This is a genomic window from Methylobacterium sp. EM32, assembly GCF_040593685.1.
GTDB lineage: Bacteria > Pseudomonadota > Alphaproteobacteria > Rhizobiales > Beijerinckiaceae > Methylobacterium.
Genome location: NZ_JBEXZS010000025.1, coordinates 1 through 46,176 on the forward strand (window position 1 = coordinate 1; position 46,176 = coordinate 46,176).

The following is a 46,176-nucleotide window of genomic DNA, read 5'->3' on the forward strand; positions in this document are numbered from 1 at the left end:
TCCGGCACCACCGCGATCGTCTTCGATGCGCCGACGGTCGCGGCGGTCGACATCCGCGGCGGCGGGCCGGGCACGCGGGAGACCGACCTGCTCGATCACGGGACGCGGCTCCTCCGCGGGTGGCGGCGGTGGCGGCAGCGGGTCGTGGGGAGCGGGTTCGTGCGGCGGAGACTCGTGCAGGTCGGGCCGATGGGGCTCGGGCTCGCGGGCAACCGGCTCGTGCGAGAGCGGCTCATGCGGGGCAGGCTCATGCAGGACCGGTTCCTGCCGCCCTGCCGCCAGGTCCGGATCCTCGGCCCGGGTCAGGCGCAGCTCGCTCGCCGCCAACCCCACGGCCGCGCCCGCGGCACCGGCCGCCAGCGCCGCGCCGCCGTTGACGCCCGCCGGCTCGGTCGGGCGCGGCGCGGGTACCGGCGGGGCCGGGAACGGGATCGGCGGCAGAACGGGCTCGCTGCGGGTGGCCCGAACCGGCGCGGCGAGGGTCTCGGTCGAGGCGGTGTCCGCCGCGACGATCCGCTCGGCCGCGGGGCGCGCTGCCAGCGCCCGCTCGATGCGCGCGAGCCGCGCCACCGCGGCGGTGATCCCGAGCAGCACCGCGCCGCCGCTCGCCCCGACCGTGCCGGCAATCACCATGGTCCAGCCCACCTCGAGCCGCACGAAGGGAATGCCCTGCACCATCGCGGCGAGACCGCCGATCAGCATCAGGAGGGCGAGCACGGTCAACGCGACGATCATCGGATTCTCGGACTGGCGACGGGACGCAGGCTGAGGGGGCAGCCGAACGGGCGGGACCGGGGCCTCGCGCCCCGCCCGCTACGGCCCAGATTTAGGGGCAGCGCCCGCTTTTGCAAAATCGCCCCGCTTTGCGCGGTCGCCAAAGCCCGGCAAACGGCCAAAACCTGGGATGCGGGCACCGCAACGGGCCGGCGGCGTTGCCGCCGGCGGGCGGCCGACTTAGGTAGACGCGGGTGCCGCGGCGGTGCCCCCGAGGCCTCGCCGCGTTGACCCCATGCGATCCGGAGACACGCCGATGGCCTTCACGCTGCCCGAACTCCCCTACGCCTACGACGCGCTGCAGCCCTACATGTCGAAGGAGACCCTGGAGTTCCACCACGACAAGCACCACAAGGCGTATGTCGACACCGGCAACAAGCTTCTCGAGGGCTCGGAGCTCGCCGGCAAGAGCGTCGAGGAGGTGGTGAAGGCCTCCTACGGCCAGAACCAGCCGCTCTTCAACAACGCCGGCCAGCACTACAACCACATCCACTTCTGGCAGTGGATGAAGCCGAATGGCGGCGGCGCGATCCCGGGCGCGCTGGAGAAGAAGATCGCCGAGGATCTCGGCGGCACCGACAAGTTCAAGGCTGACTTCATCCAAGCCGGCGTGTCGCAGTTCGGCTCCGGCTGGGCCTGGCTCGCGGTGAAGAACGGCAAGCTCGAGATCATGAAGACCCCCAACGGCGAGAACCCGCTGGTCCACGGCGCCAAGCCGATCCTCGGCGTCGACGTGTGGGAGCATTCCTACTACATCGACTACCGCAATCGCCGTCCCGACTACCTCAAGGCGTTCATCGAGAACCTGGTGAACTGGGAGCACGTCGAGAAGATGTACGGCGAGGCGATCGCCTGATCGACGCGGCACGATAGTCTATCGATAGCCCCCTCCCCGCCCGGGCGAGGGGGCTTTTCTTTGTCGATGGCTGTGCCGCGCGGAGTGGATACAACGTTTCCACATTTCCATGTCATCCCGGGGCTCGACGAAGTCGAGAACCCGGGATCCATGACCGCTGAGGTATCCCGGAGAGGCGGACAGCGTTCAGTTTCGTCCTGAATCGTCGGCGGTTATGGATCCCGGGTTCCGCTGCGCGGCCCCGGGATGACAGGGAGGGTTTCACCTCGGGTCGAGCAGATAGGCAGGGGCGGGATCCGGCCCCGGCACCAGCCGCAGACCCTCCCGCTCCAGGAAATCCCCGAAGCGCGCCGATCCGAGATAGGCGAGTTCCAGCGGCCGGCTCGCCACCACCGGATCGAGGGCCCTCAAGGCCTCGTCGATCTCGCCGGGATGGCACATCACCACCGGGGCAGGCCCGAGCGCGCGGAAGCTCGCCTCGAAGGACTCCGCAAACCCCTCCCCCTCCGCGAAGTCCGAGAAGCCGGAGAAGCCGCGATTGGCGGAGAACCCCGCCCGCCGGACGGCCGACCCGAATCCGAGGCCGAGCCCCGCCACGACCATCGCCTTGCGCGCCTGCCGCCGTGCCCGGATCGCCCCCAGGGTGTCACCCGGGTCACGCAGCCAGCCCCGCCAGCCCCGCGCCGACAGCGCCGCCAGGAGCGCGCTCCGCACCCCCGGCAGGACGTGGACGTGCTGGTGCCCGTCGATGAAATCCGGCAGGCGGCCCATCGCCGCCTCGAAGGCGTCGAGCTGGCGCTCGATCTCGGGGCGGACATCCGCGGGCTTCAGCTTTCCCGACAGGGCGAGCCGCAACAGGTGCCCGAGGGGCGGCAGGCGCCCGATCGGCGCGAGCCGCGGGAGCGGGCCGAGGGGTTCGCCCGTGGTGAGGGTCAGGTGGAGCCCGAGGCCGACCGTGCCGGCGAGCTCCCTCAAGGCCGGCGCCGCCTCCGGGAAGGCCGGGATGTTGGTCATCGCGCCGGTGGCTGATATGCGCTTCATCCGCGCCAGCGCGAGGATGCCCCGGCTGACGCCCGGGCTCAGGCCGTAATCGTCGGCGCAGAGCACGACCGGGCGCCGTTCAGGAAGCATGGCTTAGATCTCGCGCTCGAACCGCCGGTGCCTGCACCGGCCTGATCACCGACAGCCGCCGGCCCGCGCCGGGGGCGCGACACCGAAACGAGGGACAGCACCGTGGAGCTGTTCAGACACCCCGAGCCGGTCGACCTGAGCGTCGTCATACCGGTCTTCAACGAGAGCGCCAACGTCGCGCCGCTGCTCGCCCGCCTCACACCGGTCCTGGAGCGCCTGACGCCGTCCTGGGAGGTGGTGTTCGTCGACGACGGCAGCCGCGACGACACCGCCGCGGTGGTCGCTGCCCACCACGCTGCCGAGCCGCGCATCGGCGCGGTCTCGTTCAGCCGCAACTTCGGCAAGGAGATCGCCATCGCGGCCGGCCTCGACCATGCCGAGGGCCGCGCCGTGGTGATCATGGATGCCGATCTCCAGCACCCGCCCGAGCTGATCGCGACCTTCTGGGAGCGCTGGCAGGAGGGCAACGTGATGGTCTACGCCCAGCGCACCGACCGCGACGACGAGAGCGCGATGCGGCGCGGCTTCGCCCGGCTGTTCTACCGGCTGTTCGCCCGCTTCGGCGAGATGCCGCTGCCCGAGGGAGCCGGCGACTTCCGGTTGATCGACCGCAAGGGCGTCGAGGTGCTGCGCTCGCTCCCCGAGCGGGCCCGGTTCTCGAAGGGGCTGTATTCCTGGATCGGCTTCCGCTCCGTCGGCGTGCCCTACCAGGTCGAGGAGCGCCAGCACGGCAGCTCGAAATGGAGCTTTCGCAAGCTGTTCCGCTTCGCCTTCGACGGCATCACCTCGTTCTCGACCGTGCCTTTGCGGGTCTGGACCTATCTCGGCGGCGCCATCGCCACGGTGGCCTTCCTCACCGCGCTCTACTTCATCGCCGACACCCTGCTGCGCGGCCCCGACGTACCGGGCTACGCCTCGCTGATCGTCTCGGTGATGTTCTTCTCCGGGGTGCAGCTGATGTCGCTCGGCATCATCGGCGAGTATATCGGCCGCATCTTCGCCGAGGTGAAGCGGCGCCCGCTCTACGTCGTCGCCGAGCGGATCGGCCCGGCGGCGGCGGGCCACGACCGGCTGGTGCGGGACGACCGCCGGGCCGGCCGGCGGGCGCGCTATTCCGGCGCCGCGTGAGGCGTCTCGGTTCCGGTTCCGCTAAAATTCCTGTGCTAATGACCGCCGCATGATTCGCAGCATCCTCTCGGTCGGCGGCTGGACGCTGGTCTCGCGGGCCACCGGCTTCCTGCGCGACGTGGTCATGGCCGCCGTAATGGGCGCCGGCCCGATCGCCGACGCCTTCGTGGTAGCGTTCCGGCTGCCGAACCACTTTCGCGCGATCTTCGGCGAGGGCGCCTTCAACGTCGCCTTCGTGCCGACCTACGCCGCGCTCGACGCCGAGGCCGGGGCGGCGCGCGCCTTCGCCGACCGGGTCTTCACCCTGATGCTGCTGGTGCAGGTGGCGCTGCTCGCGCTCGCCCTGCCGCTGATGCCGGCGATCGTGCGGGCGCTCGCCCCCGGCTTCGCCGACGAGCCCGAAAAATTCGCGCTCGCGGTGACGCTCACCCGCATCACTTTCCCGTACCTCCTGTTCATCACCCTGGTGACGCTGCTCTCCGGGATTCTCAACGCCCGCCGGCGCTTCGCGGCGGCTGCCGCCGCGCCGGTGCTGCTGAACGTCTCGCTGCTGGCCGCGCTCGCTCTCGCGTTCCTGTTCCCGAATGCCGGTTACGCCGCCGCCTGGGGCGTCGCGGTGTCGGGCGTGCTGCAATTCCTCCTGGTCTGGGCCGATGCCAGGCGGGCCGGCCTCGCGCCGTCCCTCGTGCGCCCGACCCTGCAGGATGCCGGCATGCGCCGCTTCTTCCGGATGCTGGGCCCGGCGGTGATCGGCTCGGCCGGCGTGCAGATCGCGATGTTCGCCGACACGATCATCGCATCGTTCCTGCCGACCGGTGCGGTCTCGGCGCTCTACTACGCCGACCGGCTCTACCAGCTGCCCTTCGGGGTCATCGGCATCGCCGCCGGCACGGTGCTGCTGCCGGAGATGAGCCGGCGCATCGCCGCGAAGGACGAGGGCGGCGCCCACGCGGCGCAGAACCGGGCCACCGGCTTCTCGCTGGCCCTCTCGGCGCCGTTCGCGGTCGCGTTCCTGCTGGTGCCGGACCTGATCATGACGGCCCTGTTCCAGCGCGGCGCCTTCGACGCCGAGGCGGCTGCCCGCTCCGGCGCGGTGCTGGCGGCCTACGGCCTGGCGCTGCCGGCGGCGGTGCTGATCCGCTCGATCGTGGCGAGCTTCTACGCCCGCCAGGACAGCCGCACACCCGTTCTTGCTTCGCTCACCGCGGTCGCCGTCAACGTGCTCCTGAAGGTGGTGCTCACCGGGCCGCTCGGGGTGATGGGCTTGGCGCTCGCTACCGCCGCGGGCGTCTGGGTCAACGTGCTGATCCTGTTCTGCCTCGCCTATGGCCGCGGCTGGACCGCGCCGAGCCGCACGCTGATCGTCACCGCCTGCGGGGTGCTCGCCGCCTGCGCGGTTCTGGCCGCCTGCACCCTCGGCGGCCTGCCGCTGATCGAGCGCCTGATGCCGTCCCTGCCGCGCTTCCGCGAGCTGGCGGTGCTCGCGGCGCTGGGCGCGGCCGGGCTCGTCGCCTACGCGGCGACGCTGCTCGTGGCGTTGCGGCTGTTCGGGGTGCGGCTCAGGCGGGTGTGAGAGGCGGGGGCGCACGGTCCCTGCCTTCTATTCCCTCCACGGACCTCATCCTGAGGTGCCGGCCGATCGAAGATCGGTCGGCCTCGAAGGAGGCCTCCAGAAGTCTCCGCGCTCCCTGGAGCCCTCCTTCGAGGCTCCGCGATCTGCGATCGCTCCACACCTCAGGATGAGGTTGTTGGGTGGGAGTCATGTTCGGGTAGACCCGAATGGTCTGCATCGGTGAACCCGGCGCTGCTTCCAGTGCGTTGACGGGCATCGTTCATTCGGCCCCCACCGACCAAGGCCCTCGCATGCCCCTCCCCGCCCCGCTCGACCGCGCCGAGGCCGTGGTCTTCGATGCCTACGGCACCCTGCTCGACGTCCATTCCGCCGTGCAGCGCCACGCCGCCGCGGTCGGGTCGGAGGCGCAAAGGCTGTCCGAGACCTGGCGGCAGAAGCAGCTCGAATATTCCTGGGTCTTGTCCCTGTGCGGGCGCTACGCCCCATTCTGGACGCTGACCGAGCGGGCGCTCGACTACGCCCTCGCGAAGCACCCGGGGGTGGATCGCAGCGTGCGAGGCGATCTGCTCGCGGCCTACAAGACCCTCGACGCTTATCCGGAGGTGCCCGGCACCCTCGAGGCCTTGCGCCGGGCCGGACTCAGGACCGCGATCCTGTCGAACGGTGATCCGGCGATGCTCGACGCGGCGGTCAGCGCCGCGGGCCTCGGCGCTCACCTCGACGCGGTGCTCTCGGTCGATCCGGCCGGCACCTTCAAGACCGCGCCCGCCGCCTACGACCTCGCGCCGGAGGCTCTCGGCGTCGCGCGGGAGGGCATCGTGTTCCTGTCCTCGAACCGCTGGGACATTGCCGGGGCGGCGGCCTACGGCTTCGCCCCGGTCTGGGTCAATCGCACGGGCCAGCCCGACGAGTACCCGGACCTCGCCCCGGTCCGGGTGATCCGATCCCTCGATGGGCTTTTGGCCTGATCACTCGCCGGCGACGGGCCGAACCGTACCGGGCAGCGCGTCCGCGGCGGTCTCGCGGCGGCGGTAGATCAGCAGCGTGGCGATGAGGCCGCAGGCTCCCGCGAAGGCCATCCACAGACCCGGCGCCGCCTTGTTGTCGAGCTTCTCGATCAGCCAGGTCGAGACGACCGGGGTGAAGCCGCCAAAGAGCGCCGTGGCGAGCGAGTAGGCGAGCGAGAAGCCGGTGGTGCGGACGTGCTTCGGGACGATCTCGGTCAACGCCACCACCATCGCGCCATTGTAGCTGCCGTACAGGAACGACAGCCACAGCAGCGTGAGCAGCATGTTGGTGAACGAGATGTTGGAGGTCAGCCAGGCCAGCGCCGGATAGGCGGTGAGCATCGCGAGCGCGGAGAACACGATCAGGATCGGCTTGCGGCCGATCCTGTCGGAGAGCGCGCCCATCACCGGTAGCCAGATCAGGTTCGACAGGGCGGTGCAGAAGGTGACGATCAGGCTGTCGGTCTCGGACAGCTTCAGCACACTCTTGCCGAAGGTCGGCGTGTAGACCGTGATGGTGTAGAACGACACCGTGGTCATCACCACGAGCAGCATGCCGAGGGCAACGATCTTCCAGTTCTGGCCGAGCGAGGTGAAGACCTCGGCCAGCGAGGGCCGGTGCTTCTGGTGCAGGAATTCCTGGGTCTCCTCCAGCGAGCGCCGGATGTAGAACAGGAACGGCACGATCATGCAGCCGATGAAGAACGGGATGCGCCAGCCCCAGTCGGACATCTGCGCCGGCATCAGGGCGCGGCTCAGGGCAAAGCCGATCAGCGCCGCCACCATCACGGCGACCTGCTGGCTGCCCGATTGCCAGGAGACGTAGAAGCCCTTGCGGCCCGGCGTCGCCATCTCGGCGAGGTAGACCGAGACGCCGCCGAGCTCAACGCCGGCGGAGAAGCCCTGGAGCAGCCGCCCGATCAGCACCAGGAACGGCGCCGCGAGCCCGATCGTGGCGTAGGACGGCACGAAGGCGATCAACACCGTGCCGGCGGCCATGATGCCGAGCGTCACGATCAGGCCCTGGCGCCGGCCGATCCGGTCGACATAGGCGCCGAGGAAGATCGCCCCGAGGGGGCGCATCAGGAAGCCCGCGCCGAACGCCATGAAGGTGAACATCAGCGAGGCGAACTCGTTCTCCGCCGGGAAGAACGCCTTCGCGATGTGGCTCGCGTAGATCCCGAACAGGAAGAAATCGAACATCTCCAGGAAGTTGCCGCTCGTGACGCGCAACACCGTGGCGACCTTCGACCCCTGCGGACCGTGGACCGGACCTGCCATGCTCTCCTCCCGAATGCGGGCTTCCTCGTCTGACCCCTCTCTACCGCTAACGCCGTCACGTTTGACAGAAAAATCTAATCCCGAAGAATTTATGCCCCGACTGCGAGCCGCGCGGGAGAACCGGTGGAGCCGGTGCGTCAGGCGGGTTACCTACGTGAGACACAGCGGACGAACGCCGCCGGGGAGGACATCATGACCACCACATTGCACCGGAGAACCACCCTCACCCGCCTGGCCGCCGGCCTGCTGGCCGGGCTCGTCCTCGCCGCCCCGGCCCGGGCGGCGGAGGTCCGGGTGATGATCTCCGGTGGCTTCACCGCCGCCTACCAAGCCCTGGTGCCGGGCTTCGAGGCCAAGACCGGCAACAAGGTGAACACCGCCTACGGCCCCTCGATGGGCACGGCCCCGGAGGCGATCCCCGTGCGGCTCGCCCGCGGCGAGCCGGCCGACGTGCTGATCATGGTCGGCTACGCCCTCGATGGGCTCGACAAGGAGGGCAAGATCGCGCCCGGCAGCAAGGTCGCGCTGGCCGATTCGCGCATCGGCCTCGCGGTCAAGGCCGGGGCGCCGGTGCCGGACATCCACGACCTTGAGCACTTCAAGAAGGCGCTCCTCGCCGCGACCTCGATTGCCTATTCGGACAGCGCCAGCGGCGTCTACATCGAGAAGGAGATGTACCGGAAGCTCGGCCTGCACGACGAACTGGCGAAGAAAAGCCGGATGATCGTCGCCGAGCGGGTCGGCAACGTGGTCGCCCGGGGCGACGCGGAGTTCGGCTTCCAGCAGCTGAGCGAGCTGAAGCCGGTCAAGGGCATCACCATCGTCGGCCCGGTCCCGGCGGCGGTGCAGCAGGTGACGGTGTTCTCGGCCGGGATCCCGAAGGGCGCCGCCCATCCGGAAGAGGCGAAGGCGCTGATCGCCTGGCTCGCGGCCCCCAAGAACGCCGCGACCGTCGCCGCGACGGGACTCGATCCGCTCAAGGCGCGCTAACCTCTGATTCACGACAAGGAAGAATGCGAGGGATCGGATTCACCACCTCTTCACGCCGCCAGGTGCCTGATGGGCCTCACACAACAGGTCTCGCGCCGTCCGAGAGGGCGGCCAAGCGGGCGAAGGACGGCATCATGCGGCAGGGTCGGACACCCGGAGCAGCGGCGCGCCTGAAAGCGCCGCTGCTCCGGCAGGAGAAGCACGCGCATCAGCGCTACCTTGCGGCGCCGGGCTACCATCCGGGCGCCCTGGTGATCGCGATGGCGGGCCCGGCGCTCGGGGCGGCGATCGTGGCGGTGATCGCCCTGGGGTTGCGGGTGTCGCTATAGCCGGGGGACGGGCGAGTCCCGGCGGGAGGGTCAACGGGGCGGGAACAGGAGCAGCGCTAGGAAAGCCCGCTTCACCGATTGGCCAGCCGCGTCGAGATCATCGATCGCGGTCCGCGCGGTGCGGACATACGCCACGACCTCGACCGGCGTCACCTGATAAGCCGGATCGTAATCCGCCAACATCCTCTGCTCGTTCAGCGTCACGAACGCCTCGCAATATCCGATTATCGATTGATCCCATCCGCTGTCCGGCACGTAACGCTGATACTTCGCTGACGGCTTATGCTTGATGATCTCCTGGCAGAGGGACTTCATCTTGCCATGATCAATCGACCTGTAGGCCAGGCAATAGCGGGTGGTCCCCCGACCGGCCTCGCCCGAGACCAAATCGGCCGCGGCGATGAGACCGGCATGAAACACGGCATAGTAGGCGGCGGATACGGCGCGGCGCAGATCGGTCGATCGAGCCTGATCCGCGCCGTCGCTTGCCGCACCGAGGCGGCCCGCCTGTTCAAGCAGATGCGCGATATCGATCACGGCTCAGCTCCGGCTCGTCTTCCAGCCTCGCGAAGCTCACGAGCGGAGTCCTCGGATCGTCCGATCGCGACATCGCTTGCCTGATGCCCACCATGATGTCGACGAGCTGCCTCCCGCTGATCTCGGCGATTTTCGAACCGGGAAAGAGCACGACGATCTTGATGGCCGCATCCCCGGCGAAGGTGGCTGTTTCCTGAAGCCAGGCATCCATCGGCATGTCGTCGCCGACGACGCGCCGGGCGGCCTCCTTCACCAGCCTGGCCGTCTCGCTGAGTGAGCGTTCCATCGGCCTCTTCCTCCTGCCATCCAGGCGACGCGAACGATTTCGACGGCGGCTGCGCGATCCTACGTCAACCCGGGGCGAAGATCATGCGCGCCGTTGGGCGGGCGTGCCCCGCGCCAATCGGCCGGATTGCCGAACTGCCCCCCGCCCCGCCATGGATAGGCCATGCGGCGCCACGTCCCCCTCGTCCTCGCGGCCCTCCTCGCCCTCGTGGCGACGGCGCTCCTCGCCTATCAGTGGCTCGGGCAGCCGACGACCCTGCGCGTCGCGGTCGGGCCGGCGGGGAGCGAGGATGCACGCCTCGTCGCGGCGGTGGCGCAGTCGCTCGCCCGCACCCACGAGGAGGTGCGCCTGCGGCCGGTCGCGACCGGCGGCGTCGCCGAGAGCGCGAGCCTCGCCGAGCGGGGCAAGGCCGACCTCGCGGTGGTGCGCTCCGACGTCGGCATCCCGGCCAACACCCAGACGGTGGCGATCCTGCACCGCAACGCCGTGCTGCTGCTGGCGACCGACCCGTCGCTCGCCGCCGTGCCGGACCTGCGCGGGCGCCGGATCGGGATCGTGCGCAACCCGTCCGGCAACACCCGGCTCCTCGCCACCATCCTGGAGCATTACGACATCCCCGCCGACGCCGTCACGGTCGTCCCGCTCGGCGACGGACGCGAGGCCGGCGAAGCCCTGCGCGCGCATCAGGTCGATGCCGTGATGGTGGTGAGCCCACTCACCGGCCGCACCGCCGGCGACGTGGTAGCGAGCATCGCCAAGGGAGACGGAAACAAGGGAAACGGAAACAAGGGAAACGGAAACAAGGGAGACGGGAACAGGGGGGACGGGATCTCGGCCGGCGGCACCCCGAACTTCATCCCGATCGGCGAGGCGGCGGTGCTGGCCCGGCGCTGGCCGGCGCTGGAGAGCGTCGAGATCGCCCGCGGCACCTTCGGCGGCACCCCGCCGCGCCCGGCCGAGGCCGTGACCACGATCGGGGTCAGCCACCGGCTGGTGGCCCAGGCGCACCTGTCCGATTCGGTGGTGTCGGAGCTGACGCGGCTGCTCTTCGTCAACCGGCCCGGCCTCGCCGTCGAGGTGCCCCTCGCCAACCAGATCGAGGCGCCCGACACCTCGAAGAGCGCCTCGCTCCCGGTCCATCCCGGGGCGCAGGCCTATTACGAGGGCGAGGTCGAGAGCTTCTTCGAGCGCTACGGCGACTGGTTCTACCTGATCGTGATGTGCGTCTCGATCCTCGGCTCGGCCGCCGCCGGCCTGGTGTCGCGGGCGGCCAACCGCTCGCGGGCCCGGGACATGGCGCTCCTGCGCCAGCTGCTGGCCATCGTGCGGGCGAGCCGCGACGTCGAGGACGAGGGCGAGCTCGCCGACCTCGAGCGGCAGGCCGACGAGATCCTGGCGGCGGCGCTGGCCCGGGCCGGCGCCGGGGCCATCGACAATGCCGGCGTCGCCGCCTTCACCCTCGGCCTCGATCAGGCACGGCGGGCCATCGCCGAGCGCCGCGCCGTGCTGCTGGAGCGGCAGGCACAGGGGCTCGACCGCGGGCCGGACCCGCTCTCCGCCGCGGCGGAGTGACGCCTCTCGAGACGAGCGCCCTCTTGCCGGAAGCTCCTCTCGGGGCCCCTCTTGCGAACAGGCGCCACACCTTATATTGCGACGCAACAGTTTTCCCCCGGCTCGATGCGTCCGGCTGCCATCCTGGCGGCCCGCGACGTGCCGGGCTTTGTTTGCTTCGGATATCCCATGAAGCTGCGCAATATCGCCATCATCGCCCACGTCGACCACGGCAAGACGACCCTGGTCGACAAGCTGCTCCAGCAATCCGGCTCGTTCCGCGAGAACCAGCGGGTCGAGGAGCGCGCGATGGACTCGAACGACCTCGAGAAGGAGCGCGGCATCACCATCCTGGCCAAGGCCACCTCGGTGGTCTGGAAGGATACCCGCATCAACATCGTCGACACCCCCGGCCACGCCGATTTCGGCGGCGAGGTCGAGCGCATCCTCTCGATGGTCGACGGCGTGATCGTGCTCGTCGACGCCGCCGAGGGCCCGATGCCGCAGACCAAGTTCGTGGTCTCGAAGGCGCTCAAGATCGGCCTGCGCCCGATCGTGGCGGTCAACAAGGTCGACCGTCCCGACGCCCGCATCACCGAGGTGGTGAACGAGGTGTTCGACCTGTTCGCGGCCCTCGACGCCACCGACGAGCAGCTCGACTTCCCGATCCTGTACGGGTCGGGCCGCAACGGCTGGATGGCGACCTCGCCGGAAGGCTCGCAGGAGGACGGCCTCGCTCCCCTGTTCGACCTCGTGCTCGAGCACGTGCCGCCGGCCAAGACCGAGGACGGCCCGTTCCGGATGCTCGGCACCCTGCTCGAGGCCAACCCGTTCCTCGGCCGCATCATCACCGGGCGCATCGCCTCCGGCACCGTGAAGCCGAACCAGGCGATCAAGGTCCTCGACCGCGAGGGCAAGGTCGTCGAGACCGGCCGCGTGTCGAAGATCCTGGCCTTCCGCGGCCTGGAGCGCCAGCCGATCGAGGTCGGCGAGGCGGGCGACATCGTGTCGATCGCCGGTCTCGTGAAGGGCACCGTCGCCGACACCTTCTGCGACCCGCAGGTCGAGACCCCGATCCAGGCTCAGCCGATCGACCCGCCGACCGTGACGATGTCGTTCATCGTGAACGATTCTCCGCTCGCCGGCACCGAGGGCGACAAGGTCACGAGCCGCATGATCCGCGACCGCCTGTTCAAGGAGGCCGAGGGCAACGTCACGCTCAAGATCGAGGAAGCCGCCGACAAGGATTCGTTCTACGTCTCGGGCCGCGGTGAGCTGCAGCTCGCGATCCTGATCGAGACCATGCGCCGCGAGGGCTTCGAGATCGCGGTGTCGCGTCCCCGCGTCGTCTTCGAGAAGGACGAGGCCGGCGAGATCATGGAGCCGATCGAGGAGGTCGTGATCGACGTCGACGAGGAGTATTCCGGCGTCGTCGTGCAGAAGATGTCGGAGCGCAAGGCCGACATGATCGAGATGCGCCCGTCGGGCGGCAACCGCCTGCGCCTGGTGTTCCACGCTCCGACCCGCGGCCTGATCGGCTACCAGGGCGAGCTGATGACCGACACCCGCGGCACCGCGATCATGAACCGGCTGTTCAAGGCCTACGAGCCCTACAAGGGCGAGATCGCCGGCCGCCGCAACGGCGTGCTGATGTCGAACGACCAGGGCGAGGCCGTGGCCTACGCCCTGTGGAACCTCGAGGATCGCGGCCCGATGATGATCGAGCCGGGCTGGAAGGTCTACCAGGGCATGATCATCGGCGAGCACAACCGCGAGAACGACCTCGAGGTGAACGTGCTCAAGGGCAAGAAGCTCACCAACATCCGCACCACCTCGAAGGACGAGGCGGTCCGCCTGACCCCGCCGATCCGCATGACCCTCGAGCGCTCGCTCGCCTGGATCCAGGACGACGAGCTCGTCGAGGTGACCCCGAAGTCGATCCGCCTGCGCAAGGCCGTGCTCGACCCGAACGACCGCAAGCGGGCGGAGCGGGCCAAGGAAGCGCTGAGCGCCTGATCTCTCGCAGCTCCCTGCAGGACATGGTCCCTCGCCCTCCCCGGGGCGGGGGATTTTTTATGCTGGGTGGTGGACGACCGGCCAAGCCTGAGTGGATTCCCGGTCCATCCTCCCGTATCCCGACCGTGAAGGTGGCGCCGGCGCGGCGGCAGGAGGCCGTGTGGAACACGAGATCTACCGCTGGCTCGGGATCCTGACCTCGATCCGGGCCGACGTGCTGGCGCCGATCGGCCTCGCCATCGCGGTCATCGTCACGGTGCACGCGCTGATGAACAAGCGCGAGGTGAGCGCGGCGATCGGCTGGATCGGCCTCGCCTGGCTGTCGCCGCTGCTCGGCAGCCTGCTCTACGTGATGTTCGGCATCAACCGGGTGAGCCGGCGTGCCCGCCGCCTGCCGGTGCTGCCCGGGCCCCGGCCCGGTGCCCCGCCGCCGCCGGTGGCCGAGGTGCCGGACGATTTCCAGCCGCTGAAGCAGGCGGTGCAGCGGATCAGCGGCCTGCCGCTGGTCGCCGGCAACCGCATCCGGCGCTACCGCCACGGCGACGAGGCCTATCCGGCGATGCTGGCGGCGATCGGCGAGGCGACCACCAGCGTCGCCCTGTCGAGCTACATCATGCGCGACGACGACAGCGGCCGGGCCTTCGCCGACGCGCTCGCGAGCGCGCGGGCGCGGGGCGTCGCGGTCTGCGTGCTGATCGACGGCATCGGCAGCGGCTACTTCTTCCCAGCGATGTACCGCCGCCTGCGGGCTTTAGGCATCCCGGCCGGGCTGTTCATGCACTCGGCTTTGCCCTGGCGGATGCCGTTCCTCAACCTGCGCACCCACAAGAAGCTGCTCTTGATCGACGGCCGGGTCGGCTTCGTCGGCGGGGTCAACATCGCCGACGAGAACGTCATGGCGAAGGATCCGCCGGAGCCGGTGCGCGACAGCCATTTCCGCATCGACGGCCCGGTGGCCGGCCAGCTCGCCCAGGCGTTCTGGCGCGACTGGGCCTTCGTCAAGGGCGAGGACCTGGAGGGGCCGGCCTGGTTCCCGGAGATCCCGCCGGCCGGCGCCTCCCTCGCCCGGGTGGTCACCTCGGGGCCCGACGCCGACATCGAGAAGATCGAGTTCGTGGTGCTGGAGGCGGTCGCCACCGCCCGGCGCTCGGTGCGGCTCGCCACACCCTACTTCCTGCCGAGCGAGACGCTGCTGACCGCGCTCGGCCTCGCGGCGATGCGCGGCGTCACCGTCGACGTCATCATCCCCCAGGAGAGCAACCACCGGGTGGTCGACTGGGCGACCAGGGCCCATGTCGGGCCGCTGCTCGAAGCGGGCGTACGGATCTGGCTCGACCGGCCGCCCTTCGACCATTCGAAGCTGATGGTGGTGGACGAGTCCTGGTGCTTCGTCGGCAGCGCCAACTGGGACAGCCGCAGCTTCCGGCTCAACTTCGAGCTCAACGTCGAGGTCTACGACACCGACTTCGCGGCCGACCTCGACGGGCTGATGCGGGCGAAGATGGAGCAGCGCCTGACGGCGGAGATGCTCAACTCTCGCGGGATGGCCGTGCGCCTGCGCGACGCCGCCGTGCGATTGCTGCTGCCATATCTTTGAGGGGCGCCCGCTTCCGAAAGTCCTCGGCGCGGTCGCGAAACTCCTCGATCCGGTCCCGCAGGGGCTGGCGCTTGCCCTGCGGATTGCCGGGTTCGAGATGGACCACGATCGGCCGGTGATCGGAGGCGCCGCGCGGCAGCACCGCCTGACCGCGGCAGGTCAGCCCCCGCACCAGGCAGCGGTCGAGGCGCAGGGGCACGAGGTCGACCATGGCGTGGGTCGGGTGGCGCGGCCCGACATCGTGGAAGCCCGGCAGCAGGGCCGGCCCGACGATGTTGTAGTCGCCGAGCACCGCGGCGCGCACCGGCAGGTGCTGGGCGATGCGGCGCAGCTGGCGCCGGTTCAGCACCTGGCCGTGCGAGAGATGGACGTTGGCGACCCCGAAGGTGCCGAGATCGAGGATCTGGCAGACCCGGTCGATCAGGGCGCCCGAGGGCAAGACGATAACCTCCGGCGGGCGCGGCCAGGGCGTCGGGCTCCACATCGCGAGGCCGTGGATGCGGCGCGGCAGCGGCGCCCAGGCGTAGTGCCCGCCGACCCGCGCCTGCAACTCGGTGATGTCGACGGTCGCCTCCTGCATCAGGAGCAGGTCCGGCTTCTCGTGCGCGATCAGCGCCTCGAGGGCGTCGACGGTCGCGCCGGTCCGCCGCAGCAGGTTCCAGCTGATGATCTTGCGCGGACCGGGCCGGTGCGGCGCGTGGGCCGCGGCCGGGGTCTCGGCGGGCAGGAGGCGTTGGGGGGGCAGCATGGCACCGCGGGGGAAGCGCTCGGAGTGAGCCGGCGCGCAGCGACATACGCCGATTTGCCGGTTCGGGGAATGTGCCTCAGGCGCCCGGGGGTCGCAGGCCGGGCAGGGCTCGCACGAGGGCGCGGAACTGGTCGCCGCGATCCTCGAAGCTGCGGAACTGATCGTAGGAGGCGCAGGCCGGCGAGAGCAGCACCACCGGTTCGGCCGCGCCGTCCCGCTCCGCCGCGGCAGCGGCTTCCGACACGGCCCGGTCGAGCGTGCCGCAGCGGCTGAAGGGCACCTGCCCGTCGAGGGCGGCGGCGAAATCCTCGGTCGCGGCGCCGATCAGGTAGGCGTGGGCGACGCGCGGAAAGTACGGCGCGAGGCTCGCGATGCCGCCCGCCTTCGGCTTGCCGCCGAGGATCCAGTGGACGTGCTGGAAGGCCGAGAGCGCCTTCTCGGTCGAATCGGCGTTGGTCGCCTTCGAGTCGTTGATGAACAGCACGGAGCCGTGGCGGCCGACCTCCTCCATGCGGTGCGGCAGGCCCGGGAAGGTCGCGAGCGCCGCCGCGAAAGCGTTGGGCGCGACGCCGAGCTCAGCTGCCACCGCGTAGGCGATGGCCGCATTCTGCCAGTTATGGGCGCCGCGCAACGACCCGATGCCGGAGAGATCCGCCACCGGCTCGGCCGGCTCCCGCCGCCCGTCGATGACGATGCCGCCGCGGGCGAGGATGCCGGGCCCCTCCCCCGCCTCGCCGACATGAACCCGGGTCAGCGGCCCGGTCCGGCGCTCCGCGATCGCCCGGCAGAACGCGTCGTCGATTCCGACGATCGCGTGGGCGGCGCCGGTCACCAGGCGCTCCTTGATGGCGGCGTAATGCGCCATGTCGCCGTGGCGGTCGAGGTGGTCGGGCGTGAGGTTGAGGAGCACGCCGATGGTGGGGGCCAGCGACGGCGTCAGGTCGATCTGGAACGAGGACAGCTCGATCACGTGGACCCGGTCGGGCGAGGGCGGCGCAAGCGACAGGATGGCGGTGCCGATATTGCCGCCCATCTGCACGTCGCGGCCGGCCTCGGCCAGGACGTGGGCGATCAGCGCCGTCGTGGTCGACTTGCCGTTGGTGCCGGTGATGGCGACGAAGGGTGCGTCGGGGCAGGTCGCGGCACGCTCGCGGCAGAACAGCTCGATGTCGCCGATCACCGGGACGCCGGCACTCCTCGCGAGGTCCACCGTCCAATGCGGCGCTGGATGGGTCAGCGGCACGCCGGGGGCGAGAATTAGCGCCGCGAAGTCGGTCCAGTTCGCCCGGCGCAGGTCGCCGGTCCCGATGCCCTGCTTGGCCGCCGCCTCCATCCGCGCCGGGTTGTCGTCGCAGGCGATCACCCGGGCGCCGCCGGCCGTGAGGCTGAGCGCGGTCGCGAGGCCCGAGCCGCCGAGGCCGAACAGGGCCACGTTCCGGCCAGCGAAGGTGGTGGAGGGTGTCATGCGGTGTCCGCCGGGTACGTCAAGAATGGCGCGACCCCTTGCCCCGTACGAACTCACGCATCCACACATCGCCGAAAGAGGCGCGGGGCTCTCCTCTCCCCGCGGGCGGGGAGAGGGCTGCGTCTCCGTTCAGGAGATGCAGCAAGCCCGAAGGGCGAGGGTGAGGGGGTGTCTCAGGATGTGACTCCTCCGGCACCTCCCCCTCACCCTCGGCTGCCGCCTCGCTGCGCCCCCTGAACGGGGGCGCAGCCCTCTCCCCGCCCGCGGGGAGAGGAGACGCGCGCGACCCGGCATGTGAATCCACGACCCCGCATGGGAAAGGGATGCACCTTACTTTCAAGCCTGGACGAAGATTGCAACAGGCGGTCCGTGACGCACGTCACGGAGAACAGATTCTACCGCAGCTTCAGCGTCGCCAGACCCAGCAGCGCCAGCACCACCGCGATGATCCAGAACCGGATCACCACCTGCGGCTCCTTCCAGCCCTTCTGCTCGAAGTGGTGGTGGATCGGCGCCATACGGAAGACGCGCTTGCCGGTGAGCTTGAACGAGGCGACCTGGATGATGACGGAGAGGATCTCCAGCACGAACAGGCCGCCGACGATGCCGAGGACGATCTCGTGCTTGGTCGCCACCGCGACGGTGCCGAGGAGCCCGCCGAGCGCCAGCGAGCCGGTATCGCCCATGAAGATCTGCGCCGGCGGCGCGTTGAACCACAGGAAGCCGAGGCCCGCCCCGATCAAGGCGCCGCAGACCACCGCCAGCTCGCCGGTACCCGGGACGTAGTTCACCTGGAGGTACGAGGCGTAGATCACGTTGCCGACGAGGTAGGCGATGATCCCGAAGGTCGCCGCCGCGATCATCACCGGCACGATGGCGAGCCCGTCGAGGCCGTCGGTGATGTTGACCGCGTTGCCGGCGCCCACGATCACGAAGCCCGCGAAGGCGACGTAGAACAGGCCGAGATTGATGATCGCGTCCTTGAAGACCGGGAAGGCGAGCCGGTAGGCGAGGCCGGGTGCCGAGTATTCCGCCACCGCGACGCAGGCCGCGACCGCGATCAGGGCCTCCAGCGCAAGGCGGAACTTGCCGGAAAAACCCTTGTGGCTCTGCTTCGTGACCTTGAGGTAGTCGTCGTAGAAGCCGATCGCGCCGAAACCCAGCGTCACCACCATGACGATCCAGACGTAGTGGTTGCGCGGGTTGGCCCAGAGCAGCACCGCCACCATCACGCCGGCCAGGATCATCAGCCCGCCCATGGTCGGTGTGCCGCGCTTGGTCAGGAGGTGCGATTGCGGGCCGTCCTCGCGGATCGGCTGGCCCTTGCCCTGGCGCAGGCGCAGGAGCGAGATGATCCAGGGTCCGAACCAGAACACGAAGAAGCCCGCCGTGAACAGCGCGCCGCCGGTCCGGAAGGTGATGTAGCGGAAGACGTTGAGCGGCGAGAACACGCCGCTCAGCTCGGAGAGGAGGTAGAGCATCCCGAAGGCATCCGATCGTGGGCGAGCGGCAACGCCGGGCTTATGCCCACAACGCTGCGACAGAATCCTGAAGGTTGTCTCAGCCGGACCGGCCGACGGCGAGATCCTGGTCGGCCGTGGCGCCGTAGCGGGCCTTGAGCGCCTCGACGATCCGGCCCATGCGGGTGCTGTTCGAGCCCTTGACCATCACGGCGTCACCGGGCCGCAGGGCCGCGACCACCGGATCGACCAGCTCGGCCGAGGAGGCGCGGGCGCCGGCCCGGCGCGCGGTCGGCAGCGCCTCGAACAACTCCTGCATCAGGGGGCCGGCGGTGAAGACGAGGTCGATGGCGTGCTCCTCGACCGCCTGCGCCAGCTCGCGGTGCAGGCGGGGGGCGTCGGTGCCGAGCTCCATCATGTCGCCGAGGACCGCGATGCGCCGGCCCGCGGTCTCGACCCCGGCGAGCGTGCTCAGCGCCGCCCGCACCGAGGCCGGGTTGGCGTTGTAGCTCTCGTCGACGAGGAGCGCCTCGCCGTCGCCGACGGCGAGGACGTGGCGGGCGCCGCGCCCGGCCGGCGGTCGCAGCTGCGCCAGCGACAGCGCGGCGAGCGCGAGGTCGGCGCCGAACGCCTGCACGGCGGCGATGACGGCGAGGGAGTTCAGCGCCGTGTGCCGGCCCGGCGTACCGAGCTGGTAGGTGACGGGCAGACCCATCGCCCGCACGTCGACGATCGACAGGTCGGGCCGCATCACGATGCGCTCGGCCCGCACATCGGCCTCGCGGTGCTCGCCGAAGCTCACCACCCGGCCGGCCCGGGAGGCGAGCGCGTGGGCCGCCAAGCGCTCGAAATTCGGGTTGTCGCGGTTGATGATCGCGACGCCGCCGGGCTCCAGGCCGTAGAAGATCTCGCCCTTGGCGTCGGCGATACCCGACAGCGAGCGGAAATGCTCGATATGGACCGGCTCGACCGTGGTGACGATCGCGATCTCGGGCCGTACCAGACGGGTGAGCGGTGCGATCTCGCCGGCATGGTTCATGCCGACCTCGAACACCCCGAACTCGCTCGACGCCGGCATCCGGCTCAGCGTCAGGGGCACGCCCCAGTGGTTGTTGTAGGAGGCGACCGAGGCGTGGGTGCTGCCCTGCGCGGCGAGCACGTGGCGCAGGGCCTCCTTGGTGCCGGTCTTGCCGACCGAGCCGGTGACGGCGAGGATCCGCGCGCCCGTGCGGGCGCGGGACGCCACGGCGAGGCCGCGCATGGCGGCCAGAACCCCGTCGTCGCCTTGCGCAGGCACCGCGATCAGCGGGCCGGCCTCGGCGAGCTCGGCGGCGCGCTCCTCGGCCACCACCGCGGCGCCGGCGCCCCGGGCCAGCGCGTCGCGCACGAAGTCGTGGCCGTCGCGGGCCTCGCCGCGGATGGCGAAGAACAGGTCCCCGACCTTCAGGGTGCGGGTGTCGATCGAGATTCCGGAGAGACCCTGCGGCGCAGACGCGTCGGCGACGACGCGGCCGCCCATGGCGGCGGCGGCCTCGCTCAGGGTCCAGAGGGGTTCGGTCATGCGCGGGACTCCTCGATCGCGCTCAGGACCGCGTCGCGGTCGGAGAAGGGGAGCGTCCGGTCGCCGATGATCTGGCCGGTTTCATGACCTTTGCCGGCAACGACCAGCACGTCGCCGGCGCGAAGGTCGCGCACCGCCGCCCGGATCGCCTCGGCGCGGTCGCCGATCTCCTCGGCGCCAGGAGCCGCCACTAGGATCGCGGCGCGGATCGTGGCAGGATCCTCGCTGCGGGGATTGTCGTCGGTGACGATGACCCGGTCGGCCTTCTCGGCCGCGATGCGGCCCATCAGCGGGCGCTTCGCCCGGTCGCGGTCGCCACCGCAGCCGACGACGCAGACGAGGCGCCCGGTGGTGAAGGCGCGCAGCGCGTCGAGGACGTTGGCCAGCGCATCGGGCTTGTGGGCGTAGTCGACGATGCAGAGCGCGTCCCGCACCGTGCCGATCCGCTCCAGCCGCCCCGGCACGCCGGCGAGATGCGCGAGTGCCGCGATCACCTCGGCCTCGCGGCCGGCCCCGGCCGGGGTCGCGAGCACGAGACCGGCGGCGAGGAGCGCGTTCTCGACCTGGAACGCCCCGACGAGGGGCAGGTCGACGGTATGAGTCGAGCCGCCTACCGCGATCTCAAGGCGTTGCGCGAAGCCCTCGGTGCGGGCGGAGACGAGGCGGATCCCCTCCCCGGCCCGGCCGGTGGTGACGAGCCGCAGGCCGCGCTCCCGCACCGCCGCGATCACCGCCCCGCTCCGCGGGCCATCGGCATTGACGATGGCCCTGCCGTCGTCGGGCAGCAGGGTCGTGAACAGGCGAAGCTTCGCCTGGAGGTAGGCTTCTGGCGTGCCGTGATAGTCGAGGTGGTCGTGGCCGAGATTGGTGAAGCCGGCGGCCGTCAGGCGCACCCCGTCGAGGCGGCTCTGCTCGATGCCGTGCGAGGAGGCTTCCATGGCGAGTTCGGTCACGCCGTCGCGCTCGAGCCGGTCGAGGGTCTCGTGCAGCGTGATCGGGTCGGGGGTGGTCAGCGAGCCGTAGGCGGCGCCGCTGGTGGTGATGACCCCGAGCGTGCCGAGGCTCGCCGCCTCGCGGCCGAGGCGGCCGAAGATCTGGCGCACGAAATCCGCGACCGAACTCTTGCCGCTGGTGCCGGTGACGGCAACGACCGTGCCGGGCTGGCCCGGATTCAGGCGGGCGGCCGCCGCGGCCAGCGTGACGCGGGCATCCGCGACCGCGAGGTAGGCGACGCTCTCCGGCAGGTCGGCCGGGCGCTCGCCCTCGGCCACCATCGCCACCGCGCCGGCTGCGGCGGCCTTCGCGGCGAAGAGCCGGCCGTCGGCGGCGGTGCCGGGCACTGCCAGGAACACGAAGCCGGGCTCGACCTTGCGGCTGTCGGCGGTGAGGCCGGTGACGGGGAGGCCGGCCGCTTGGCCGGTACCTTGGCCCGCCTCCGGGAAGAGGTCGCCGAGGGTGAGGCTCATCGTCCGTCCAGCATGTTGACGTGGTAGGCGCCGAGCTTGACCATCAGCGGGAACGGCTTCACCGGCGGCTCGAATTGCGGCGGCAGGCCGAGGATCGGGGCGACGCGGGCGATCGTCCGGCCGGTGACGACGCCGGAGTTCCAGGCGGCGGTCGCGTAGGAGCCGGATTCCGCCGCCACCGCCTGCGGCTCGTCCATGATGGTGACGAACAGGTATTTCGGCTTGTCCATGGGTGCCGCGGCCATGAAGGTGGTGAACAGCCGGTTCTTGACGTAGCGGCCGCGGATCACCTTCTCGGCGGTGCCGGTCTTGCCGCCGACGTAGTAGTAAGGGATCGCCGCCTTCTTGGCCGAGCCCTCGGTGGCGTTGAGGCGCATGATGTAGCGCATCGCCTCGCTGGTCTGGGGCGAGAGCACCTGCGTCGCCTTCTCGCGCGCCTCGGCCTCGCTGCGCTTCAGGAAAGTCGGCGTCATCAGGAAGCCGCCATTGGCGATCGCCGCCACCGCGGCGGAAGCCTGGAGCGGCGCCACCGCGAGGCCGTGGCCGAACGCGATGGTGATGGTGTTGATCTCGGTCCAGCGCGGCGGGACGATCGGCTCGGCGCTCTCCGGCAATTCGGTGCGCATCCGGTCGAGCAGGCCCATCTTCTTCAGGAAGGCCTTGTGGCCGGGCACGCCGATGCCGAGCGCCATCTTGGCCGAGCCGATATTGGAAGAGTGCGTGAACACCTCCGGCATCGTGATGACTCGATTGGTGCCGTGATACTCGTGGATCTTCTGCCGGCCCCAGTGCAGCACGCCGCCGCGGGTGTCGAAGGTCGAGTTGACGTTGAATTTGCCGGAGTCGAGCGCCATGGCGAGGGTCATCGCCTTGAAGGTCGAGCCCATCTCGTAGACGCCGACATTCATCCGGTTGATCCGGTCGGGATCGAGGGCGTCCTTCGGCTCGTTCGGGTCGAAGTCGGGCAGCGAGGCGAGCGCGATCACCTCGCCGGTGGTCACGTCGAGGATCAGGCCGGCCGCCGCCTTGGCGCGGTAATGCTCCATGCCCCAGGCCAGCTCGTCGCGCACAGCGTGCTGGGCGCGCAGGTCGATCGAGAGCTGGACCGGCGCCATGTCGGCCGACTTCTCGACGAAGCCGAGGCTGTTCAGGTCGCGCAGGCCCTGGCGGTCGATGTACTTCTCCATGCCGGCGATGCCGACATTGTCGAGGTTGGTCACGCCGAGGATGTGGGCCGCCGCGGTGCCGTTCGGGTAGACCCGCTTGTGGTCGGACAGGAAGCCGACGCCCGGGATGCCGAGGCGGTGCACCTCGGCCTGCTGGCGCGGGGTGATCTCGCGCTTGACCCAGACGAAGCCCTTCTTCGACGACAGTTTCTCGCGCAAGTCGCGGGCGTTGATCTCCGGCAGGACGGCGGTGAGCAGCTCGACCGCCTCGTCCTTGTCGTAAATGTTCTTCGGCTCGGCGAAGACCGAGACGGTGCGGATGTCGGTGGCGAGGATCTCGCCGTTGCGGTCGACGATGTCAGGCCGGACCTGGGTGGTGCCGCCGTTCTCGGCCCGGCGGGCCGAGGCCGTGCCCGGATCGTCCGGCAGCATGGCGAAGCTGGCGAGCCGGCCCATCAGGGCGAGGAACACCGCGCCGAAGACGAGGCCGACGAGGCCGACGCGGGCGGCGCTGCGCTCCACCGACAGGCGAAACATCGCCAGGACGCCGCCGCGCAGCATCTGGGCGAGGTTGCGCCGGGGCGCCGCCGGCGAAGCGGCGTCCTCAACGGAAACGGGCGCCGGATCGGCCTCGGCCGTCTGGGTGTCGTGAGCCTGGAAGTCCTGGTCCTGGTTCACGGGCGCCTACCTCTTGGCCGTCGGGGTGACGGTGCGGGTGGGAGTGGAGGTGGAGCCGGTGGTGCGGGGCTCCTCGCCGCGGGCGGCGGTGGTGGAGGGCGCGCGCTCCTTGGCGGCGGGCGTCGCCGTGGCGCCGAGGCCGAGCGCCTCCAGCTTGCGGGCGATCTCGTCGCCGCGATCGGCCTTGGCCGGCAAATCGGCGAGCCGCGCGAGATGGCTGGTGCCGATCGGCTCCAGCTGCAGGTACTTGTCGACCGCGCCCTGGAGGCGGTCGGGCCGCGTGAGCAATTGCCACTCGGCGCGCAGGACCGCGATCGCGTCGCGCTCCTTGCGCAGGCGGGTCTTCAGCTTGGCGACCTGCTCGGCCTGGTAGAGCGTGTCGTACTTGATCGAGTAGGCGTAGATGGCCGAGGCGATCAGCCCGGCGATCGCCGCGAGGTGCAGGAGGCGGATCACCGGCGCCCTCCCCGCGTCTGGGTCTCGGGCAGGGAGGCGAGCGCTTCCAGGGCCGTGAGCGGCGGCGGCGCGGGCGCGTCGGTCCGCTCGCCGGCGCGGAGCTTCGCCGAGCGGGCGCGGGGATTCTTCCGGCACTCGGCCTCGCCGGCCGCGACCGGGCCCTTGGTGGCCAGCGTGAAGCTGCGCGGGGCGGGCTGTGCCGCCATCGGCAGGTGGCGCGAGGCCGCGACCGCCCGGCCGCTGCGGGCGGAGAAGAACTGCTTCACGATGCGGTCCTCCAGCGAGTGGAACGTCACCACCGCGAGCCGGCCGCCCGGCCGCAAGGTGTGCTCGGCGGCGTGGAGCGCCCGCTGCAACTCGCCGAGCTCGTCGTTCACCGCGATCCGCAGGGCCTGGAAGGTCCGGGTCGCCGGGTGGATGCCGCTGCCGGGCTCCGCCCGCACGACGCCCGCGACGATCTCGGCCAGGGCCGCCGTGGTCTCGATGCGGCCGCGCCGGCGCGCCTCGATCAGCGCGCGGGCGACCGCGCGGGCCCGGCGCTCCTCGCCGTAATGGTAGATCACGTCGGCGAGCGCAGCCTCGGAGGCCTCGTTGACGAGGTCGGCCGCGCTCTCGCCCGCCCGCTCCATGCGCATGTCGAGAGGGCCGTCGAAGCGGAACGAGAAGCCGCGCTCGGCCTGGTCGAGCTGCATCGACGACACGCCGATATCGAGCACGACGCCGTCGGCGTCGGCAAATCCGTGGTCGCGCGCGATGGTGTCGAGATCGCCGAAGCGGCCCTGCACCAGGGTCAGGCGCCCGGACTCCGCCTCGACCAGGGCCTGGCCGGCGGCGATGGCGGTGGGGTCGCGGTCGATGGCGAGCACGCGGTTTTGCGGATCCGCCGCCAGGATCGCCCTCGTGTAGCCGCCGGCGCCGAAGGTGCCGTCGATCACGGCGGCCGGCCCGGACGACAGGCGCAGGGCGGCCAGAACCTCGGCCAGCAGGACCGGGATGTGGGGGGCGGCCTCGCTCACGACCGATGCCCCGATTCGACCCGGACGGATTCGACCGAGACGACGGGCGATCCCGCGCGCCGGGCGCGCCTTGAGGCGTGACGATCCATGGTGCTCCGGTATCCGCGCGAGCCGGGCCGAGGCCGGCCGGGATCGGCGCCAGGGCGCCGCTTTGCCCACGCCAGACACCGACGCGCGACCAACACGCCCGCTCTCGCGGAATGCGGCCGCCGATGCTGGAATCGCCGTGGACGGGGTGGCTCGGGGTATCATGGGCCTCTGGGGTCGTCAACGCGAGGGCACACGCGGCGGGCAGCACCCGCCCCGCTGGCATCAGAGACCAGCAAGGTTAACGAAGGCTTGTGATGGTCGCGCGCCCTGCCGAAAAGTCGAGGCGGCCGCACCTGTTTGCCCACGGGCGCGGGCTCTACCTCGGAGATGCCTCGCGCCCGCCGGCTTTCAGCTGCGGCGGGCTTGGGCCGGATGTTGGGAGATTGGGTATCAGCCGGCCTGTAAGCCGGGTTCTGTATGGCCCGGGAAATCCGCGAGGATCCCCCGGACGTGGCGGCCATTCCTCTGGGACGGCCGTTGCCGGCCGCCTCGAGCAACCAACCCGGGCGACGGGCCTGAAGAAGGCCGTGCGCGATTGCTCGCGCGTGCCGCCCCTATTCGGTTTTGCTCCCGGTGGGGTTTGCCGTGCCGTCCGCGTTGCCGCGTCCGCGGTGCGCTCTTACCGCACCCTTTCACCCTGGCCGCAACAGGCCCCGAAGGACCCGCCGTGCGGTGGTCTGCTCTCTGTGGCACTGTCCCTGGGGTCGCCCCCGCCGGACGTTATCCGGCACCGTCTCTTCATGGAGCCCGGACTTTCCTCCCCGATCCCGCGGACGGGCGAACCCGCTGACAGGACCGGAGCGGCCGCCCGGCCGGCTGACGGCGCCGATGTGCGATGCGGAGGCGCCCGCGTCAAGACGGAAGGGCCCGGGTTGCCGTGCCGCCCCTCCTCCCTACCTGCCGCTCTCAAGGCCGCCGCGACGCGGCCGCGAGAACGGAGGCAACCCTGATGAGCGAGAACATCGAGGCGGGCTGGACGCTCGAGACCGTGCAGCAGCTCAAGGCCATGGCGCGCGAGGGCGTCTCGGCCTCGGTGATGAGCCTGAAGCTCAAGCGCCCGGTGACGGCGATCCACGCCAAGCTGGCCGAGCTCGGCCTCACCCCGGCGGCCGAGGCTTAAGGATATCTAGAGGGGGCGGGCCTCGTCCGGCCCGCCCGCCGGTGCCTCACCAGCTGCCGGTATTCTGCATCGAGGCCCAGGGCTCCTGCGGCGGCTTGGCCCCGCCCTTCTGCAGGATCTCGATCGAGATGCCGTCGGGCGAGCGCACGAAGGCCATGTGGCCGTCCCGCGGCGGGCGGTTGATCGTCACGCCGGCATCCTGGAGCTTCTGGCAGGTCGCGTAGATGTCGTCGACCTGATAGGCCAGGTGGCCGAAGTTGCGCCCGCCGGTATACTCCTCCGGATCCCAGTTGTAGGTGAGTTCGAGCAGCGGCGACTTGGTGTCCTTGGCCCGCGCGGCGTCGCCGGGGGCGGCCAGGAACACCAGGGTGAAGCGGCCCTTCTCGCTCTCGGTGCGGCGCACCTCCTGGAGGCCGAACTTGTTGCAGTAGAAGTCGAGCGCCTTGTCGAGATCGGCGACGCGGACCATCGTGTGCAGGTATTCCATGGCGCTCCATCCTCGGGTGTCGGGGCGCCCCTGGCGGGCGCCGGATCCGGCGTCGTAGCTAGGGCGCCTCGCGGCCCACGGGGAGGGCCGGGCTCCCGCGTCGATCCCGCGTTGCGCTGCGGCCGCCGCCGGTGCAAAGGCTGATCCCTCCGCCGCCCGCGCGACCGCCGAGGACCCCGCCATGCAGTCGATCGTTCGCCTCGCCGATTACCGCCCGAGCGACTACCTGATCGACCGCGTCGACCTCGACGTGCGCCTGCATCCGACCGAGACCCGGGTCACCGCGACGCTGGCGCTCCGCCCGAACCCCGCCGGCGAGCCCGGCGCGCCCCTCGTCCTCGACGGCGACGAGCTGACCATGCTCGCCATCGCCCTCGACGGGCAGCCGACGGGCCCGGGCGCGATCGCGGTCACGCCCCGGGCGCTGACCCTGCACCAGCCGCCGCAGCGGCCCTTCGTGCTCGAGATCGAGACGCAGGTGAACCCGAGCGCCAACACCAAGCTGATGGGGCTCTACCGCTCGAACGGCGTCTACTGCACCCAGTGCGAGGCGGACGGGTTCCGACGCATCACCTACTTCCTCGACCGGCCCGACGTGATGGCGGTCTATACCACACGGATCGAGGCCGACCGGCTCGAGGCGCCCGTGCTCCTCGGCAACGGCAACCCCGTCGAGCAGGGCGAGATCGGCCTGACCCGGCACTACGCGGTCTGGCACGACCCCCACCCGAAGCCCGCCTACCTGTTCGCCCTCGTCGGCGGCCGCCTCGGCCGGGTCGGCTCGCGCTTCACCACCATGGAGGGGCGGGACGTCGAGATCGCCGTCTACGTCGAGCCCGGCAAGGAGGGCCGCGCCGATTTCGCCCTCGACGCGGTCGCCCGCTCGATGGCCTGGGACGAGCGCACCTTCGGCCGCGCCTACGACCTCGACGTCTTCAACGTCGTCGCGGTCTCCGACTTCAACATGGGCGCGATGGAGAACAAGGGCCTCAACATCTTCAACGACAAGTACGTGCTGGCCAGTCCCGACACCGCCACCGACGCGGACTACGCCAACATCGAGGCGATCATCGCCCACGAATATTTCCACAACTGGTCCGGCAACCGGGTGACCTGCCGCGACTGGTTCCAGCTCTGCCTCAAGGAGGGCCTGACGGTCTTCCGGGACCAGGAATTCTCCTCCGACGAGCGCTCGCGCCCGGTCCACCGCATCGCCGAGGTGCGCACGCTGCGCGCCCGCCAGTTCCCGGAGGATGCCGGCCCCCTCGCCCATCCGGTGCGGCCGCAGGCCTATCGCGAGATCAACAACTTCTACACCGCGACGGTCTACGAGAAGGGCGCCGAGATCGTCCGGATGCTGCGCACCCTGCTCGGCCCCGAGATGTTCCGGCGCGGCATGGACCGCTACTTCGCCACCTGCGACGGCACGGCCGCCACGGTGGAGGATTTCCTCGCCGCCTTCGCGGCGGAGAGCGGGCAGGACCTCACCGCCTTCTCGCGCTGGTACGAGCAGGCCGGCACGCCGACCGTCGCGGTGTCGGGAACCTACGATGCGGCCGCGCGGACCTACACCCTGACGTTCCGCCAGAGCCTGCCCGTGGTGGCGACCGAGGCGACGGCGGGCGCCGCGCCGCGTCCCCTGGTGATCCCGGTGGCGCTCGGCCTCGTCGCGCCGAGGGGCGGGGCGGTCGAGGCCACGTCCGAGCGGGTGCGGGACGGCGTGTTCGTCCTGGAGACGGCGGAGGACGAACTCGTCTTCACGAACGTCGCGGCGGCGCCGGTGCCGTCGCTGTTTCGCGGCTTCTCGGCTCCGGTGAAGGTCGATCACGCCCTGACCCGGGACGAGCGGTTAGGTCTCCTCGCCCACGATTCCGACGCCTTCAACCGCTGGCAGGCAGCCCAGAGCCTCGCCATGGAGGTGCTGGTGTCACGCGCCAGGGCCGGCGCACCGCTCGAATCCGAGGCCGGGCCGGAGGGCGCAGGGCTCACCGGCGCGCTCGCGACCTTCCTCGACGGCGAGGCCTTGGCCGATCCCGCCTTCGCGGCCCTGGTCCTGACCCTGCCGGGCGAGCCGGAGGTGGCGCAGACGCTTCAGTCCGAGGTCGATCCCGACGCGATCTGGCGCGCGCGGCAAACGTTGCGGGTGCAGCTCGGCCGCGACCTCGGGCCCCGGCTCCTCGCCTTGCGCGACGCGCTCGCCGAAGCGCCGGGCACCCCCTTCAGCCCCGACGCCGCCAGCGCCGGCCGCCGGGCCCTGCGCAACGCCGCGCTCGATCTCGTGACCGCCGCCGATCCGGAAGCGGGCACCACGCTCGCCCTCGCCCAGCTCGACGCCGCCACGACCATGACCGACCGCCTCGCGGCGCTCGCGACCCTGAGCCTGGTGCCGGGCGAGGCAAGGGAGGCGGCGCTCGCCCGCTTCGCCGACACCTACCGCCACGAGCCCCTGGTGCTCGACAAGTGGTTCGCCCTGCAGGCGATGATTCCGGAGGCCGGAACGCTCGACCGGGTCCGCCGGCTGATGGAGCATCCGGCCTTCTCGCTCGGCAACCCGAATCGCGTGCGCTCGCTGGTCGCCAGCTTCAGCCTCAACAATCCGACGCAGTTCCACCGCCCCGACGGAACCGGCTACGACCTGATCGCGGAGGTGGTGCTGGCCCTCGACGGAAAAAATCCCCAAGTCGCGGCGCGGCTGCTAACTGCTTTCAATACTTGGCGTATGGTCGAGGGCGGACGCCGCCGGCGGGCCGAGGCAGCCCTGCGCCGCGTGGCCGAGGCGCCCGGTCTCTCCCCCGACGTCAGCGACATCGCCGGACGATCGCTCACACCTGGGAAATAATGCACAACCTCTTGTGACTGCTAGTAGAATCGCGTGGCGCGCAGGACACGCGCGCGTTTCGATCACTGGTTAACACTTCATTTCGACGGCGCGAGGCGCTGGACAAAATGCTTGTGGAAATGCCAGATTGAAGCTCGATTCGGGGGCCAGCCGGGAACCTCCGCGGCATCTGTCTTTCTGTTCCGTTGGGGGTTTGGGTATGCTGGAGGCGGATCCCGCCCCCTTCTCTGCGCGTGCCGCGACGATCCTCGGGATCAGCCGGGCTTCGAAGGCCGCGCACCAGCGCCTCGCCCACGCGGAATCCTGGTTGCGGTTCGCCGTCCCGGCGATGCTGGCGGCCTTCCTCCTCTGCCTCGGCACCGTCACCGCCCTGCAGCTCTCCGGCCACCGCGAGGAGGTCGTCGCCGACGCGCGGCGCGACATCGACCTCGTCGCCCGCCTGATGGCCGGCACGCTGCCGGCCTCCCTCGCCCGGTCCTCCGGCGCGTCGGAGGCGATGGCCCCGGCCTCCTTGCGCGAGCGCCTGGTGCGCCTGCTGCCGCCCGGCGGCCTGCCGGCCGGCCGCAGCGTGCTGCTGATCGGCGCCGACGACGCAATCCTGGCCGCACTGCCTGAGCAACACGGCCTGCCGCGCAATTTCGGCGAGTTCGTCGGCGAGGTGCAGGTGCTCGGCATCATGGGCGAGCGCGCCGGCGTGCTGCCGGTGGTGCTCGGCAGCGGCGAGCGGGCGCTGGCGACGGTGCGGACGGTGCCGGGAGGGGCCGGCGTCACCCAGGTCGCGGTGGTGCAGACCCTCGATTCGGTCACCGCCCTCTGGGCCGGACGGGCCCGCATCGCCGCGGTGCTGGTCGGTGCCGTGACCCTGGTGGTGGTCTGTACCGGCCTCGCCTACGCACTCCAGGCCGACCGGGCGCGGGCCGTCGACCGGGTCTGCGAGCAGGTGCGCCAGCGCCTCGACACCGCGCTCGGCCGCGGCCGCTGCGGCCTGTGGGACTGGGACATCCCGCGCGGGCGGATCTACTGGTCGGATTCGATGTACCAGCTCCTCGGCTACGTCCGGGAGCAGGAATTCCTCTCCTTCGGCGACGTCAACGCCCTGGTCCATCCGGACGACACCGACCTCTACGGGCTGGCCCGCCAGCTCGCGGCCCGCGACACCACCGTCGACCACGAGTTCCGCATCCGTGCCGCCGGCGGCGAATGGGTCTGGCTCAAGGCCCGGGCCGAGATCGTGCAGGACCTGGAGGACAATGGCCGGCACCTCGTCGGTATCGTCATCGACATCTCGGAGCAGCGGCGGCTGGCCGAATCGACCGCCACCGCCGACATGCGCCTGCGCGACGCCGTCGAGGCGGTGTCCGAGGCCTTCGTGCTGTGGGACGCGCAGAACCGCCTGGTGCTCTGCAACTCGAAGTTCCGGCGCCTGCACGCGCTGACCGCCGACGAGGCCCAGCCGGGCCGGCGCTACGACGCCATCATGGGGCGCGCCGCCCTGCCGACCGTGCGGCGCGAGATCCCCGCCGGCGAGTTCCCGGAAGCGGGCGCCCGCACCTTCGAGGCCGAGCTCGCCGACGGGCGCTGGCTCCAGATCAGCGAGCGCCGGACCAAGGACGGCGGCTACGTCTCGGTCGGCACCGACATCACGGCCCTGAAACGGCACCAGGAGCGGCTCGTGGAATCGGAACGCCAGCTCATCGCCACGATCGCCGACCTGAAGCGCTCGCGCCGGACCCTCGAGATCCAGACCCAGCAGCTCGCCGACCTCGCCGAGCGCTACCTCGACCAAAAGGCCCAGGCCGAGAGCGCGAACCGCTCCAAATCCGAGTTCCTGGCCAATATGAGCCACGAGCTGCGCACGCCCCTCAACGCCATCCTGGGTTTCGCCGAGGTGATGGAGAGCGAGGTGTTCGGCTCGCTCGGCTCCGAGAAGTACCGCGAATATTGCCGCGACATCCGCTCGAGCGGCCACTACCTCCTGTCGGTGATCGACGACATCCTCGACATGTCGCGGATCGATGCTCGCCGGGTGAAGCTCGCCAAGCAGCCGGTAGCGGTGAGCGAGGCCCTGGAGCGCGCCCTCAAGCTGATCGCCGATCCGGCCCGGTCCAAGGGGCTGACCGTCAGCGTCGAGATGAGCGCCGACACCCTGGTGATGGCCGACGAGCGCGCCCTGCACCAGATCCTGGTCAACCTGCTGCAGAACGCCGTGAAGTTCACCCCCGAGGCCGGGCGGGTCGCGGTGCGCACCCGGCGCGCCCTCGACTCGGTGCACATCTTCGTCGAGGATAGCGGCATCGGCATCCCGAAGGCGGCCCTGCCGAAGCTCGGCTACCCGTTCGAGCAGGTCGAGACCAACTTCGCTCGCAGCTACAAGGGCTCCGGCCTCGGCCTCGCCATCGCCCGCTCGCTCGCCGAGCTTCACGGCGGGGGCCTGCGCATCCGCTCCGAGGAGGGCACCGGCACGATCGTGCTCGTGCGCCTGCCGCGGCCCGGCCTCAACGACGCCGCCGAGGCACAGGACGCGGCGGCGGAGCTCGGGGCGTGAGGGACGTTCGCGAGCACGCAGAGAAGCGCTCGACCTGAGAGCCTGTTTGAGCGATTGCGCCGATCGATCTGCGTACAGGCTGACATCTCTCCGCGTCATCCCGGGTCTCGGCAATGCCGAGAACCCGGGATCCCTAACCGCTGACGCAGCCTGAAAGGGCGGGCAGCGTTCCGCTTCATCCTGCAAGATCAGCGGTTATGGATCCCGGGTTCCGCTGCGCGGCCCCACGGATGATGGAGAGGGTGTCAAGTCCATCGGCCAACTCGGATGAGCTCCGAGCCGTGGTGTGTCTTCGTCCGGCCGCAACCTGACGCTCCCCCTTTCCGGGCCCGGAACGGGCCTGCACGACTGGAGCGTCGGCGGAAGAAGATCCGGGAAAGGGCGAGGCTCACGATTGGCGATCCGCCGGCGATACCGGTGGTTCGACGCGGTCGTGCGGGCCGGAGGCCGCGACACCGCCCCGACAAGGTCCTGAACCCTCAGTCGGACACCCGCTCGACCAGCGTCAGCAGGCACCCCGGCCGCGCCGTGTGGATATTGACGAAAGCCGTCCGCGGATCGTCGAGGGCCCGCGCCAGCGGCGCGTCGACCTCCGTGCCGGCGCAGACATGGCCGAGATCGTAGAGGCATTGGTGCTCGCCGTCATAGGCGCGCACGGAGACGAGCGGGTTCGCCCGCACGATCGGCGCGACCTCGCCGACCGTCTCGGCGCGGGGGCAGTCGGTCGCGTGCAGGAAGATCGGGCTCGGCGTCCAGTAGATCCCCAGCGGCTTTTGCAGGTCGTAGGAGCCGAGCAGCATCGTCTCCCCCGGCGCGGCGAGGCGCAGGCAGTGCCGGCACGGAAACGCGCCGCCCGGCGTCGCGACGATCCGCCGGAGCGGGTTGCCGCGGTCGTCGGTGCCGGTCGCGCGGAAGCGTTCGGCGGTCTCGGTGGGGATCGGGATGCAGCGGAAAGCGGTCATGCTTTGTCCTCCTCGGACGAACCTTAAGCGGCCGGGAGGAGGCGCTTCATCCCGCTTCTTGCGCCCGAATCGTGACCCCCGGGCATCCGCCGCGCGGGCCCGGGGCTTCCATCGACGACCTTGACGGTTCAGGCCGCCCGCACCGTGGCGAGGAACCGCGCGACCTCGGCGCCGAGATGCTCGGACTGGCGCGACAGCTCGGTGGCCGAGGCGAGCACCTGGGTCGCCGCGGCCCCGGTCTCCTCCGCCGCGCCTGCCACCCCGGCGATGTTGCCGGTGACCTCGCCGGTGCCGGTCGCGGCCTGAGAGACGTTGCGGACGATCTCCTGCGTCGCGACGCCCTGCTCCTCGACCGCGGCGGCGATCGCCACCGTGACGGTGTCGATCTCGCGGATCCGCGCGGTGATGGCGGTGATCGCCGCGACCGTCTCGCCGGTGGCGCTCTGCACCGCCGCGATCTGCTGGCCGATCTCCTCCGTCGCCCGCGCGGTCTGGCTCGCCAGCTCCTTCACCTCGGCGGCGACCACCGCGAAGCCGCGGCCGGCGGCGCCGGCACGGGCCGCCTCGATTGTGGCGTTCAGCGCCAGCAGGTTCGTCTGCGCGGCGATCGACGAGATCAGGCCGGCGACGTCGCCGATCCGGCCGACGGTCTGGCTCAGCGCGCGCACCTGGGCGCCGGTCCGGTCGGCCTCCGTCACGGCGGCCCGGGCGAGGCCGGCCGAGCCGTCGACCTGGCGGCCGATCTCGGCCACCGAAGCGCCGAGCTCCTCCGCCGCCGCCGCGACGGTGCCGACATTCGAGGCGGCCTCCTCGGCGGCGGCGGCAACCGCGGCGGACTGGCTCGCCGTCTCGGTCGCCGTGCCGGTCATCTGGCCGGCGGTCGCCTGCAATTCGGTCGCCGAGGCCGAGACCAGGCCGACGATGCCGCCGACCGCCTGCTCGAACCCGTCGGCGAGCATCATCATGGTGCGCCGGCGCTCCGCGGCCGCCGCGGCGTCGGCGATCCGCTTGATCTCCGCCTGCTCGGCCGCCTTCTGCGCCACCATCGCCTTGATGCCCTCGACCGCGCGGCCGATGGCGCCGATCTCGTCGCCCCGGCGTGCCTCGCGGATCTCGGCCTCGATCTCGCCATGGGCCATGCGCTCGAGCACGCGCACGAGGCGGCTGATCGGCCGGGTGACGCCGAGCACGGCCACCAGGGCGACCACCGCGAGGCCGAGCAGGAGGCCGAGGCCGCTCACCACCATCAGCCGGGTGCGGGTGGCGTTGGTCTGGTCGGTCAGGTCGTCCGAGCTCCGGGAAACGTAGTTCTGGATGTCGAGGGCGAGCTTCCTCGTCTCCTGAATCTGGCCGCCCAGGACGGGATCAACGCTGCGCCGGAACAGAGCGAGCGCCTCGGCATTGCGGTGCGTGACACCGAGGTCGCGGACCGCCGCGAGTTTGGCCGCCAAGTCGTCGAGGTCGCGGGCGATTGCGTCGATGCGGCCGGTGAAGGTCGGGGCCCGCTCGCGCAAAGCCGCGACGGCCGGCTTGAGCCCCGCGAGCGACTCGTCGAACTCGGCGTTGGCGCGGCGCATCTGCGCCTCGTCGGTCTCGGCGACGATGCGGAACGTCGCGTAGCTCAGGGTGTAGAGGGTGCGGTTGAGGAAGGTGGCGCTGCCCGGCGCCCGCGCCTCGCGCGTCAGGAACAGGCTGTAGGCGTCGTCGATCGCCGACATGCGCCCTTGGGCGTACCAGACGCAGCCGCCGACCATGACGGCGATCAGCAGGACGGCAGCAGTGAGTTTGTGGAGAATCTTGAGCTTGGCGAGCACGGGGCCGTTCCCTGGCGGAGGCTTGCGATAGGCAAACTAAGACAACGAACGCCTTAATCCTGCGTAAATCCGCAAGTCTTTGTCCTGCGCTCAGCCTATTCGCGTCGGATTTCAGCCACATCCGCCGTAGCACGAGCACGTCAGCCCGCGACACGCTTATATTCCGCCCTCGATACGCAAGGTCATCCGTGAGGCAGTCCGGCTGCCTCGACGCGCACGGGCGCCGCCTCGCACGCGAGGGGCGAGATCGGACGGCCGGCTCCGAAACTCGGCAGGAACGCCCGCCCGTGCGAAGTGTTCCGCTTGGCAGAGCCCGATCTCGCCGAAAAAATGCCCCGGCGCTCGCGGTCGCATGCACCGGGGCAGGTGCAGGACCCGCCTCAACGACCACCCGGACCGCCTCGAGCACGTCACGATCGCGCCGCGATCGCGAAGCTCTCCGGGTTTTTGATTTTTCAGCATTTTCTGCGACGAACCGGTGTCCACTTCGTCGAAAGTTGCTCTCGCCGGCCGCGCCGGACGGGAGCGGCTTATCCCAGCAGCGCCTCGAACGCCTCCCGTACGCCCGCACGGGTCTCGGTGAGCTGCGCCGTCAGCGCCGCCTCGTCGGGCTGGCCCAGCGCCGCGGCGAGGCGGGCCCGGGCCGCCGGCGGGGCCGTCCGGGAAAACTCGCCCTCGACCATCAGGCGCTGCCAGTGATGCACGTCGTCGAGGAGCCGGTAGGCGGTGATGAGGCGGCCGGCGAGCCCCCGCTCGACGAAGCCGTGGGCGCCGGCGCGCTCCAGCACCTCCGGCGCGTCGAGGCCGACGAGGTCGGGCTGCGCGCTCGCGTGGGACAGGACCAGGGCTTGCGCGAGGAAGTCGAGGTCGAGGAGCCCGCCCGGCGCGAGCTTGAGGTCGAGGGGACCGTGATCGCCCTTCTCGCGCGCGACGAGCGCGCGCATCGCCCGCACCTCGCCGGCGACGAAGGCCGCCTCGCGCGGCTGGCGCAGGACCGAGGCGGCGGCGGCGGCGGCCTCCGTCATCAGGCCGGCATCGCCAGCGATGGCCCGGGCCCGGGTCAGCGCCATGTGCTCCCACAGGGCCGCCTCGTCGCGCCAATAGGCCGAGAAGCGCTGCCACTGGTTGGCGATCGGGCCCTGGCCGCCGCTCGGGCGCAGGCGAAGATCGACCTCGTAGAGCCGGCCGCGCCGGGTCGGCACGGTGAGCGCCGCGACGAGGCGCTGGGTCAGGCGGTTGTAGTAGACCGCCGCGTCGAGGCGGCGCGGTCCGTCGCTCTCGCGCGAATCCGGGTCGAAATCGTACAGGACCACGAGGTCGAGGTCGGAATCGGCGGTGAGCTGGCGCGAGCCGAGGCGCCCGAGGCCGAGCACCGCGAAGCGCCCGCCGGGCACGCTCCCGTGCTCCTCGGCGAAGGCGGCCTCCACCGCCCCGAGCGCCGCCGCGACGGTGACCTCGGCGATGCCCGCATAGGCCCGGCCCGCCCCGGCCGGCGGCAGGATACCGGAGAGGAGACGCGCGCCGGTGACGAATCGCAGCTGGCGGGCGGCGTCGCGGCTGCGGTCGAGGAAATCCTCGAAGTCGCGGGGCCGGCCGAGGCCGGCGCGGAACGGCTCGGCCAGCGCCTCCGGCTCGGTCACCGGCGCCACGAAGGCCGGGTCGATCACCGCGTCGAGGACGTGCGGGCTGAACGCCACCGTGTCGGCGAGCCGCGGCACGGTGCCAAGGAGGTCGGCGAAGAGCAGCCGCAGGCGCTCGTGCGAGCGCAGGATGGTGAGGAGCTCGACCGCGGCCGGCATCCGCCCGAAGGCGCGATCGAGGGCGGCGAGCGCCCCGTCGGGATCGGCCGTGCCGGCGAGCGCCTGGATCAGCGCCGGCACCAGCTCGGTCAGCACCTCGCGGGCGCGCGGGCTCGTCACCGCCGGGCGGCGGCCGAAATGCCAGCCCCGCACCGTCTCGGTCGCCCGCTCCGGCGCCCGGAAGCCGAGGCGACGCAAGGTCGCGAGCGTCTCGGGATCGTCCTCGACACCGGTGAAGACGAGGTCGCCGACCTCCGCCGCGAGATCCGGCTCGGCCTCGAACAGCAGGGCGTAATGCCCCTGGACCCGGCGCGCCTCGGCGGTCAGGGCCGCGCCGAAGGCGGCCTCGTCGGCATAGCCGAGGAAACGGGCGAAGCGCCCGAGCTTCGCGGTGTCTTCCGGTAGGCGCTGGGTCTGCTCGTCGGCCACCATCTGCAGCCGGTGCTCGACGGTGCGCAAGAAGCGGTAGGCCTCCGAGAGCTCGTCGCGCGCGTCGGCCGTGATCCAGCCCTCGTCGTGGAGGGCCGCCAGCATCTCCAGGGTGCGCCGACCGCGCAGGGACGGGCGGCGCCCGCCGAAGACCAGCTGCTGGGTCTGGACGAAGAACTCGACCTCGCGGATGCCGCCGCGCCCGAGCTTGATGTCGTGGCCGGCCACCGCGATGGCGCCGTGGCCGCGCACGGCGTGGATCTGCCGCTTCATCGCGTGCACGTCGGCGATCGAGGCGAAATCGAAGTATTTTCGCCAGACGAACGGCCGCAGCTCGGCGAGGAAGGACTCCGCGAGCGTGAGGTCGCCGGCGACCGGCCTCGCCTTGATGAAGGCGGCGCGCTCCCAGTTCTGCCCGACCGTCTCGTAGTAGGTATAGGCGGAAGGCAGCGACAAGGCGGTCGGGGTCGAGCCGGGATCGGGCCGCAACCGGTAATCGACGCGGTGAACGTAGCCGTCGGCGGTGCGCTCCTGCAGCAGCTTGGCGACCGCTTGCGCGATCCGGCTGAAGAACGGCGTCGCCTCGACGCCCTCGCGCAGGGGCGCGACGTCGGGATCGAACAGCACGATCAGGTCGACATCGCTCGAATAGTTCAGCTCGCCGGCCCCGAGCTTGCCCATGCCGAGCACGATCAGGCCCGATCCGGCTTGCGGGTTCGTCGGGTCGGGGGGCAGGAAGCGGCCGGTGCCCGCGGCCTGGATGAGGGCCGCGTCGACCGCGGCATTCACCGAGGCGTCGGCGAAGTCGGAGAGCGCCGCCGTCACCTGCTCCAGGGACCAGACCCCGCCGATGTCAGTGAGCGCCACCAGCAGCGCGTGGGCGGCGCGGTTGCGGCGAAGGCTCTTGGCGACGTCGCCGCCGGCCAAGCCCGCGGCCCGCTGGTCGGCCAGGATCGCGGCATTGGACTCTTCCGGCGGGCGCTCCAGCAGGCCGGCGAGCCGGGCGGGGTCGCGGGAGGCCAGGCCCCACAGGAACGGCGAATGGTCGGCGAGGCCGAGGAGGAGGTCGCGGGCCGGGCCGCCGTCGCCCAGGAGGGGCGCGAGGTCGGGCGCCTCGGCCAGGAGGTCGGCGAGGCGGTCTCGCGCCCGCTCCGGCTCGGCGAGGCGGGGCGCCCGGGTCAGGCGCGCGGAAAGGCCGGTCACGCGGCGACCTCCCGGGCGGCCGGCTCGCGCGGCGGGGCCGGCAGGCGTAAGGTCGCGCGCAGGCCCGGCGCGTTGTCGTCGAGCGTGAAGGTGCCCTGGTGCAGGCGGGCGACGGCGTTGACGAGGCTGAGCCCCAGGCCGAAGCCGGGACGGGTGCGGGCGGTCTCGAGCCGCACGAAGCGCTCCAGCACCCGGCCGCGCTCGGCCTCCGGGATGCCCTCGCCCTGGTCGGCGACGGTGAGCACCACGCTGCCCTCCTCCCGCCGGGCCACGACGCGGACCACCGGCCCAGAGGCCGGATCCGCGGTTTTCTGCCCGTATTTTAGGGCCCCGTATTTCAGGGCATTGTCGATCAGGTTCGCCATCGCCTGTCCGATCAGCTCGCGGCTGCCATGCAGGACCAGGCCGTCCTCGACCTCGGCCTGCACCGCGATGCCGCGCTCCTCCGCCACCGCTTCGTACAACTCCGCGACCTCGAGGGCGACCGCCCCGGCATCGAATTCCGCCAAGCCCTCGCGGGCATTGCCGGCCTCGAGCCGGGCGATCATCAGGAGCGCGTTGAACACCCGGATCAGGTTGTCGCTCTCCTCGATGTTTGCCTCGAGCGCCGCCCGCAGGGAATCCGGGTCGCTGCCCGCGCGGAGCGCCGCATCGGCCTTGTTGCGCAGGCGGGTGAGCGGGGTCTTGAGGTCGTGGGCGATGTTGTCGGAGACCTCGCGCATGCCGCGCATCAACTCGCCGATGCGGTCGAGCATCGCGTTGAGGTTGCTCGCCAGCCGGTCGAGCTCGTCGCCGGTGCCGGCGAGCGTCAGCCGGCCGTCGAGGTCGCCCGCCATGATGCCGCGGGTGATCTCGGTCATGTGGTCGACGCGCTTCAGGACGCGCTGGGCGATGAACCAGCTGCCGAGGAAGCCCAATCCCACCACCAGCATCAGCGACCAGGCGAAGGCGCGTCCGATCACGGCGCGGAGGCGGTCGCGCTCCTCGACGTCGCGGCCGACGAGCAGGCGGAATCCCCCCGGCAGGGTGAAGATGCGCACGATCGCCCGGTGGTCGAGGCGCTCGCCGTCGGTGCCGCGGCCGTAAGGAGTCTCGGTCTGGCCCGGCTCGTTGAGCACCCCGGGCGGCAGCGCCTCGACATTGCCGGCGACGTGCTCGCCCGCCGGCGTGGTGACGAGGTAGAGCGAGGCGCCGGGCTCGCGCGAGCGGCGCTCGACCACGCTCACCAGCCGGCGGATGCCGCCCGACGCGTACTGGTCCGACAGGCCGTTGATCTCGGCCTCGATGGTCGAGACGATCTGGTCGTCGAGGACCCGCCGGGCGTTCCAGGCGACGTAGCCGAGGGCGAAGAACGCGAAGGCGGCGAAGACCAGGAGATAGGCGAGCGAGAGCTTGAACGCCGTGGTGCGAAACAGCGCGCCCAGGCGGGCCAGCACGCCGTCGGGCGCAGGCGCTCCGAAGGCGCTTTGGCCGAGAGGGCCCGTCTTCTGGGTGCTCACGCCTCGCCGCCGGCGCGGACCATGTAGCCGGCTCCCCGCACGGTGTGGATCATCGGGCGCTCGAAACCCTTGTCGACCTTGGCGCGCAGGCGCGAGACGTGGACGTCGATCACGTTGGTCTGGGGGTCGAAATGGTAGTCCCAGACGTGCTCCAGCAGCATCGTGCGGGTGACGACCTGGCCGGCATGGCGCATCAGGTATTCGAGCAGGCGGAATTCCCGCGGCTGGAGCGGGATCTCCTGGCCGGCCCGGGTGACCCGGTGCGACAGCCGGTCGAGTTCGAGGTCGCCGACGCGGTAGGTCGTGGCTTCCGCGGCCGCGCCGCCGCCGCGCCTTCGCGCCAGCACCTCGATCCGCGCCATCAATTCGGAGAAGGCGTAGGGCTTGGGCAGGTAATCGTCGCCGCCGGCCTTGAGGCCCTTCACCCGGTCGTCGACCTGGCCGAGCGCCGACAGGATCAGCACCGGCGTCTCGACGCCCTGCTCGCGCAGCGAGCGGATCAGCGACAGGCCGTCGAGCTTCGGCAGCATGCGGTCGACCACCAGCACGTCGTAGGCGCCCTCGCGCGCCAGCGCGTATCCGTCGAGCCCGTCATCGGCGGTGTCGGCGACGTGGCCGGCCTCGCGAAAGGCCTTGGAGAGGTAGCTGGACGCCTCGCGGTCGTCCTCGATGATGAGCAGGCGCATGTCGGGCATTCTAGGGCAGATCCCCGGCGCGCGGGAGTTTCCGATCCGGGATCCTGGCGCCCTTCGAACCCGGGGCGGGCCCCGCCCGGCATGCCGCGCTGATTGGGGGAGGAATCGCGGCATGCCGGGCATCGCCGCCGGGGTCGGCAGGCCGAGCGGGGGAGCTCGGCCTGCCGCGGCGCGGTGCACCGGGTCGTCTGGGGGGCGACGATGATGACCCGGCGCCTCGGCCCTCGGGGCCTTGAAGCGCGGCGGCGCCCGGGGGGGATGGGCGCCGCCGCGTTCCGGCGACCCTGCCGTTATGAGCGCCGCCGGCTTACGCCGGTGTCTCCGCTCCATGAATTGTGCGTAATCTTCGCCGGAGCGGGATCTCCGCTCCGGCGCGCGCCTCACACCACCGGCGGAGCCGTGGCGGCAGCGTCCGGCGCCGGCGACTTGGTGCCGGAGACGAGCGGTCCGTCGCCGTGGACCAGGGTCATCACCAGGGCGATCACCGCCAGGATCGCGGCGACGACCGCCGGGACCAGGAAGGCCCGCTCGCCGAAGAGGCCGTGCAGCAGACCGCCGGAGATCGCCCCGAGGCTGAGGGCGGCCCAGAGCGGCGCCTGGATCCAGAAGGACGGCGAGGGATGGCCGAGCAGCAGGTTGGCGAGCCCGGTGCCGAAGCGCACCACCGCGCCGGTGACGTAGGTGAGCGCCAGGCTGCGCCCCTCCTCGTCCTGGAGGACGGCGTTCTGCATGCCGAGCGCCAGCACGATCGGGTAGGCGTGGATCGGGAACTCCTCCGGCCCGCGTGGCATGGCGAGGCCGACGCAGAGCAGTATTGCCTGGAGGCCGAGCAGCACCGCCAGGCGCCAGTAGCCGACCGCCGCGGCGAGCAGCGTGCCGATGAAGGCCCCAAAGCAGAACAGCGCGATGGTGCTGCCGACCCGGGTGACGTTGCCCCATTCCCCCAAGCTGACCGCGGCGCCGAGGCGGGTGGTGTTGCCGCTCATGAAGGACATGAACAGCTGCGAGAATTCGAGGAAGCCGATCGCGTCCGCGCAGCCGGCCAGCGCCGACAGGGCCAGCGCGAACGGGACCCGCGTGCTCGCGGCGGCCGGAAAGGCCTTCGTTTCCTTCTCTGCTGCCATTCAGCCTCTCTCCTGTGCTGCCGTCGGGGCAGACATCGCTCCGATGCAGAACAGGGTTGCAGCGTGACGGTTCCGCTGCGGTGCGTCAGAACACAGCGTCAGGTACGGCGCAGGCCGGGCAGCACGTCGGCCAGGGCGTTGTAGTCGAAGGGCTTCGACCAAGCGGGAATCGCCTCATAATCGGCCGGGATCGCCGCGGCGTCGTAGCCGGTGGCGAAGACCATCGGCACGCCGCGTCGGCTCAGCTCGGCGACCAGCGGGTAGACAAGCTCGCTCCGCAGGTTGATGTCGAGGACCGCGAGGTCGAGGGCTTGCGTATCCAGCAGGGCCCGCGCCTCCTGGACCGTCGGCACCGGGCCGACCACCTCGGCTCCGTGGCGGATCAGGGCGCGCGAGATGTCGTCGGCGATGAAGTACTCGTCCTCGACCACGAGAACCCGAAGGCGATCGGGCTTCTCCTGTCCTGTCATCGGATGATCCTCGCCTCGGGCGGCGCGCCCCGCACGGGCACCGTCCGGTGGTACACTATCACGGGGCGGCGGGTTCCGCCGCGACCGCAACTTTCGAGCCGCGGCTCACTGTGGACAACCAGGGCGTGAAGCGCTCAGTAGAGCCGCGTCTTGTACGATTCCTCCATCAGCTGCTCGGCCTCGGCGACGCCGATGGCGCCGGTCTGCTCGGCGAGCACGCGGCCGAGGCTCGGGAAGCTCTCGCGCGGCACCTGCGCCGTCGGGTCCCAGAGCCGGGCCCGCATCACCGCCTTGCCGCAATGGAAGAAAGCCTCGCGCACCGTGACGACGAGGCCGGTGGTCGGCACCTTGCCCTGGGCGGCGAGGGGCGTGAGCAGGGCCGGATCCGTGGTGAGGCGGGCGGTGCCGTTGACCCGCAGGGTCTCGGTGAGGCCGGGCACGAGGAAGATCAGGCCGATGCCGGGCGCGGCGAGCAGGTTGCCGAAACTGTCGGCGCGGTTGTTGCCGCGCCGGTCCGGAATCAGCAGGGTGGCGTCGTCGATGACCTGCACGAAGCCCGGCGCGTCGCCCCGCGGGCTCGCATCGGCGCGGCCTTCCGCATCCGCGGTGGCGACCACCAGGAACGGCGAGAGCGCGATGAAGGCGCGGGCATGCCGGTCGAGCCGGGCCTGCACCTTGCCCTCGGCCAGGCGGCTGACCGGGCCCATATGGCCGCGCAGGGCGGTTGCGTCGCGGATCCCGTCCCCGTTCGTGTCGCCATCCATGTCGCCCGTCTCCCGCTGCGGCGTAAGGTCCGTCGCGGCCGTGATCCGCGCGGCCGCCCTATCTCGTTGCGCGAGGGTGCGGGTTCCGGGCGATCGGTGCAAGGCGATCGGTGCAAGCGATGAGAGTTCCCGGCGTTACGCCAGCCCGCCTCGGCCTCGCGGCCGTCCTCGCCCTGCTCGCGCAGCCGGCCGCGGCGGGGCTGACGCCCAAGGACCTCTCGGGCGTCGGGCTGGCGCCGCCCGCCGGGGCGCGGGCGCCCCTCGACGCCGCCTTCACGGACAGCGCCGACGGACGGCGCCTGACCCTTCGCGAGGCGCTCGCCGGGCGCCCCGCCCTGCTGATGCCCCTCGACTATGCCTGCCGGAACGTCTGCGACCCGATGCTCGCCGTCGCCGGGACGGCGCTCGCCGCCACCGGGCTCGCGCCGGGCAGCGACTACCGGCTGGTGACGCTCGGCATCAATCCGCGCGCCGACGCCGCCACCGCCCGCGCCATGGTGGCCGAGCAGCTCGGGCCGGGACCGCTCCTCGCCGGCGCCGTCGTGCTCACCGGATCGCCGGGACCGGTCGAGGCGGTGACGCGGGCGGTCGGCTACGCCTACGCCTACGACCGCGACACCGACTCCTACGCCCATCCGGCCGGCGCCTTGGTGCTGACCGGCGACGGCCGGGTCGCCCGGGCGCTGTCGCCGCTGGCGATGACCGCCCGCGACCTGCGCCTCGCCCTGGTCGAGGCCGGAGACGGCCGGGTCGGCGGCCTCGCCGACCGGCTGGTGCTGCTCTGCTACGGCTACGATCCGCAGACCGGGGTCTACACGGCGCTGATCCGCCGCATCCTCGCGGCCTCGGGACTCGTCACGGTCGCGGGCATTGCCGGCCTGGTGCTGGTGCTGCACCGGCGCTCGCGCCGGACCCCGGCCGCCTGACGTAACCCCGGCTTAACGACGACCGCGATCGCCCATGGGCGCCGGGCGGCGGGTGGGGCAGACTGCCCCTGCGTCGCGGGGGTGGCCGCATCGCGATCGTGATCCTGGCCGCCGCACCACGGAACCGAGAGACAGATGGCCCTCCCCCTCGTCATCACCGTGGCGCCGAACGGCGCCCGCCGCACCAAGGCCGACCACCCCGCTCTGCCGATCGACCCGCGGGAGATCGGCCTGGACGCCGCCCGCTGCCGCGAGGCCGGCGCCGCGATGATCCACCTGCACGTGCGGGACGCCGAACAGCGCCACACCCTCGACCTCGACCGCTACCGGGCGGCGCTCGCCGCGGTGCGCCGGGAGGCCGGGCCGGAGATGATCTGCCAGGTCACCACCGAGGCGGTCGGCCTCTACGGCCCGGCCGAGCAGATGGCGGCGATGCGGGCGCTCAAGCCCGAGGCGTTCTCGGTCGCCCTGCGCGAGCTCTTCGCCGAGCCGGAGGACGAGGCTGCCGCCGCCGCCTTCCTCGCCGAGCAGGCCCGGGCCGGGGTGATGGTGCAGCACATCCTGTACGATGCGGGCGACGTCACCCGCTTCCAGGGCCTCGTGGCGCGGGGGCTGATCCCGCTCGACCGAGCGAGCGTCCTGTTCGTGCTCGGCCGCTACGCCGTCGGCCAGCGTTCCGATCCCGCCGACCTGCTGCCGTTCCTGAGCGCCTGGAATTCCGAGCACCACCTCGACCTGCCCTGGGCGCTCTGCGCCTTCGGGCCGCGGGAGGCGGCCTGCCTCGTCGCCGCGGCGGCGCTCGGCGGGCATGCCCGGGTCGGGTTCGAGAACAACCTCTGGCGCCCGGACGGCAGCCTGGCACCGGACAACGCCGCCCAGGTGGCCGGCCTCGCGGCCCTGGCCCGCGCGATCGGGATCGCCGTCGCGTCGCCCGCGCAGGCGCGGGTCCTGTTCGTCGGGGAAGCGTGAGGCCTACTGGCTGACCGCGGCAGCCGGCTCCGGCGCCGCCGCGGCGGTCTGGGGCACCGGGGGGGCGGGTTTGCGTACGACGAAGTGGCGGAACTCGACCGGGCGGCGCGGCGGCAGCGGCATCTTGGGGCCGGCTTCCGGCTCGGCCGGCGCGGCGGCGGGCTCCAGGGCGGCGACGGTGGTCGCCGCGGCCGGGTGGGCGGCGGGCGCGGGAGAAGCGGCGGCGGGCGTCGCCGCGAGGCTGACCGTCTGGCCGGAGGTCGGGAACGCCAGGGCGGCGCTGTTGCCGGCATAGGCGAGGGCCTGGCTGGTAGGGGTGGCCGGGGCGGCGTGGAACGCCAGGGAGGCCGGGCGGAGCGGCGGCAGCGGCACGGTGACCACCGGATCGGCCGCCGCCTGCGCCGACGGCTCCTGCGCCGACGCCATCTGGACCGGAGCGGCTTGGGTCGGAGCGGCTTGGACCGGAGCTTGGACCGGCTGGGCCATCGCCGGCTGCTGCTGCGCGGTGGGGGTCGGCAGGGCGTAGGGCTGCGCGGCGGCCTGCTGGGCGTAGGCGCCCGCCAGGGCGGCGACCGAGGGGTCGGCGGAGGCGGTGGCGGTCGTCGCCGTCTGGCGGGCGCCGAAGACGCTGCCGAGGAACTTGTTGAGCGGGTTGGCGGGCAGCTCGCGGGCCGGCGGCGCTTCGAGCTCGGCCACATCGGTGCGGATGCCCGCCCGCTTGGCGGCGTAGTAGTAGCCGCGGGCGTAGTAGCTGTAGGCCTGGGCCTCATTGCCGTGCGCGGTCTTGTAGGCGCCGGCGAGGTAGGCGACGCCGTAGGTCAGGTTGATCCTGGCATCGAGCAGGCCGGCGGGCGAGCCGCTATAGCCCAGCGCCCGGGCGGTGCCGTGCTTGATCTGCATCAGGCCCATCGCCCCGCCGCGGCCGACCGCGCGGGGGTTGTAGCCGCTCTCCCGCTTCACCACCCGGTGGATGAAGCTCGCCGGGACGCCGTTGGCCTTGGCATGCGCCTCGATCAGCGCGTCGATGTTGTCGCGGACGGGGCTCACCTGCGCCGTGGCGGGGAGCGGCGCCGCGACGGCGACGGCGATGAGGAGGCGCTTGCGCATGCAGAACCTGCTGGAGGGGCCGGTGCGCGACCGCACCGACGGGGAGGCCCATCCTGCTCCGGTTCAAATGCGGCGGGAAAGAGACTTGGCCGTTCCGGGGTCGAACTTGGCCGTTAACTCAACCGGAAAACGGTCAGGTTTCGCACTGCGGTGTGGCGCCAAGACCACAACGGCCAAGCTTCTTCGGTCGCCCACAGCGGAGTCGAGAGATCCGGCGATTCGGGCGATTCGCGTCAGCGCCGCCCGCCGCCGAACCCACCCC

General features: G+C 71.4%; 38 protein-coding genes and 1 other RNA gene. 15 read left to right on the forward strand and 24 right to left on the reverse strand.

From position 1 onward, the window contains the following. A partial coding sequence (locus ABZT49_RS04175) for a hypothetical protein (RefSeq protein WP_355283523.1) occupies positions 1 to 735 on the reverse strand: 735 nt, incomplete at its 3' end. A gap of 295 nt (positions 736 to 1,030) precedes the next feature. Here ABZT49_RS04175 and ABZT49_RS04180 point away from each other — a divergent pair. Continuing rightward, positions 1,031 to 1,630: a superoxide dismutase gene (locus ABZT49_RS04180; RefSeq protein WP_048429540.1), complete on the forward strand. Its 600-nt coding sequence runs from the start codon at positions 1,031 to 1,033 to the stop codon at positions 1,628 to 1,630. A 261-nt stretch (positions 1,631 to 1,891) separates the two neighbouring features. Here the strand turns inward: ABZT49_RS04180 and ABZT49_RS04185 are convergent, their stop codons facing one another. Then, a complete protein-coding gene (locus tag ABZT49_RS04185) occupies positions 1,892 to 2,761 on the reverse strand; it encodes a ChbG/HpnK family deacetylase (RefSeq protein ID WP_355283432.1) in 870 nt (289 codons plus the stop codon). Between the two features lie 102 nt (positions 2,762 to 2,863). Between ABZT49_RS04185 and ABZT49_RS04190 the strand changes: the two genes are divergently transcribed. From ABZT49_RS04190 to ABZT49_RS04200, 3 genes are all read left to right on the forward strand, one after another. Further along, positions 2,864 to 3,889, forward strand: coding sequence for a glycosyltransferase family 2 protein (locus ABZT49_RS04190; RefSeq protein ID WP_355283434.1), 1,026 nt, complete (start codon positions 2,864 to 2,866; stop codon positions 3,887 to 3,889). A 49-nt stretch (positions 3,890 to 3,938) separates the two neighbouring features. After that, positions 3,939 to 5,462 carry a murein biosynthesis integral membrane protein MurJ gene (gene murJ, locus ABZT49_RS04195; protein WP_355283437.1) on the forward strand — a complete coding sequence of 508 codons (1,524 nt, stop codon included), beginning with the start codon at positions 3,939 to 3,941 and terminating at the stop codon, positions 5,460 to 5,462. Positions 5,463 to 5,752: 290 nt separating this feature from the next. Next, positions 5,753 to 6,430, forward strand: coding sequence for a haloacid dehalogenase type II (locus ABZT49_RS04200; RefSeq protein ID WP_355283439.1), 678 nt, complete (start codon positions 5,753 to 5,755; stop codon positions 6,428 to 6,430). On the opposite strand, the gene ABZT49_RS04205 is transcribed toward ABZT49_RS04200, so the two are convergent. Continuing rightward, positions 6,431 to 7,750: an MFS transporter gene (locus ABZT49_RS04205; protein WP_355283442.1), complete on the reverse strand. Its 1,320-nt coding sequence runs from the start codon at positions 7,748 to 7,750 to the stop codon at positions 6,431 to 6,433. Positions 7,751 to 7,942: 192 nt separating this feature from the next. Between ABZT49_RS04205 and ABZT49_RS04210 the strand changes: the two genes are divergently transcribed. Further along, positions 7,943 to 8,740 (forward strand): substrate-binding domain-containing protein, encoded by a 798-nt coding sequence (locus ABZT49_RS04210; RefSeq protein ID WP_355283445.1) that lies wholly within the window; start codon positions 7,943 to 7,945, stop codon positions 8,738 to 8,740. Positions 8,741 to 8,874: 134 nt separating this feature from the next. Continuing rightward, positions 8,875 to 9,069 (forward strand): hypothetical protein, encoded by a 195-nt coding sequence (locus tag ABZT49_RS04215; protein ID WP_355283448.1) that lies wholly within the window; start codon positions 8,875 to 8,877, stop codon positions 9,067 to 9,069. A 30-nt stretch (positions 9,070 to 9,099) separates the two neighbouring features. On the opposite strand, the gene ABZT49_RS04220 is transcribed toward ABZT49_RS04215, so the two are convergent. Together ABZT49_RS04220 and ABZT49_RS04225 are read right to left on the reverse strand one after the other, a co-directional pair. Beyond that, on the reverse strand, positions 9,100 to 9,606 hold the full coding sequence (locus tag ABZT49_RS04220; RefSeq protein ID WP_355283451.1) for a hypothetical protein: 507 nt from the start codon (positions 9,604 to 9,606) through the stop codon (positions 9,100 to 9,102). Beyond that, complete coding sequence (locus ABZT49_RS04225) at positions 9,581 to 9,892, reverse strand: hypothetical protein (protein ID WP_355283454.1); 312 nt, start codon at positions 9,890 to 9,892, stop codon at positions 9,581 to 9,583. Before ABZT49_RS04225 ends, ABZT49_RS04220 begins: the two co-directional genes overlap by 26 nt. Before the next feature lie 162 nt (positions 9,893 to 10,054). On the opposite strand from ABZT49_RS04225, the gene ABZT49_RS04230 reads away from it, so the two are divergent. The 3 genes from ABZT49_RS04230 (at position 10,055) to ABZT49_RS04240 (ending at position 15,056) form a co-directional block, all read left to right on the forward strand. Beyond that, a complete protein-coding gene (locus ABZT49_RS04230; protein ID WP_355283456.1) occupies positions 10,055 to 11,464 on the forward strand; it encodes a TAXI family TRAP transporter solute-binding subunit in 1,410 nt (469 codons plus the stop codon). Positions 11,465 to 11,632: 168 nt separating this feature from the next. After that, a complete protein-coding gene (gene typA / locus ABZT49_RS04235) occupies positions 11,633 to 13,459 on the forward strand; it encodes a translational GTPase TypA (RefSeq protein WP_355283459.1) in 1,827 nt (608 codons plus the stop codon). A 160-nt stretch (positions 13,460 to 13,619) separates the two neighbouring features. Then, a complete protein-coding gene (locus ABZT49_RS04240; RefSeq protein WP_355283462.1) occupies positions 13,620 to 15,056 on the forward strand; it encodes a phospholipase D-like domain-containing protein in 1,437 nt (478 codons plus the stop codon). Here the strand turns inward: ABZT49_RS04240 and ABZT49_RS04245 are convergent. The 9 genes from ABZT49_RS04245 to rnpB all read right to left on the reverse strand — a co-directional run bounded on the left by ABZT49_RS04245 (position 14,989) and on the right by rnpB (position 25,982). Continuing rightward, positions 14,989 to 15,804 (reverse strand): endonuclease/exonuclease/phosphatase family protein, encoded by an 816-nt coding sequence (locus ABZT49_RS04245; protein ID WP_355283465.1) that lies wholly within the window; start codon positions 15,802 to 15,804, stop codon positions 14,989 to 14,991. The two genes, ABZT49_RS04240 and ABZT49_RS04245, sit on opposite strands and share 68 nt — an antisense overlap. A gap of 76 nt (positions 15,805 to 15,880) precedes the next feature. Further along, positions 15,881 to 17,269: a UDP-N-acetylmuramoyl-L-alanine--D-glutamate ligase gene (murD, locus tag ABZT49_RS04250; RefSeq protein ID WP_355283468.1), complete on the reverse strand. Its 1,389-nt coding sequence runs from the start codon at positions 17,267 to 17,269 to the stop codon at positions 15,881 to 15,883. A gap of 395 nt (positions 17,270 to 17,664) precedes the next feature. Next, complete coding sequence (mraY, locus tag ABZT49_RS04255) at positions 17,665 to 18,750, reverse strand: phospho-N-acetylmuramoyl-pentapeptide-transferase (protein WP_355283471.1); 1,086 nt, start codon at positions 18,748 to 18,750, stop codon at positions 17,665 to 17,667. A gap of 79 nt (positions 18,751 to 18,829) precedes the next feature. After that, positions 18,830 to 20,290 (reverse strand): UDP-N-acetylmuramoylalanyl-D-glutamyl-2,6-diaminopimelate--D-alanyl-D-alanine ligase, encoded by a 1,461-nt coding sequence (locus ABZT49_RS04260; RefSeq protein WP_355283474.1) that lies wholly within the window; start codon positions 20,288 to 20,290, stop codon positions 18,830 to 18,832. Next, the gene (locus ABZT49_RS04265) at positions 20,287 to 21,756 is read right to left on the reverse strand and encodes a UDP-N-acetylmuramoyl-L-alanyl-D-glutamate--2,6-diaminopimelate ligase (protein WP_355283477.1); all 1,470 of its coding nucleotides are present in this window, start codon (positions 21,754 to 21,756) and stop codon (positions 20,287 to 20,289) included. The genes ABZT49_RS04260 and ABZT49_RS04265 overlap by 4 nt, the downstream gene beginning before the upstream one ends. Continuing rightward, complete coding sequence (locus ABZT49_RS04270) at positions 21,753 to 23,483, reverse strand: penicillin-binding protein 2 (protein WP_355283518.1); 1,731 nt, start codon at positions 23,481 to 23,483, stop codon at positions 21,753 to 21,755. Before ABZT49_RS04270 ends, ABZT49_RS04265 begins: the two co-directional genes overlap by 4 nt. A 123-nt stretch (positions 23,484 to 23,606) precedes the next feature. Further along, entirely contained in the window at positions 23,607 to 24,056 is a 450-nt protein-coding gene (locus tag ABZT49_RS04275) for a hypothetical protein (RefSeq protein ID WP_355283480.1), read from the reverse strand. Further along, positions 24,053 to 25,324 (reverse strand): 16S rRNA (cytosine(1402)-N(4))-methyltransferase RsmH, encoded by a 1,272-nt coding sequence (gene rsmH, locus ABZT49_RS04280; RefSeq protein WP_407943440.1) that lies wholly within the window; start codon positions 25,322 to 25,324, stop codon positions 24,053 to 24,055. Before rsmH ends, ABZT49_RS04275 begins: the two co-directional genes overlap by 4 nt. Positions 25,325 to 25,548: 224 nt before the next feature. Further along, an RNA gene (gene rnpB / locus ABZT49_RS04285) (RNase P RNA component class A) lies at positions 25,549 to 25,982 on the reverse strand. Between the two features lie 129 nt (positions 25,983 to 26,111). Between rnpB and ABZT49_RS04290 the strand changes: the two genes are divergently transcribed. Further along, positions 26,112 to 26,282, forward strand: a complete 171-nt coding sequence (locus ABZT49_RS04290) for a hypothetical protein (RefSeq protein WP_164712196.1) — start codon at positions 26,112 to 26,114, stop codon at positions 26,280 to 26,282. Positions 26,283 to 26,328: 46 nt separating this feature from the next. Here ABZT49_RS04290 and gloA read toward each other — a convergent pair whose 3' ends face one another. After that, a complete protein-coding gene (gene gloA / locus ABZT49_RS04295; RefSeq protein WP_093567019.1) occupies positions 26,329 to 26,769 on the reverse strand; it encodes a lactoylglutathione lyase in 441 nt (146 codons plus the stop codon). A 181-nt stretch (positions 26,770 to 26,950) separates the two neighbouring features. Between gloA and pepN the strand changes: the two genes are divergently transcribed. Together pepN and ABZT49_RS04305 are read left to right on the forward strand one after the other, a co-directional pair. Next, positions 26,951 to 29,608: an aminopeptidase N gene (gene pepN / locus ABZT49_RS04300; RefSeq protein WP_355283487.1), complete on the forward strand. Its 2,658-nt coding sequence runs from the start codon at positions 26,951 to 26,953 to the stop codon at positions 29,606 to 29,608. Between the two features lie 199 nt (positions 29,609 to 29,807). Then, entirely contained in the window at positions 29,808 to 32,153 is a 2,346-nt protein-coding gene (locus tag ABZT49_RS04305; RefSeq protein WP_355283489.1) for an ATP-binding protein, read from the forward strand. Between the two features lie 479 nt (positions 32,154 to 32,632). On the opposite strand, the gene ABZT49_RS04310 is transcribed toward ABZT49_RS04305, so the two are convergent. The 8 genes from ABZT49_RS04310 to ABZT49_RS04345 all read right to left on the reverse strand — a co-directional run bounded on the left by ABZT49_RS04310 (position 32,633) and on the right by ABZT49_RS04345 (position 42,912). After that, complete coding sequence (locus ABZT49_RS04310; RefSeq protein ID WP_355283491.1) at positions 32,633 to 33,115, reverse strand: DUF1203 domain-containing protein; 483 nt, start codon at positions 33,113 to 33,115, stop codon at positions 32,633 to 32,635. Between the two features lie 128 nt (positions 33,116 to 33,243). Further along, positions 33,244 to 34,869, reverse strand: a complete 1,626-nt coding sequence (locus ABZT49_RS04315) for a HAMP domain-containing methyl-accepting chemotaxis protein (protein WP_355283521.1) — start codon at positions 34,867 to 34,869, stop codon at positions 33,244 to 33,246. Positions 34,870 to 35,459: 590 nt separating this feature from the next. Next, positions 35,460 to 38,360, reverse strand: coding sequence for a bifunctional [glutamine synthetase] adenylyltransferase/[glutamine synthetase]-adenylyl-L-tyrosine phosphorylase (locus ABZT49_RS04320; RefSeq protein WP_355283493.1), 2,901 nt, complete (start codon positions 38,358 to 38,360; stop codon positions 35,460 to 35,462). Continuing rightward, entirely contained in the window at positions 38,357 to 39,859 is a 1,503-nt protein-coding gene (locus tag ABZT49_RS04325) for a HAMP domain-containing sensor histidine kinase (RefSeq protein ID WP_355283496.1), read from the reverse strand. Before ABZT49_RS04325 ends, ABZT49_RS04320 begins: the two co-directional genes overlap by 4 nt. Further along, entirely contained in the window at positions 39,856 to 40,545 is a 690-nt protein-coding gene (locus ABZT49_RS04330) for a response regulator transcription factor (RefSeq protein WP_093567116.1), read from the reverse strand. Before ABZT49_RS04330 ends, ABZT49_RS04325 begins: the two co-directional genes overlap by 4 nt. 389 nt (positions 40,546 to 40,934) lie before the next feature. Further along, a complete protein-coding gene (locus ABZT49_RS04335; RefSeq protein ID WP_355283499.1) occupies positions 40,935 to 41,678 on the reverse strand; it encodes a YoaK family protein in 744 nt (247 codons plus the stop codon). Positions 41,679 to 41,776: 98 nt separating this feature from the next. Further along, a complete protein-coding gene (locus ABZT49_RS04340; protein ID WP_355283502.1) occupies positions 41,777 to 42,148 on the reverse strand; it encodes a response regulator in 372 nt (123 codons plus the stop codon). A 134-nt stretch (positions 42,149 to 42,282) separates the two neighbouring features. Then, complete coding sequence (locus ABZT49_RS04345; RefSeq protein WP_355283505.1) at positions 42,283 to 42,912, reverse strand: pyridoxamine 5'-phosphate oxidase family protein; 630 nt, start codon at positions 42,910 to 42,912, stop codon at positions 42,283 to 42,285. Between the two features lie 119 nt (positions 42,913 to 43,031). Here ABZT49_RS04345 and ABZT49_RS04350 point away from each other — a divergent pair, with 119 nt between their 5' ends. Both ABZT49_RS04350 and ABZT49_RS04355 read left to right on the forward strand, forming a co-directional pair. Further along, positions 43,032 to 43,838: an SCO family protein gene (locus ABZT49_RS04350; protein ID WP_355283508.1), complete on the forward strand. Its 807-nt coding sequence runs from the start codon at positions 43,032 to 43,034 to the stop codon at positions 43,836 to 43,838. Between the two features lie 135 nt (positions 43,839 to 43,973). After that, positions 43,974 to 44,807, forward strand: coding sequence for a 3-keto-5-aminohexanoate cleavage protein (locus tag ABZT49_RS04355; protein WP_355283511.1), 834 nt, complete (start codon positions 43,974 to 43,976; stop codon positions 44,805 to 44,807). Positions 44,808 to 44,810: 3 nt separating this feature from the next. On the opposite strand, the gene ABZT49_RS04360 is transcribed toward ABZT49_RS04355, so the two are convergent. Beyond that, positions 44,811 to 45,914 (reverse strand): transglycosylase SLT domain-containing protein, encoded by a 1,104-nt coding sequence (locus ABZT49_RS04360; RefSeq protein ID WP_355283513.1) that lies wholly within the window; start codon positions 45,912 to 45,914, stop codon positions 44,811 to 44,813. Between ABZT49_RS04360 and ABZT49_RS04365 the strand changes: the two genes are divergently transcribed. Then, on the forward strand, positions 45,913 to 46,176 hold a 264-nt coding region (locus ABZT49_RS04365), incomplete at its 3' end, for a hypothetical protein (RefSeq protein ID WP_355283515.1). The genes ABZT49_RS04360 and ABZT49_RS04365 overlap by 2 nt on opposite strands.

Excerpts from the sequence above, each read along its gene's own strand:
- ABZT49_RS04185 (WP_355283432.1), bottom strand. The coding sequence starts at position 2,761 with ATGCTTCCTGAACGGCGCCCGGTCGTGCTCTGCGCCGACGATTACGGC.
- ABZT49_RS04310 (WP_355283491.1), bottom strand. The coding sequence starts at position 33,115 with ATGACCGCTTTCCGCTGCATCCCGATCCCCACCGAGACCGCCGAACGC.
- ABZT49_RS04180 (WP_048429540.1), top strand. The coding sequence starts at position 1,031 with ATGGCCTTCACGCTGCCCGAACTCCCCTACGCCTACGACGCGCTGCAG.
- ABZT49_RS04205 (WP_355283442.1), bottom strand. The coding sequence starts at position 7,750 with ATGGCAGGTCCGGTCCACGGTCCGCAGGGGTCGAAGGTCGCCACGGTG.
- ABZT49_RS04290 (WP_164712196.1), top strand. The coding sequence starts at position 26,112 with ATGAGCGAGAACATCGAGGCGGGCTGGACGCTCGAGACCGTGCAGCAG.
- ABZT49_RS04265 (WP_355283477.1), bottom strand. The coding sequence starts at position 21,756 with ATGAGCCTCACCCTCGGCGACCTCTTCCCGGAGGCGGGCCAAGGTACC.
- ABZT49_RS04260 (WP_355283474.1), bottom strand. The coding sequence starts at position 20,290 with ATGACCGAACCCCTCTGGACCCTGAGCGAGGCCGCCGCCGCCATGGGC.
- ABZT49_RS04305 (WP_355283489.1), top strand. The coding sequence starts at position 29,808 with ATGCTGGAGGCGGATCCCGCCCCCTTCTCTGCGCGTGCCGCGACGATC.
- pepN (WP_355283487.1), top strand. The coding sequence starts at position 26,951 with ATGCAGTCGATCGTTCGCCTCGCCGATTACCGCCCGAGCGACTACCTG.
- ABZT49_RS04360 (WP_355283513.1), bottom strand. The coding sequence starts at position 45,914 with ATGCGCAAGCGCCTCCTCATCGCCGTCGCCGTCGCGGCGCCGCTCCCC.
- ABZT49_RS04335 (WP_355283499.1), bottom strand. The coding sequence starts at position 41,678 with ATGGCAGCAGAGAAGGAAACGAAGGCCTTTCCGGCCGCCGCGAGCACG.
- ABZT49_RS04315 (WP_355283521.1), bottom strand. The coding sequence starts at position 34,869 with ATGGTCGGCGGCTGCGTCTGGTACGCCCAAGGGCGCATGTCGGCGATC.
- ABZT49_RS04340 (WP_355283502.1), bottom strand. The coding sequence starts at position 42,148 with ATGACAGGACAGGAGAAGCCCGATCGCCTTCGGGTTCTCGTGGTCGAG.
- murD (WP_355283468.1), bottom strand. The coding sequence starts at position 17,269 with ATGACACCCTCCACCACCTTCGCTGGCCGGAACGTGGCCCTGTTCGGC.
- ABZT49_RS04225 (WP_355283454.1), bottom strand. The coding sequence starts at position 9,892 with ATGGAACGCTCACTCAGCGAGACGGCCAGGCTGGTGAAGGAGGCCGCC.
- typA (WP_355283459.1), top strand. The coding sequence starts at position 11,633 with ATGAAGCTGCGCAATATCGCCATCATCGCCCACGTCGACCACGGCAAG.
- ABZT49_RS04345 (WP_355283505.1), bottom strand. The coding sequence starts at position 42,912 with ATGGATGGCGACACGAACGGGGACGGGATCCGCGACGCAACCGCCCTG.
- ABZT49_RS04350 (WP_355283508.1), top strand. The coding sequence starts at position 43,032 with ATGAGAGTTCCCGGCGTTACGCCAGCCCGCCTCGGCCTCGCGGCCGTC.
- murJ (WP_355283437.1), top strand. The coding sequence starts at position 3,939 with ATGATTCGCAGCATCCTCTCGGTCGGCGGCTGGACGCTGGTCTCGCGG.
- ABZT49_RS04200 (WP_355283439.1), top strand. The coding sequence starts at position 5,753 with ATGCCCCTCCCCGCCCCGCTCGACCGCGCCGAGGCCGTGGTCTTCGAT.
- ABZT49_RS04230 (WP_355283456.1), top strand. The coding sequence starts at position 10,055 with ATGCGGCGCCACGTCCCCCTCGTCCTCGCGGCCCTCCTCGCCCTCGTG.
- mraY (WP_355283471.1), bottom strand. The coding sequence starts at position 18,750 with ATGCTCTACCTCCTCTCCGAGCTGAGCGGCGTGTTCTCGCCGCTCAAC.
- ABZT49_RS04215 (WP_355283448.1), top strand. The coding sequence starts at position 8,875 with ATGCGGCAGGGTCGGACACCCGGAGCAGCGGCGCGCCTGAAAGCGCCG.
- ABZT49_RS04210 (WP_355283445.1), top strand. The coding sequence starts at position 7,943 with ATGACCACCACATTGCACCGGAGAACCACCCTCACCCGCCTGGCCGCC.
- ABZT49_RS04355 (WP_355283511.1), top strand. The coding sequence starts at position 43,974 with ATGGCCCTCCCCCTCGTCATCACCGTGGCGCCGAACGGCGCCCGCCGC.
- ABZT49_RS04270 (WP_355283518.1), bottom strand. The coding sequence starts at position 23,483 with ATGCTGCGCGGCGGCGTCCTGGCGATGTTTCGCCTGTCGGTGGAGCGC.
- rsmH (WP_407943440.1), bottom strand. The coding sequence starts at position 25,324 with ATGATACCCCGAGCCACCCCGTCCACGGCGATTCCAGCATCGGCGGCC.
- gloA (WP_093567019.1), bottom strand. The coding sequence starts at position 26,769 with ATGGAATACCTGCACACGATGGTCCGCGTCGCCGATCTCGACAAGGCG.
- ABZT49_RS04245 (WP_355283465.1), bottom strand. The coding sequence starts at position 15,804 with ATGCTGCCCCCCCAACGCCTCCTGCCCGCCGAGACCCCGGCCGCGGCC.
- ABZT49_RS04330 (WP_093567116.1), bottom strand. The coding sequence starts at position 40,545 with ATGCGCCTGCTCATCATCGAGGACGACCGCGAGGCGTCCAGCTACCTC.